58 protein-coding genes and 1 tRNA gene (2 of these 59 cut by a window edge) are annotated in these 55464 nt (G+C 61.9%); 25 read left to right on the top strand and 34 right to left on the bottom strand.

All coding sequences use genetic code 11. The features are described from left to right. A protein-coding gene (locus V1277_RS09545) for a DUF1254 domain-containing protein (protein WP_334415966.1) crosses the window boundary here: on the bottom strand, positions 1-193 show its 5' end (the start). Its footprint begins 1241 nt before the window's first position; only the first 193 of its 1434 coding nucleotides appear in the window; its start codon is at positions 191-193; its stop codon lies off the left edge, out of view. A gap of 339 nt (positions 194-532) precedes the next feature. Further along, on the bottom strand, positions 533-2137 hold the full coding sequence (locus V1277_RS09540) for a DUF1254 domain-containing protein (protein ID WP_334420322.1): 1605 nt from the start codon (positions 2135-2137) through the stop codon (positions 533-535). 502 nt (positions 2138-2639) lie between these two features. Between V1277_RS09540 and V1277_RS09535 the strand changes: the two genes are divergently transcribed. Together V1277_RS09535 and V1277_RS09530 are read left to right on the top strand one after the other, a co-directional pair. Further along, positions 2640-3749, top strand: a complete 1110-nt coding sequence (locus V1277_RS09535; protein ID WP_334415965.1) for an HlyD family secretion protein — start codon at positions 2640-2642, stop codon at positions 3747-3749. Between the two features lie 198 nt (positions 3750-3947). Further along, complete coding sequence (locus V1277_RS09530) at positions 3948-4286, top strand: hypothetical protein (RefSeq protein WP_334415964.1); 339 nt, start codon at positions 3948-3950, stop codon at positions 4284-4286. A 12-nt stretch (positions 4287-4298) separates the two neighbouring features. Here the strand turns inward: V1277_RS09530 and V1277_RS09525 are convergent, their stop codons facing one another. The 3 genes from V1277_RS09525 to carA all read right to left on the bottom strand — a co-directional run bounded on the left by V1277_RS09525 (position 4299) and on the right by carA (position 6906). Next, a complete protein-coding gene (locus V1277_RS09525; RefSeq protein ID WP_334415963.1) occupies positions 4299-4823 on the bottom strand; it encodes a hypothetical protein in 525 nt (174 codons plus the stop codon). Positions 4824-4971: 148 nt separating this feature from the next. Continuing rightward, a complete protein-coding gene (locus tag V1277_RS09520) occupies positions 4972-5472 on the bottom strand; it encodes a PaaI family thioesterase (protein ID WP_334415962.1) in 501 nt (166 codons plus the stop codon). Between the two features lie 243 nt (positions 5473-5715). Next, positions 5716-6906, bottom strand: a complete 1191-nt coding sequence (carA, locus tag V1277_RS09515) for a glutamine-hydrolyzing carbamoyl-phosphate synthase small subunit (protein ID WP_334415961.1) — start codon at positions 6904-6906, stop codon at positions 5716-5718. A 272-nt stretch (positions 6907-7178) separates the two neighbouring features. On the opposite strand from carA, the gene V1277_RS09510 reads away from it, so the two are divergent. From V1277_RS09510 to V1277_RS09500, 3 genes are all read left to right on the top strand, one after another. Further along, positions 7179-7634 carry a GatB/YqeY domain-containing protein gene (locus V1277_RS09510; protein ID WP_065743197.1) on the top strand — a complete coding sequence of 152 codons (456 nt, stop codon included), beginning with the start codon at positions 7179-7181 and terminating at the stop codon, positions 7632-7634. 91 nt (positions 7635-7725) lie between these two features. Further along, positions 7726-9252 carry an FAD-dependent oxidoreductase gene (locus V1277_RS09505; protein WP_334415960.1) on the top strand — a complete coding sequence of 509 codons (1527 nt, stop codon included), beginning with the start codon at positions 7726-7728 and terminating at the stop codon, positions 9250-9252. Positions 9253-9432: 180 nt separating this feature from the next. After that, positions 9433-11043: an acyl-CoA synthetase gene (locus V1277_RS09500; protein ID WP_334420320.1), complete on the top strand. Its 1611-nt coding sequence runs from the start codon at positions 9433-9435 to the stop codon at positions 11041-11043. A gap of 186 nt (positions 11044-11229) precedes the next feature. Here V1277_RS09500 and V1277_RS09495 read toward each other — a convergent pair whose 3' ends face one another. From V1277_RS09495 to V1277_RS09475, 5 genes are all read right to left on the bottom strand, one after another. Continuing rightward, positions 11230-13458, bottom strand: a complete 2229-nt coding sequence (locus tag V1277_RS09495) for an ATP-binding protein (RefSeq protein ID WP_334415959.1) — start codon at positions 13456-13458, stop codon at positions 11230-11232. Between the two features lie 104 nt (positions 13459-13562). Beyond that, positions 13563-13844 carry a hypothetical protein gene (locus V1277_RS09490; RefSeq protein ID WP_334415958.1) on the bottom strand — a complete coding sequence of 94 codons (282 nt, stop codon included), beginning with the start codon at positions 13842-13844 and terminating at the stop codon, positions 13563-13565. Between the two features lie 3 nt (positions 13845-13847). After that, the gene (locus tag V1277_RS09485) at positions 13848-14360 is read right to left on the bottom strand and encodes an SRPBCC family protein (protein ID WP_334415957.1); all 513 of its coding nucleotides are present in this window, start codon (positions 14358-14360) and stop codon (positions 13848-13850) included. Continuing rightward, entirely contained in the window at positions 14357-14824 is a 468-nt protein-coding gene (locus tag V1277_RS09480; RefSeq protein WP_334415956.1) for an SRPBCC family protein, read from the bottom strand. The genes V1277_RS09485 and V1277_RS09480 overlap by 4 nt, the downstream gene beginning before the upstream one ends. Beyond that, positions 14817-15131 (bottom strand): ArsR/SmtB family transcription factor, encoded by a 315-nt coding sequence (locus V1277_RS09475; protein WP_334420319.1) that lies wholly within the window; start codon positions 15129-15131, stop codon positions 14817-14819. The genes V1277_RS09480 and V1277_RS09475 overlap by 8 nt, the downstream gene beginning before the upstream one ends. 230 nt (positions 15132-15361) lie before the next feature. Between V1277_RS09475 and V1277_RS09470 the strand changes: the two genes are divergently transcribed. The 3 genes from V1277_RS09470 to V1277_RS09460 all read left to right on the top strand — a co-directional run bounded on the left by V1277_RS09470 (position 15362) and on the right by V1277_RS09460 (position 18005). Continuing rightward, positions 15362-16696 (top strand): LVIVD repeat-containing protein, encoded by a 1335-nt coding sequence (locus V1277_RS09470; RefSeq protein ID WP_442894462.1) that lies wholly within the window; start codon positions 15362-15364, stop codon positions 16694-16696. 10 nt (positions 16697-16706) lie between these two features. Beyond that, the gene (locus V1277_RS09465) at positions 16707-17273 is read left to right on the top strand and encodes a hypothetical protein (protein WP_334415954.1); all 567 of its coding nucleotides are present in this window, start codon (positions 16707-16709) and stop codon (positions 17271-17273) included. A 114-nt stretch (positions 17274-17387) separates the two neighbouring features. After that, the gene (locus V1277_RS09460; RefSeq protein ID WP_334415953.1) at positions 17388-18005 is read left to right on the top strand and encodes a LysE family translocator; all 618 of its coding nucleotides are present in this window, start codon (positions 17388-17390) and stop codon (positions 18003-18005) included. Between the two features lie 26 nt (positions 18006-18031). Here V1277_RS09460 and V1277_RS09455 read toward each other — a convergent pair whose 3' ends face one another. Beyond that, positions 18032-18865, bottom strand: coding sequence for an N-formylglutamate amidohydrolase (locus V1277_RS09455; RefSeq protein ID WP_442894461.1), 834 nt, complete (start codon positions 18863-18865; stop codon positions 18032-18034). A gap of 115 nt (positions 18866-18980) precedes the next feature. Here V1277_RS09455 and V1277_RS09450 point away from each other — a divergent pair, with 115 nt between their 5' ends. Continuing rightward, positions 18981-19379 carry a gamma-glutamylcyclotransferase family protein gene (locus V1277_RS09450; RefSeq protein WP_334415951.1) on the top strand — a complete coding sequence of 133 codons (399 nt, stop codon included), beginning with the start codon at positions 18981-18983 and terminating at the stop codon, positions 19377-19379. Between the two features lie 168 nt (positions 19380-19547). Here the strand turns inward: V1277_RS09450 and V1277_RS09445 are convergent, their stop codons facing one another. Next, positions 19548-20114 carry a chlorite dismutase family protein gene (locus V1277_RS09445; RefSeq protein WP_334420318.1) on the bottom strand — a complete coding sequence of 189 codons (567 nt, stop codon included), beginning with the start codon at positions 20112-20114 and terminating at the stop codon, positions 19548-19550. A gap of 252 nt (positions 20115-20366) precedes the next feature. On the opposite strand from V1277_RS09445, the gene dnaG reads away from it, so the two are divergent. The 3 genes from dnaG to rpoD all read left to right on the top strand — a co-directional run bounded on the left by dnaG (position 20367) and on the right by rpoD (position 24821). Beyond that, a complete protein-coding gene (gene dnaG / locus V1277_RS09440; RefSeq protein ID WP_334415950.1) occupies positions 20367-22370 on the top strand; it encodes a DNA primase in 2004 nt (667 codons plus the stop codon). Between the two features lie 200 nt (positions 22371-22570). Further along, positions 22571-22741 (top strand): hypothetical protein, encoded by a 171-nt coding sequence (locus V1277_RS09435; RefSeq protein WP_334415949.1) that lies wholly within the window; start codon positions 22571-22573, stop codon positions 22739-22741. After that, complete coding sequence (gene rpoD, locus V1277_RS09430) at positions 22710-24821, top strand: RNA polymerase sigma factor RpoD (RefSeq protein ID WP_334415948.1); 2112 nt, start codon at positions 22710-22712, stop codon at positions 24819-24821. The genes V1277_RS09435 and rpoD overlap by 32 nt, the downstream gene beginning before the upstream one ends. Before the next feature lie 414 nt (positions 24822-25235). Here rpoD and V1277_RS09425 read toward each other — a convergent pair whose 3' ends face one another. Then, the gene (locus tag V1277_RS09425; protein WP_028350223.1) at positions 25236-25472 is read right to left on the bottom strand and encodes a hypothetical protein; all 237 of its coding nucleotides are present in this window, start codon (positions 25470-25472) and stop codon (positions 25236-25238) included. A 145-nt stretch (positions 25473-25617) separates the two neighbouring features. Here V1277_RS09425 and V1277_RS09420 point away from each other — a divergent pair, with 145 nt between their 5' ends. After that, the gene (locus V1277_RS09420) at positions 25618-26964 is read left to right on the top strand and encodes an MFS transporter (RefSeq protein ID WP_334415947.1); all 1347 of its coding nucleotides are present in this window, start codon (positions 25618-25620) and stop codon (positions 26962-26964) included. A gap of 45 nt (positions 26965-27009) precedes the next feature. Here V1277_RS09420 and V1277_RS09415 read toward each other — a convergent pair whose 3' ends face one another. Further along, complete coding sequence (locus V1277_RS09415; RefSeq protein WP_334415946.1) at positions 27010-28596, bottom strand: hypothetical protein; 1587 nt, start codon at positions 28594-28596, stop codon at positions 27010-27012. A gap of 252 nt (positions 28597-28848) precedes the next feature. Here V1277_RS09415 and V1277_RS09410 point away from each other — a divergent pair, with 252 nt between their 5' ends. Continuing rightward, complete coding sequence (locus V1277_RS09410) at positions 28849-29640, top strand: lytic murein transglycosylase (protein ID WP_334415945.1); 792 nt, start codon at positions 28849-28851, stop codon at positions 29638-29640. A 209-nt stretch (positions 29641-29849) separates the two neighbouring features. After that, a complete protein-coding gene (locus V1277_RS09405) occupies positions 29850-30656 on the top strand; it encodes a lytic murein transglycosylase (protein ID WP_334415944.1) in 807 nt (268 codons plus the stop codon). 164 nt (positions 30657-30820) lie between these two features. On the opposite strand, the gene V1277_RS09400 is transcribed toward V1277_RS09405, so the two are convergent. Next, entirely contained in the window at positions 30821-31666 is an 846-nt protein-coding gene (locus tag V1277_RS09400; RefSeq protein WP_334415943.1) for an SDR family NAD(P)-dependent oxidoreductase, read from the bottom strand. 153 nt (positions 31667-31819) lie between these two features. On the opposite strand from V1277_RS09400, the gene V1277_RS09395 reads away from it, so the two are divergent. The 4 genes from V1277_RS09395 (at position 31820) to V1277_RS09380 (ending at position 35426) form a co-directional block, all read left to right on the top strand. Beyond that, on the top strand, positions 31820-32221 hold the full coding sequence (locus V1277_RS09395; RefSeq protein ID WP_028350228.1) for a response regulator: 402 nt from the start codon (positions 31820-31822) through the stop codon (positions 32219-32221). A gap of 48 nt (positions 32222-32269) precedes the next feature. Next, complete coding sequence (locus V1277_RS09390) at positions 32270-32887, top strand: LysE family translocator (RefSeq protein WP_334415942.1); 618 nt, start codon at positions 32270-32272, stop codon at positions 32885-32887. A 656-nt stretch (positions 32888-33543) separates the two neighbouring features. Further along, positions 33544-34767 (top strand): GGDEF domain-containing protein, encoded by a 1224-nt coding sequence (locus V1277_RS09385; protein WP_334415941.1) that lies wholly within the window; start codon positions 33544-33546, stop codon positions 34765-34767. A gap of 35 nt (positions 34768-34802) precedes the next feature. Further along, positions 34803-35426, top strand: coding sequence for a peptidoglycan recognition protein family protein (locus V1277_RS09380; protein ID WP_334415940.1), 624 nt, complete (start codon positions 34803-34805; stop codon positions 35424-35426). Positions 35427-35626: 200 nt separating this feature from the next. Here V1277_RS09380 and rpoH read toward each other — a convergent pair whose 3' ends face one another. Next, on the bottom strand, positions 35627-36523 hold the full coding sequence (rpoH, locus tag V1277_RS09375) for an RNA polymerase sigma factor RpoH (RefSeq protein ID WP_334415939.1): 897 nt from the start codon (positions 36521-36523) through the stop codon (positions 35627-35629). 215 nt (positions 36524-36738) lie between these two features. Continuing rightward, complete coding sequence (locus V1277_RS09370; RefSeq protein WP_334415938.1) at positions 36739-37767, bottom strand: RluA family pseudouridine synthase; 1029 nt, start codon at positions 37765-37767, stop codon at positions 36739-36741. Between V1277_RS09370 and V1277_RS09365 the strand changes: the two genes are divergently transcribed. Both V1277_RS09365 and V1277_RS09360 read left to right on the top strand, forming a co-directional pair. After that, a complete protein-coding gene (locus V1277_RS09365; protein ID WP_334415937.1) occupies positions 37766-38104 on the top strand; it encodes a hypothetical protein in 339 nt (112 codons plus the stop codon). The two genes, V1277_RS09370 and V1277_RS09365, sit on opposite strands and share 2 nt — an antisense overlap. Before the next feature lie 87 nt (positions 38105-38191). Continuing rightward, positions 38192-38266: transfer RNA gene (locus tag V1277_RS09360), tRNA-Glu, on the top strand. Positions 38267-38376: 110 nt separating this feature from the next. Here the strand turns inward: V1277_RS09360 and V1277_RS09355 are convergent. The 6 genes from V1277_RS09355 to V1277_RS09330 all read right to left on the bottom strand — a co-directional run bounded on the left by V1277_RS09355 (position 38377) and on the right by V1277_RS09330 (position 43102). Next, positions 38377-38964, bottom strand: a complete 588-nt coding sequence (locus tag V1277_RS09355) for an Abi-alpha family protein (RefSeq protein WP_334415936.1) — start codon at positions 38962-38964, stop codon at positions 38377-38379. Between the two features lie 95 nt (positions 38965-39059). Then, complete coding sequence (locus tag V1277_RS09350; protein WP_334415935.1) at positions 39060-39761, bottom strand: hypothetical protein; 702 nt, start codon at positions 39759-39761, stop codon at positions 39060-39062. A gap of 200 nt (positions 39762-39961) precedes the next feature. Next, positions 39962-40546, bottom strand: a complete 585-nt coding sequence (locus V1277_RS09345; protein ID WP_334415934.1) for a hypothetical protein — start codon at positions 40544-40546, stop codon at positions 39962-39964. Positions 40547-40565: 19 nt separating this feature from the next. Beyond that, a complete protein-coding gene (locus V1277_RS09340; RefSeq protein ID WP_334415933.1) occupies positions 40566-41297 on the bottom strand; it encodes a hypothetical protein in 732 nt (243 codons plus the stop codon). Between the two features lie 13 nt (positions 41298-41310). Continuing rightward, positions 41311-41823: a DUF488 domain-containing protein gene (locus V1277_RS09335; RefSeq protein WP_334415932.1), complete on the bottom strand. Its 513-nt coding sequence runs from the start codon at positions 41821-41823 to the stop codon at positions 41311-41313. Positions 41824-42238: 415 nt separating this feature from the next. Beyond that, positions 42239-43102 (bottom strand): hypothetical protein, encoded by an 864-nt coding sequence (locus tag V1277_RS09330; RefSeq protein WP_334415931.1) that lies wholly within the window; start codon positions 43100-43102, stop codon positions 42239-42241. A gap of 659 nt (positions 43103-43761) precedes the next feature. Here V1277_RS09330 and V1277_RS09325 point away from each other — a divergent pair. Next, positions 43762-44121 (top strand): addiction module antidote protein, encoded by a 360-nt coding sequence (locus V1277_RS09325; RefSeq protein ID WP_334415930.1) that lies wholly within the window; start codon positions 43762-43764, stop codon positions 44119-44121. Between the two features lie 275 nt (positions 44122-44396). On the opposite strand, the gene V1277_RS09320 is transcribed toward V1277_RS09325, so the two are convergent. The 4 genes from V1277_RS09320 to V1277_RS09305 form a co-directional block, all read right to left on the bottom strand. Continuing rightward, a complete protein-coding gene (locus V1277_RS09320) occupies positions 44397-44576 on the bottom strand; it encodes a hypothetical protein (protein ID WP_334380235.1) in 180 nt (59 codons plus the stop codon). A gap of 155 nt (positions 44577-44731) precedes the next feature. Next, positions 44732-44998, bottom strand: a complete 267-nt coding sequence (locus V1277_RS09315) for an HGGxSTG domain-containing protein (protein ID WP_334415929.1) — start codon at positions 44996-44998, stop codon at positions 44732-44734. Then, positions 44995-45654: a hypothetical protein gene (locus V1277_RS09310; protein WP_334415928.1), complete on the bottom strand. Its 660-nt coding sequence runs from the start codon at positions 45652-45654 to the stop codon at positions 44995-44997. The genes V1277_RS09315 and V1277_RS09310 overlap by 4 nt, the downstream gene beginning before the upstream one ends. A gap of 11 nt (positions 45655-45665) precedes the next feature. Then, a complete protein-coding gene (locus tag V1277_RS09305; protein WP_334415927.1) occupies positions 45666-45986 on the bottom strand; it encodes a hypothetical protein in 321 nt (106 codons plus the stop codon). 145 nt (positions 45987-46131) lie between these two features. Here V1277_RS09305 and V1277_RS09300 point away from each other — a divergent pair, with 145 nt between their 5' ends. Then, the gene (locus tag V1277_RS09300) at positions 46132-46428 is read left to right on the top strand and encodes a cytosolic protein (protein WP_334415926.1); all 297 of its coding nucleotides are present in this window, start codon (positions 46132-46134) and stop codon (positions 46426-46428) included. Between the two features lie 205 nt (positions 46429-46633). Here the strand turns inward: V1277_RS09300 and V1277_RS09295 are convergent, their stop codons facing one another. Both V1277_RS09295 and V1277_RS09290 read right to left on the bottom strand, forming a co-directional pair. After that, entirely contained in the window at positions 46634-47644 is a 1011-nt protein-coding gene (locus V1277_RS09295) for a hypothetical protein (protein ID WP_334415925.1), read from the bottom strand. An 8-nt stretch (positions 47645-47652) separates the two neighbouring features. Next, positions 47653-50517: a penicillin-binding protein 1A gene (locus V1277_RS09290; protein ID WP_334415924.1), complete on the bottom strand. Its 2865-nt coding sequence runs from the start codon at positions 50515-50517 to the stop codon at positions 47653-47655. A 136-nt stretch (positions 50518-50653) separates the two neighbouring features. Between V1277_RS09290 and V1277_RS09285 the strand changes: the two genes are divergently transcribed. Then, entirely contained in the window at positions 50654-50788 is a 135-nt protein-coding gene (locus V1277_RS09285) for a hypothetical protein (RefSeq protein ID WP_334415923.1), read from the top strand. A 108-nt stretch (positions 50789-50896) separates the two neighbouring features. Further along, positions 50897-51484 (top strand): hypothetical protein, encoded by a 588-nt coding sequence (locus V1277_RS09280; protein ID WP_334415922.1) that lies wholly within the window; start codon positions 50897-50899, stop codon positions 51482-51484. A gap of 67 nt (positions 51485-51551) precedes the next feature. Here the strand turns inward: V1277_RS09280 and V1277_RS09275 are convergent, their stop codons facing one another. From V1277_RS09275 to V1277_RS09255, 5 genes are all read right to left on the bottom strand, one after another. Then, positions 51552-52361: a methyltransferase domain-containing protein gene (locus V1277_RS09275; protein WP_334415921.1), complete on the bottom strand. Its 810-nt coding sequence runs from the start codon at positions 52359-52361 to the stop codon at positions 51552-51554. 215 nt (positions 52362-52576) lie between these two features. Then, positions 52577-52801 (bottom strand): tautomerase family protein, encoded by a 225-nt coding sequence (locus tag V1277_RS09270; protein WP_065732441.1) that lies wholly within the window; start codon positions 52799-52801, stop codon positions 52577-52579. Between the two features lie 56 nt (positions 52802-52857). Then, on the bottom strand, positions 52858-53412 hold the full coding sequence (locus V1277_RS09265; RefSeq protein WP_334415920.1) for an OsmC family protein: 555 nt from the start codon (positions 53410-53412) through the stop codon (positions 52858-52860). 132 nt (positions 53413-53544) lie between these two features. Beyond that, positions 53545-54456 (bottom strand): alpha/beta fold hydrolase, encoded by a 912-nt coding sequence (locus V1277_RS09260; RefSeq protein ID WP_334415919.1) that lies wholly within the window; start codon positions 54454-54456, stop codon positions 53545-53547. 228 nt (positions 54457-54684) lie between these two features. Next, positions 54685-55464 carry the 3' portion of a YeiH family protein gene (locus tag V1277_RS09255; protein WP_442894570.1) on the bottom strand. 243 nt of this gene lie beyond the right edge of the window, so 780 of the gene's 1023 nt are visible here — the last part of the coding sequence; its start codon lies off the right edge, out of view; it ends in the stop codon at positions 54685-54687.

Genomic DNA, 55464 nt, shown 5'->3' with positions numbered 1-55464 from the left:
TAACCCTGCGTGTCATCTCCATCGTCACCAGCGGATAGCCGAAGATGTACGCGTCGGTAGCGAGCGCGAAGTCCTCAAGTCCCTCACCGATACCGAGGAGTTCACCGAGCTCGGCCCGGCTCATGGTGCTCATGGAGGCCCCGGCGAGCAGGCTCATGCCGCCAATCGTGACGTTGCGACGGGTGAATTTCATGGGACAGTCTCCGTTACATTTGCGTGTGGAAACAGTGCTTCGATAGATCGATGGATTGTCTTCCAGGCCTTCAACAATTCTTGCAGAGGTCTGGCATGATTTTCATTCCTGCTGAATGAAACCGGCAACGGGGCATTCTTTGATCTAAATCAATGGGTGTTCGCGATGTTGGCGCGCAGCTCGCCATCAAAGCGCCGATATTCGTCTCTCGAATCATCCTTTCGAAAGCGGTGCGAGGCAGAGAGACAATGTCAGTGTCACAATTCCTCCAAACATGTCGCATCCTCCCACTCAGCGATTTAATTCAGTTTTTACTTGCGGTCGTGGATTGGAGACGACTCACCGGACCAACTCGATCTCACTCAGCCGCCACTCCTTCGTGAAGAACGGCTCCAGCGGGCTGTAGAGGCGCAGGATCGTGAACCAGCCCTTGCTGGGCATGGTCTGAATCCAGTTGCCGCGCGGCACTCCTTGCGGCTGCGTCGGGCCGAAATAGACGGTCGTTGAGCCGTCGGCACTGGCTTCGGCGGCTGGCGATGGATAGGTCTGGCTGCCGGCGCGCGGATAGCGCTGCGGCGTGTCGAGCATCGATCGCGTCTGGTTGTCGTAAAGCGTGAACGACCAGAACGCCCGCGCGGGGATGCCCTTGGGTAGCGTTACCTTATAGGTTTTGCCGCCGTCAAAGGGGTTGTTGGCGGAATCGACAAAGCCCATGAGATATTGCGAGCCGACGTCGGGAATGCGCATGATCATGCCCGGTGAATCGAGCGTGTAGCCGTAATAGAACGCCGTCCTCGAATCCAGAGTCCGTGCGCCGGTCGGCGCGAGCGGCTTGAACATGCCCTCCCTGGTGAACTCCGGCGGCGGTGTCTCGAAGTTGGCCCCACCTTCCCACAGCATGCTTCCCCACATCGAGTTGGGATAGTACGCCCATTCCGGATGGGACACGGCGTAGCGCCAGTTCAGCAGGCGACCGGCCGCGTTGCCCACGGCGGCAGCATCGGTGAGTATTTTCTTCATCCGCGCATCAGGTTTGAACGGCTTGCCCTTCACGATACCGATGGCGGCCATTTGCCCGGCGAGTTCTACGTCGTAACTGGCGGCCGGCTCCTGCTGGACGTTCTCATTGATCATTTCGAAGAAGCCGTAATCGCCGGGCGGAATCGTGTTGAACGCCTTGCCGCTGGCCTCGATGAACTTGGTCTCAGGAGTAGACGGGTTCTTGGCGAGCCGTACCTTGCCTTCCAGAGCTGTCGCGATGCTCGTGCCTACGCCGCCCGGGGTGTAAGGATAGATCTTGAGGTGCTTCTTGATCAGCTCAGCAGTTGGCTTGGGATCATTGTTGACCAGGAACGATCGCGCTGCGTACAGCACGCGATTGGTCTTCGAGCGCGCGACGTAGAAGCCGCCTTCGGGTAGCGGGCCGTCGTAACCGGGCGGCACGAGCAGATACTTGCCGCCTTCGCCGCGATCGGGCCCAGGGAAACCGATATCGATGATCCATGAGAACCACATGTCGTTGATGGTGCCCAGTCCCTTCGGCGGTTGCTCCACCACCATCGGGCCCTTCGACAGATTCACTACCGCCATGTAGTAGATGGTGTCGGCGTTGGCGGTGAGAAACAGCGACTTTGCGTCCATCAAATCGGAGAAGATGATCGGGGTGTTGTCCTCGGCGCCGATACTCTGGAAGCCCTTTCCCAGGGCATACGCCGATGCGCCGCGGAAGCTGTTGTTGTACACGTTCAGGGCGCGTGTGAAGTCCAGCGTGTCGCGGACCTTCTCTGCGGTTTCGATGGTGGGCGCGCCGTCCTTGAACTCGAGCGTGCCGATCCGCGTGTCGACCTTGTCCGGCGTCACGAGCGAAGGAGGGGTTGCGGCGGCAGTCTGGGCGGCGGCCAGCTGAGGCAGCGCCAGTGTTGCGCAGACGACGGCTGCTGTCATCAGTTCGACAAGCTGTTTCACGGCGGCATTCCTTTCAAGCACTGATACGTTCAATCACGGGTCGAAGGCGAACCAGTCGATTGAGCACGGGAAAGCGCGTGCTTCCCCGTGTCTTCATTCGTTTCAATAGCAGGGCGGGTACGGATAATAGCCGCAGGCCGGACGGGCGTAGTAAGGCGCTGCATAAGCTGCTGCGCCGAGCGCGCCGGCATACATCGAAAATCTGATTCATTTTTGTGCGCATGACATCGACCCCCCATTAATTACGCGAAGAAGTTCGATCGGCGTCGTAGCGCTCTCGCTCCAAGCGAGAGGTCGGCAATGGAGAAATACAATTCCGGCTGCAGTTTACGCTGTGTGGCGTCTGCAGAATCAAAAACGGGCGCTGGAATTAAAGGTCTTAAGCTTGCCGTCTCTTGCAGTCTAAGGTTGACTTTAGAAGAGTGATGCTTCGGCTACCTCCACGGGAAATATTAGCACAACCGGCAAAGGGGCGCCAGCCATGGTTATCATTTTGTGCCTCTACATCCTTGCGATGTGGCTCGTGTTCTCGAAATTCAAGCTCGTGCGGTGGGGCTGGGTGTCGGGGACGATTTCGCTTGTGGTAGGCGGATTTATTCTCGCGACATTTTTGGCGCTTTTTAATTATCTCACGCCCTCGGGGCGCGTGACGGTGACTGGCCGCGTCGTGGAAGTGACGCCGAATGTGACAGGCCAGATTGTGGCGATCCCGGTCAAGCCGAACGTGCCGGTGAAGGCCAACGACGTGCTGTTTCAGATCGACCCGGCGCCCTTTCAGTACAAGGTCACGCAGTTGCAGGCCTCGCTCGCTGGCGCCAAGCAGCAGACCGAGATTCTGAAATCGAATTACGAGCAGGCGACCGCGAATGTTGCGGGGCTCACTGCACAGGTCGCCTACAACAAGAAGCGTCTTGCCGACATCCAGGCACTGGCAGCGGATGAAGTCAGCACGCAATTTCAGCAACAGGATAAGCAAGTCCAGTATGAAACGGTGTCGGCGCAGCTTGACGCCGCCAAGGCGGCGCAGCAGAGCGCCAGGCTCGCGCTCGACTCCGAGATCGGCGGCGTCAACACCACGGTTGCGCAACTTCAGGCGCAGCTCGACAACGCCAACTGGGAATTGTCGCAGACGGCCATCCGTGCGCCCGCCGACGGCTATGTCACCGTGGTCGCCCTGACCGTCGGCGACCGCGCATTTCAGTTGCGATCGGCAATGTCCTTCATTGTCGAGAAGGAGATCACGCTGGTCGGCATGTTCTCGCAGAACGGCTTCCAGACCATCAAGGAAGGCACCGCGGTCGACATCGTGTTCGATAACGTGCCGGGCCGGATCTATCACGCCAAAATCATCGGCATTCCAAAGGGCATCGGACAGGGACAGATCGCCGCGTCGGGCACGCTCGCTCGCACCAATGCGCTCGGAGGCGCGACGGCGTTTCCGGCGGAGATCTCGATTCCCGAGGGGATAAATCGTGATACGCTGCGCTTGGGCATGTCCGGCAACGCTACAGCCTTTGCCAACAACGCCGGGGTGATCGGGCTGCTGGCGTCAATTCTGGTGTGGGTGAGCTCCTACATGGCATATCTCTAGCGAACGCCGGCGCCAAAGTGCTGGCGATCCGCAAAAAGCCGCGCGCACAAATGGTCGCCTGCAAGATTCCGATAATCAATTTAAGCGAGCGTGTGGGAGGCGCCAATATGATCGGTGGTGGCCAACGACCCCAAGCAGAACGATGCGGGTACAGCTTGGTCGTGTGCCGCGGCTCCTCAGGTTTGGAAAAATTAAGCGATGCAGAAAATTATCGAATTCCGTGACGTGGCATCGTCTGGCCATCGGGCCAGCCCCTCCGGCCAGCCGGCCGGACACACGCCGGGCTCACAATCGGCAGTGCCGTCGATCGAGCCGATCTATGCGGTGGTCGATTCATTGTCTCGCACGCTGGAATGCATCAAGGCGATGTGCGCGACCGTTCCGAACGGGCCGATCCGCGACAAGCTGGAGATCGAACGAACAAACCTTGTCATCGGACTTTTCGTCGCGCGGATTGCGGCGATGCGGGTTTCGTCAATCGAGTCTGCGCCGGAGGCTGTGGCCGAGCCGAGTTTCCCGCTCGCCAGGCGCGGATGACGGCGGCGCACCTCATCGCTTCCAGAGCCGCACCAGCGGCCCGTCTTCGCCCAGCACCGGATCGGTCTTCGGCAGCTTCACTTCCGGGATCGTCTTTAGCGCCTTGGCGTGGTTCTCCGGCGTCGGGCGCGTGATCTGCATCGGCGGTCCCGGCGGATAGGCGCCGACCACGCAGAAATCGGGGCTGGCGAATACGCATTGATGCCCGGTGCCGGCGGGAAGGATCGCGACATCGCCGGGCGTGATTTCGAGCTCCTTGCCGCTGATACCACCGAAGCGGACGCGGGCCCGGCCGCGGGCGACGCCGAGCGCTTCATGCACCGTGGCATGGTAGTGCACATAGTCGTAGACGCCGTTGCGCCACGTCGCGCCCCAGCCATTGCCGCCGAACAGCGCCTCGATGGTCTTTTCCGGGTGATCGTTGGCGACATAGACCGCGCCCTTGTAAACCAGCAGCGGCAGGGGATTGTTGGGCACGAGGCCGTCATCCTCGAACACGAAGGTGAGCGGCTCGATATCGGCGCTGACGACGGACATGGCTTGCTCCTCCGACAATCGCAGATTCGTAGGGTGGGCAAAGGAGTGCTAGCGACGTGCCCACCTCCGCTTGCCGCGTGCAAACTGGTGGGCACGCTTCGCTTTGCCCACCCTACGATTTCTACAATTCAAAACCGCCCTCCGCGCTTCACGTTCCCTTCGGAATCTCGAAAACCAGACACGTCGTCGTCGCATGCGCGAGCAGGCGGCCGTTGGCGTCGGTGATCCGCGCCTCGGCGGTGGCGGCGCGGCGGCCGACATTGAGCGTCTTGCCCTCGGTGCGGACAGGGCCGGTATCCTTTGTCATGCCCCTGATGAAAGAGATCTTGAATTCCAGCGTGGTGTAACCGGTGCCGGCGGGAAGGGCGGAATGCACCGCAAGGCCCATCGCGGAATCCAAGAGGATCGCGGCATAGCCGCCATGCACCGAGCCGATCGGATTGTAATGCCGAAAGCCGGGCACGCTGTAGAACACCACATGTCCCTTCTCGGCGGTGGAATCGAACGGCTCGACGTTCTGCATGATGGGCGGCGCCGGCAACTTGCCTTCGAAGATGGCGCGCACGAAGTCGAGGCCGGACATCGAGGCCATGACGTGCGTCGGTGCCACGCCATATTCGACGGTGGAGGCGGCGGGCTTAACGTGCATCTAATTGTGCCTGCAAGTTTGAGTACAATGATGGTCATCATAAGAAATCGGATTGATGCAGGCAACTCACGTGTCACGGACGCGGCGCAGCGTGCTCCCGGCGATGCGAAGCATCGTCCGGTACGCTGCTCCGCAGAGCCGGGACCCATTAGCTGGGCTGGGATGGAAGGTGGGCCCCGGATCGGCAGCGCACCGCGCCGCAAGAGCGGCGCGTTGCGCAGCATCCGGGGCACGAGAGCGCCCTTACACCTGCTTCTTCTCTCGCATCAGATCCGCAAACCGCTTGAACAGGTAGTGCGAGTCACGCGGCCCCGGCGAGGCTTCCGGGTGATACTGCACGGAGAACACCGGCTTGCCCTTGAGCTCGATGCCGCAATTGGAGCCGTCGAACAGCGAGATGTGGGTCTGCATCGCGCCCTCGGGCAGGGTCGCCTGGTCGACGGCAAAACCGTGGTTCATCGAGGTGATCTCCACCTTGCCGGTGGTCTCGTCCTTGACCGGATGATTGGCGCCGTGATGGCCCTGATGCATCTTTTTGGTCTTGGCGCCGACGGCCAGGCCCAGCATCTGATGACCCAGGCAAATACCGAAAGTCGGCGTGCCGGACTGGATCACCTGCTGAATCACCGGCACCGCATATTTGCCGGTCGCGGCCGGGTCGCCCGGGCCATTGGAAAGAAACACGCCGTCCGGCTTCATCGCCAGAATGTCTTCGGCGGAAGTCGTCGCCGGCACCACCGTGACCCTGCAGCCTTCACCGGCCAAGAGCCGCAAAATGTTGCGCTTGATGCCGTAGTCGATCGCCACCACGTTGAACTCAGGCTCGCTCTGCCGGCCAAAGCCGTTCTGCCAGGCCCACGGCGTCTCGTCCCAGGTAAAGCGCTGGCCCGACGTCACCATCGGCACCAGATCCATGCCTTCCAGGCCGGGCCATTCGCGCGCCTCTTCCTTCAGGCCGTGCAGGTCGAACACGCCGTTTTTGGCATGCGCAATCACCGCGTTCGGCATGCCCTTGGAGCGGATCAGCGCAGTCAACGCCCTTGTATCGATGCCCGACAGCCCGATGATACCGCGGGCGCGCAGCCATTGGTCGAGATGGCGGGTGGCGCGATAGTTCGAGGGATCGGTGATGGCCGTGCGCAGGATAACGCCGCGCGCGCCCGGCGTCGCCGCCATGTTCACCGTCTCGATATCCTCGTCGTTCGTGCCGACATTGCCGATATGCGGGAAGGTGAAGGTGATGAGCTGCCCGGCATAGGAGGGATCGGTGAGGATCTCCTCATAACCGGTCATCGCGGTGTTGAAGCAGACTTCGCCGACGGCGTGGCCTTCCGCGCCGAGGCCAAATCCCTCCAGCACGGTACCATCGGCAAGCACGAGGAGCGCGGTCGGTTTATGGTCCGGCCAGGCTGAAGCATTTTCAGATGTTGTCATGAGCGCACTTCATAGTCGCAAGCACCCCCGCGCGTCAAAGCCGGAAGGCCAAGAAAAGCCGAAGAAAACCGGCTATTCACATGCGTTTGCCGCATATTTGACCGCTGGTTCTATGGACTTGAGCCAGGTTTTCCGGTTTTTCACCAAATCCGGTCGAATCTGGAACCGGCAGGGCAATTCGACTGCCGATCCCGGTCGTTCCCGTCCTATATAGGTGGAATCGTTACATAACCCGGCATCTTTCCGGCGGCACCTTTTTCAGTGAGGCACCCATGCTGCGCGACGACATCAACAACGCGGTCAAGGACGCCATGAGGGCGAAGGACGAGCGCAAGCTCTCCACGCTGCGCATGGTCAATTCGACCATCAAGAACGCCGACATCGACGCGCGCGGGCAGGGCAAGCCGCCGCTGTCGGATGCCGACGTGCTCGGCGTGCTGCAGAAGATGATCAAGCAGCGCCAGGAATCGGTCGAGCTCTACGACAAGGGCGGCCGCGCCGAGCTTGCCGCGCAGGAGCGCGAGGAGATCGCGGTGATCTCCGCCTATCTGCCGAAGCAGATGTCGGACGACGAGGTGAAGGCCGCGATCTCGGCCGCCATCGCCGAGACCGGCGCCGCCGGCATGAAGGACATGGGCAAGGTGATCGGCGTGCTGCGTGCGAAATTCGCCGGGCAGATGGATTTCGGCAAGGCCAGCGGCTTGGTGAAGGCGGCGCTATCAGGATAAATTTTTTACGCTCGGGAACCTTCGCGCTGATGAAACATCCTTTGAGTCAAACTCGGAGCGATGACGTAGCGCAACGCGAGCGGAGGAAGGCATGGCTGACCAGCAAGCTCTGCCCGCCGGTCCCGATCTGTCGAAGGGCATAGCCCCGTCCGAATTCGCGGGCCAGATGTTGCTCGGCCATGTCGGCGACGATGAAGTGCTGCTGGTGCGTTCGGGCTCGGAGCTCTTCGCGATCGGCGCCCATTGCACCCATTATCACGGGCCGCTCGCCGAAGGTCTCGTGACAGGAAATGGCATCCGCTGCCCCTGGCATCGTGCCTGTTTCGATTTGCGCACCGGCGAAGCTATCCGGGCGCCGGCGCTCAGTCCGGTCGCGGTCTGGAAGGTCGAGCAGCAAGACGGTCGCATCTTTGTTCGGGAGAAGCGTGAACAGCCCAAGCCGCAGGTGAAGGGCACCGTCGATGCGCCCAGCCAAATCGTGATCGTCGGTGGTGGCGCGGCGGGCTTTGCCGCAGCCGAGATGCTGCGGCGGCAGGATTATCGCGGCAGCATCGTGATGCTGAGCCATGAGGCGGCGGCACCGGTAGATCGGCCGAACCTGTCAAAAGACTATCTCGCCGGCAGCGCGCCGGAGGACTGGGTGCCGTTGCGGCCGGATGATTTCTATGCCGAGGCGAAGATCGACCTGCGGCTCAACACCGAGGTCACGTCAATCGATCCCAACGCGCGCCATGTCGTCACATCAGGCGGCGAGACCATCCCCTATGATCGCTTGCTGCTGGCGACCGGCGCGGAGCCGGTGCGCCTGCCGATACCGGGCGCAGATCAGCCACACGTCCACGTGCTGCGCTCGCTGGCCGATTCCCGCGCCATCATTGCATTGGCCAGCGGCGCGCGGCGCGCCGTCGTGATCGGCGCCAGCTTCATCGGGCTCGAGGTTGCGGCGTCGCTGCGCGCCAGAAATATCGAGGTTCATGTCGTAGGCCTCGAGCAGCGGCCGATGGAGCGCGTGCTGGGGCCAGAGCTGGGCGACTTCGTTCGTGCCCTGCATGAAGAGCACGGCGTCATCTTCCATCTCGGCGACACCGTAACCGGGATCGACGGCAAACGCGCGACGCTGAAAAGCGGCGGCGCGATCGACGCCGATATCGTGGTGGTCGGCGTCGGCGTGCGTCCGCGCCTTGAATTGGCCGAGCAGGCCGGGCTGGCGATCGATCGCGGCGTCACGGTCAATGCCTATCTGGAAACCAGCGTCCCCGGCATCTATGCCGCTGGCGATATTGCGCGCTGGCCCGATCCGCATTCCCTCGAGACCATTCGTGTCGAACATTGGGTAGTGGCCGAGCGTCAGGGCCATACCGCCGCGCGCAACATGCTCGGGCAGCGCGAGCCGTTCCATGCGGTGCCGTTTTTCTGGAGCCAGCACTACGATGTGCCGATCAATTATGTCGGTTACGCCGAGAGGTGGGACGAAATCACCGTCGACGGCGACATCCCCGGCAAGGATTGCCTGCTGCAGTACAAGCGCAACGGCCGCGTGCTCGCCGTCGCCTCGATCTATCGGGACGTCGCAAGCCTCGAGGCAGAGCTTGCGATGGAGAAGGCGCGGGCGCCTTAAGTTCGGGTTAGAAAAAGTCCTTCCCCGTCATGCCCGGCCTTGTGCCGGGCATCCACGTCCTTAAACTTGCAACAAAGAAGCAAGAACGTGGATGGCCGGGAGCGCAGACAAGTGTACGTCGTCTGCGCAGAAACAGACTACTATGCCCGGCCATGACGAAGAACGGAAATGACCAGGGCCATGCTCACTGAAGCCTCCACCTACGACGAGCTCTACCGCAACTTCCGCTGGGCCATTCCCGCTCGCTTCAACATGGCGACCGCGTGCTGCGATCGCCATGCCGATGGCTCAGGCCGGTTGGCGCTGATCTATGTCGACGACGGCGGCGCCACGACGCGCACATCCTTCGACGAGGTCGCGGAGCAGTCGCGCCGTTTTGCCAACGTCCTGAAAGCCGATGGCCTGTCGCGCGGCGACCGTGTGGCGGTGTTCCTGTCGCAGTCTCTTGAACTGCCGATCGCGCATTTCGCCGCGTTTCGCTCGGGCATGATCTCGATCCCGCTGTTCGCGCTGTTCGGCGAGGACGCGCTGGAGTTCCGCCTGTCGAATTCCGAGGCGAAAGCCCTCGTCACCGACGAGGCCGGTTGGGAGAAATTAGCGAAAATACGCGATCGTCTTCCTGACCTAAAGAACGTTTACGTTATCGGCGACCGCGCGCCTGCCGGCACAAAGCCGTTCTGGTCCTCGCTCAAGGCCGCGTCGCCGGAGTTCGCCACCGTCGACACCGCAGCCGATGATCCCGCCTTGATCATCTACACCTCCGGCACCACAGGCAATCCGAAGGGCGCGCTGCACGCCCATCGTGTGGTGCTCGGCCATCTGCCGAATGTCGAGATGTGCCACAACTTCCTGCCGCGGCCGAGCGACCTGATGTGGACACCGGCCGACTGGGCCTGGATCGGCGGGCTGATCAACGGCCTGCTGGCGTTCTGGTATCACGGCATTCCGCTGGTCGGCCATCGCGCGCGCAAATTCGAGCCCCAGGCTGCGATGGCGATGATGGCCGACTTAAGCATCCGCAACACGTTTCTTCCGCCGACTGCGCTGAAGCTGATGCGGCAGGCCGGCGTGAAAAATTCCGGCGTAAAACTGCGCAGCATTTTTACCGGCGGTGAATCACTCGGCGGCGAATTGCTCGGCTGGGTGCGCGAAACCTTCGGCATCGACGCGCATGAAGTGTTCGGCCAGACCGAATGCAACCTCGTGATCGGCAGCAATTCGAACCTGTTTCCGATCCGCCCCGGCTCGATGGGCAAGGCGACACCCGGATTCGACGTCCGCATCGTCAATGATCACGGCGAGGAGTTGCCCAGGGGTGAACGCGGCATCATCGGCGTGCGCCAGCCCTGCCCATGCACGATGATCGAGTACTGGAAGAATCCGGAAGCGACCGCGAAAAAATACGCCGGCGAATTTTTGCTGACCGGCGATCTCGGCGTGCAGGACGAGGACGGCTATTTCTGGTACGTCAGCCGCGAGGACGACGTGATTACCACCGCCGGCTATCGCGTCGGCCCGTCGGAGATCGAACATACGCTGATGAAGCATCCGGCGGTGGCGATGTCGGCGGTGGTCGGCATTCCCGATCCGATCCGCACCGAATCCATCAAGGCCTGGATCGTGCTGCGCCCGGGCTTTGCCGCGAGCGATGAACTGGCGCGCGAGATCCAGGAATTCGTGAAAGTGCAGCTCGCCGCCCACGAATACCCGCGCTTCGTGCAGTTCGCCGACACGCTGCCGATGACCGCAACGGGCAAGGTGCTGCGGCGCGAGTTGCGGGCGCTGGGGTAGTTTCGTCGTCCCTGCGAACGCAGGGACCCATAACCACCGGCGGAAATTGTTTTGTACGCCGGTCGTTATCTGTCTTTTCCAGCAACAAAGGCCGCGGAGTATGGGTCCCTGCGCCGAGTGCGCGATTGCGCACGGAGGCAGGGACGACGGTGAGAATAACGGCGCCGACGGGCCGGCCGGTCCCGCTCAACGCGCCTTCAGGACCGAACGCAGCATCGATGCCAGATCGTGTCGACGGTAGGGCTTGTTCAGGATCCGCACGTCCCGGCCGGCCCCATCGATCGCCTCGACGGGATGTTCGCTATGGCCGGAAGTCAGGAGGATCTTCAACTGAGGCCGCAGGCGGGCGGCTTCCTTTGCAAGCTTAGTTCCGAACATGCCGCCGGGCATCACGACATCCGTGAACAGAAGATGGATGCTCTCCGGGCCGCGCAATATGTCGAGCGCCGCGGGCGCGTTGCGTGTGACGATGACGCGATAGCCGAGCGCTTTCAATTCGCCTTCAACATAGCGGCGCACCATGTCGTCGTCCTCGACGACGAGAACGGTCTCGCTGCCGGTGGGCGCGGCCGGCTGACCGGCGGATGGCGCGGCGGTCGTCTGAATTGTCCCAACGCGGGGGAAGAACAGCTTGACCGTGGTGCCGTGCCCCGGTTTGGAGCGTATCTGCATCGACCCGCCGGATTGCTGCGCGAATCCGTAGACCATGCTCAGGCCGAGACCCGTGCCTTTGCCCACCTCCTTGGTGGTAAAGAACGGCTCGAAGGCGCGGCTGGCGACCTCGGCCGTCATGCCGGTGCCGTTATCCGCCACGGCGATCATGACATAATCGCCGGGACGCGCCTCGCCGTTGACGTCCACGTCGGATTCACCGAGTGACGTATTTTGCACCTCGACCGTCAGCTTGCCGCCGAGCGGCATGGCGTCGCGCGCATTCAGCACCAGGTTGAGCAGTGCCGACGCCAGTTGGCCGGGGTCGACACTGGTCTGCCACAGGTCTTGATCAAGCCGGAATTCACATTCGATATGCTCTCCGAGCGTCCGGCGCAGCAACTGCTCCATGCCGACGATCTTCTGGCCGATGTCGATGTGCTTCGGCATCAAGGGCTGCTTGCGCGCGAACGCGAGCAGGCTGCGCGTCAGGTCCGAGCCGCGTTCGGCGGCGGTCGCGATGCTCTCGGCGATCTTTTGCAGTTCCTTGTGTGTCGCAAGCTTCTCGGCAAGGTGCTCCGCATTGCCGAGGATGACGGTCAACAGGTTGTTGAAATCATGCGCCACGCCGCCGGTGAGCTGACCCATCGCCTCCATTTTCTGGGATTGGGTGAGTTTCTGGTTGAGCTCGTCGATGGCGGCGCGCTGATGCTGGAGCGATTCAGCGGTGCCGTTGAGCAATGTCATCAGCCCGCCGAGTTCGCCGCGCGGATGGGGTGGAGCAATCCGCGCGCTCAGATCGCCAACTCCGAGCTTCGTCGCCATCGCAGCCAGGCGCCCGACCTGACGGCCGATGCTCATCGTCGCCAGAACCCATACGCCTGCGAGCAACAGCAGCGAGGCCACCGCAAGTATCGCCAGGTCCTCGTAGAGGCGGCTATTGGCTGCGGCCACCAAACCGTCCTTGGCCCGCCCGACCATAAGGTAAAGTCCGGCATCGCGCACCAAGGGGGAACGCGCGGCGGTCCAGACATGGGTTCGGCCGTCCCGCCCGGTTACTTCGCGAAACGACTCATGATTCGGCGCGGTCGCAAACCGGAACATCTCCGAAGTTGCGATCGATGTGCCGGGCGCTTCGGTCCAGTCCTTGCCCTCGGGTGCGACGAGGATCGTGCCTTTCCTGTCGACGAGTAGAATCTGACTGTCGTTCGACAGCCGCTTGTCGTGGTCTTCGGCAAATTTCTTCAGATTGAACGAGGCGAGCAGGATAAATTTCAGCTCTGCCGTTTCCGAGCGAACGGGATAGGCGATCTGCAACACGGAGGTCCCGGTCAACCGGCCGAACACAGGCTGGAGTGTGACGGTGCCGTGTGCAACCAGCGCCTGCTTGAAATATTCGCGATCCCTGAGATCGAGCGTCCGGTCGGTTCGCAACGAGTCGCAGAACAGGCTGCCGTCCGGATTGATGGTCAAGATACCGGTATACCGCGGATACTCTTCGCGCACGGCCGACAGGAAGGCGGAGCAAGCCGCCTTGTCGCGCGTATCGAGATCGCGGGCGCGGGCGAGACCATAGTGAAGCTGGGCCGTGCCCTGAATTTTCTCGTCGAGGTCGCTTGAGATGTCGTTGGCGGTTGCCGACAGGCTGGCATGTGCGGCGTTGATTTCGCTTGCGCGATTCTGGACGAAGCGCAGTCCCACAAGGATGGCCGGCACCAGCATCGCGGCGATAACCAGTATCAATAGACGTGTGCGCAGGCTCATCGGTGCGTCGTTCCGCGCTCAGATCCGCAAGTCGAGCTTGTTCACCAGCATGGTCGAGTTCTTGTAGGTGTAGGGATCTTCGATCGCATCATACATGCGGTCGGTCAGCCCTTGCGATGGCTGCGAATGATTGCCTGGCGATATTCTTCCGCCGTGAAGCCTTTGGTTCGCGCATCGCTGGCGCGCTTTTTCATTGCCGGCGTGAGCTCGATACCCTCGACTTTGCTGATCTTGGCAAAGCGATCGCTTCCGAGCACGAACCGCCCAGACTTCGAACCTTTTGTCGCAACGTTCTTCTGTTTCGCCATAGCTGCAGGGTACCACGAGTCGTCGCCAATAGCAGCGTGCGCCAGAATCCGCACGCTAATATTGGGGAGGAGGGCCACCGCCTAGGGTGTCCCGATCCCCAGTTCCTTCAGCGCGGCCAGCATCCGCTCCGGCGGCTGCATCTGGATCGTCAGCGCGTTGCCGGTCTCCAGCAGGCTCTTCAGGCTCGACAGGATCGCGGGCCAGCCTGTACGTCCGCCGGACAGGATGTCGTCGCTGATCTCCCGGTCATGCGATTGCAGCATCGTCAGTTTGACTACATCGCCGGCCTGCTCGATCTCGTAGGTGACCAGCGTCGGCCCGAGCTTTTCGAGCAGCGCCGGCCAGTTGACGTTGAAGGTGACGGTGAGCTTCCTCAGCGGTTCGCACTCGATCACCTCGCCCGAGATATGCAGGGCGCCGTCCGGCGTGCGCATGATGAAGGCACCGCCGACCCTGAGATCGACCTCGACCGCCTGGCCGGAGAAATACTGCCTGGAAAACTCCGCTTGCGTCAGCGCCTCCCACACTTTCTCCGGCGTCGAGGCGATGTAGATCGTGTAGGCAATGGCGGGCTTGAAGTCTTTGATGTTCATGACACACCTTCGATGCCGAGAGCGGAAACCGGAATTTCGAGCGCAGTGCCGGATTCCAGCAGGCTCTTGAGGCTGGACATAATGGCCGGCCATCCCTTGGAGATGCCTTCCAACAGCTTGCTGCCCTCTGCAAAACCTTCATGCGTGAGCGTGAGCTTCACGAATCTGCCGTGCTGCTCGATAGTGAAGACCACCTTCGTAGCCTTCTCGTTGCGGTATGCCTCGTTGGTCACGTGCTTGAAAGTGTAGGAGAGCCGCCGCGGCCGATCGGCCTCGAGAATCTCCCCGGTATCGGTCGTGGTGCCGTTCATGACCAGCGCCAGCGGCGAACCAACCTTCCAGTCGGACTTCAGCTCGGTGCCGAACCAGTAGCGTTTAGAGAACGCGCTGGACGTCAGTGCCTCCCACAATTTCTCCGGCGTGGTCTCGATATAGATGACGTAGACGAATTCCGGCTTACTCATCACGCTTCTCCAACCGTCGTTTCAACTCAGAGAGCGCGGTGAGTTTCCCGCGCTCGAATTTCTTGATCCAGCGTTCGCCGATCTGATGGATCGGAACCGGATTGAGGTAGTGCAGCTTCTCGCGGCCATGCTTGTGCGTCGTGACGAGGTTGGCCGCCTCGAGAATCCCAAGGTGCTTGGTCACGGCCTGCCGCGTCATCGCAAGCCCGTCACAGAGTTCGTTGAGCGTCTGTCCGCTTTTGGCGTGAAGCCTGTCCAACAAAGAGCGCCGTGACGCGTCGGCGAGCGCCTTGAAGACCTCATCCATGCCAAAATAATAGGCAACCAAATGGTTGCATGTCAAGGGTGTGTTTGGGTGCAACTTCAAGATTGTGTTATCGTCATCGTCAGCCAACGCAGATTGGTTTTGAACAGTCGGGGTGGAACATGAGTGGTCGCCTCAAACTCGCAGCCTCTTTCGGGATCTGTTTCCTTGCATCGTCAGGCATCGCTTTCGCGCAGCAACAAGTGATTGGGGCGCCGCCTGAAGCGCTCAACATGAAGCTGGTTGGAACCAGCGACCTGCAGGCGCGCAGCGCCTACCAGCCCACCATCCACCATCAGGGCGATCGCTGGATCGCCTATATCGGCCATCACGGCGGCAGCGACGAGATTCCCGCGCCGGTCAATCCGCAGACCGGTAAGACTGAGCCGAACGGCACGTCGATCGTCGACGTCACCGATCCCTCACAGCCGAAATATCTGCGCCACCTTCCGGGTCAGGAGGGCAAACAAGAAGGTGGCGGCGCGCAGATGGTGCGAATTTGCGACGGCAAAGCTCTGCCGAAGGGCGATCGCAACGCGGTTTATATGCTGCGCACCTTTGGCGGCGAGGCGCATGAGATCTGGAACGTTGCCGATCCCACTAGTCCCGTATTGATGACGCGGATTGCGGGATTGAAGGACACGCACAAGAGCTGGTGGGAATGCGACACCGGCATTGCCTTCCTGGTCTCGGGCGCGCCGGACTGGCGAACGCGCCGCATGACGCAAGTCTATGATCTCTCCGATCCCGCGCATCCGCAAAAGATCCGCGATTTCGGCCTTCCCGGCCAGGAGCCGGGCTCGACCGGTGCGGTGCCGACCGAATTGCACGGGCCGATCTCGACGGGACCTTCCGGCAACCGGGTCTATTTCGGCTACGGCACCAACAAGGGCGGGATTTTGCAGATCGTCGATCGCGAAAAACTGCTTAACGGGCCCAAAGAGCCAACCCCGGACAATCTGCGCGCGCCGGAAATTGCGCGGCTGACCATGTCGCCATTCAACGGTGCCCACACGACGTTTCCGATGCCGGGCATGCCGATTGCGGAATTCGCGCGCGACAAGGACGGCAAAACCCGCGACATCGTGATGATCGTCGATGAGGCGATTTTGAACGAATGCAACGAGCCGCGGCAGATGGTGTGGTTCGCTGACGTCACTGTCGAGAAGGCGCCGATGATGATTTCGAACTACACCGTGCCGGAGGCGAGCGGAACGTTCTGCGAGCGGGGCGGGCGGTTCGGCGCGCATTCTTCCAACGAGAGCATGGCACAGGTCTTCTACAAGAAGATGGTCTTTATCTCCTTCTTCAATGCCGGCGTCCGCGCGCTCGACATTCGCGATCCCTATCATCCCAGGGAAGTCGGCTATTTCATCCCGTCGATCACGGCGGCGACCGATAAGCGCTGCGTCAAGATCGACGGCAAGGATCGCTGCAAGGTCGCGATCCAGACCAACAATGTCGAAACCGACGAACGCGGCTACATCTACATCGTCGATCGCGCCAATACCGGCCTGCACATTCTGGAACTGACCGGCCCGGCGCGCGCCGTCGCCGGCCTGCCGTGAGGAGGCGGTGATGCGTCGATGGCCGTTCATCGTTGTTGCGGCCGTGGCGCTCGGTGCGTTGTCGGGCGCCGCGGCCTACCAGCACATCGTGCCGCGCCAAGGCGAGCAGAAAGGCGAACAGAAAGGCTTGTGGCAGGAGATCGCCTGGTCATTCCCGCGCGACGGCTGGCCCGCGGGACGCGCCTTTCGTTGCCGCGGCGCGTCGTGTGGCGATGGCATCGAGGTATACGTTCGGCCGAAAATCGGTTTCTGCAACTGCGACCGCGGCGTCGCGGACGACGACGAAGTCGATCGTGTCGCCGATCTCGACCTGCTCAGCGAGCGCTTTACGCCGATCCAGGCGGGCGATGTCATCAGTGTCGCCGATATGCCGGGACGTAGCCGCGCCTATGATCTCAAAATGACCGGCGGCACGCGGCATGCGGCCGTCGGCATCGCAGTGTCGCGCCGTTGCGACCTGCTGGTCGCAGTCGCGCATGGCAAGGGCGACGCGATGAGGGTGCGACGGGTGGCGCTGCAGTTGCTTGGCGAAGATGAAATGACGCGGTGGATGATGGCCGCGATGGAGGGACGGTAGCGCCGCTCGTTCTTGTCCCCGCGAAGAACGGGGAGAGGGAGCAGAAGCGCGGCTTCCATCTCTCGCCCCCGTCATGCATAATGACGTAACCGCTCTCCCACCGAGTTCATCCCGATGTCCCTTCAGGTCTATCTCGCCTTCGTCGCCGCCTGCATTGCGCTCGCGCTGTTGCCGGGTCCCGTCGTCACGCTGCTGATCGCGAACGGCCTGCGGCACGGCACCCGCGCGGCGCTGATCAATTGCGCCGGTGCGCAGACCGGCCTCGCCATCGTGATCGGCATCGTTGCGGTCGGGCTGACATCGCTGATGGCGACGATGGGCTACTGGTTCGACTGGGTGCGCTTTGCCGGCGCCGCCTATCTGATATGGCTTGGCATCAAGCTGATCTGGCAGCCTGCGGAAGGCGTCAGTGCCGACGAGCCGCCACCGCCGCCGCGCGGCGGATTTTTCCTGCAGGGCCTGCTGGTGCTGCTCTCCAATCCGAAGGTGCTGGTGTTCTTCGGCGCGTTCATTCCGCAGTTCATGGATATGGAGAAGGACCACTTCCCGCAGGTGGCGCTGCTCGGCGTCACCTTCATGGTGATCGCGGCATCGACCGACGCGGTCTACGCGCTGCTGGCCGGCCGCGCGCGAATGTTCTTCTCCAAGCAGCGGACGCGGCTGGTGTCGCGCGTCTCCGGTGGCTTCATGATCGGCGGCGGCATCTGGTTGGCACTGACGCGGGCGCGGTGAGCGCATCGCCGGGCTAATCAGTGCAATCAAACCAATGTCTGCGCCCGCAGCGTCACTTCGATCTCGCCAAGTATCCGCGCCAGCCGCTCCGCCCAGGCTTTCTCGCCGGCGGGATCCGAAATCAAATCCTGACGGATTTCGATCCCTGTATTCATCAGCCCGCGCGCCTCGCCATGCACGGGGATCGTGTAGTCGGTCTCGTCGCTGACCGCATAAGGCTCGTTGTCGCCGACCACCAGATCGCCCTCGGCGCGCAATGCTTGCAGCAAGCGCGTCGGCAGATGCTTGTCGCGGTGGTAGAGCGTGCCGATATGCCAGGGCCGTGCAATCCCGGCATAGACCGGCGTGAAACTGTGCAGCGACACCAGCACCGTCGGCATGGCAGCGTTTCCGCGCTGGTCGATGATCTCGTCGATGCGCCGGTGGTAGGGATCGAAGATCTGCGCCCGCCGTATCGCGGCGGCCTCGCGCGAAATGCCTTCATTGCCGGGAATCGTGGTCGCCTCGCTGATGCGCGGGATCGAGCTTGCGACGTGCGGCGGGCGGTTGCAGTCGATGACGAGCCGTGAGTAGCGTTGCACGATCAGATGGGCATCGAGATGTTTTGAGAGCGCTTCCGCGACGCCGGCAATTCCGATGTCCCAGGCGATATGGCGTGTCAGTTCGCTCTCGGGCAGGCCGAGGTCGCCGAGCACGCGTGGAATGAGCCTTCCATAGTGATCGCACGTAAGCAGAAACGGCGAGCGGCTAGCGGTATTGTATTCGTGGACTGGAGGAACATCCTCGGCGCTGAGGAGCAAAGCGGGGCCGGCGGCGTCGTTCAACGTATCTTCCTTGAGCGTTGCTGGTCGAGGAGACATAACCGAATCGATAATGGCTTAACGATGCCGCTCCGGATGCTTCCCCACAAGACGGTTTTGGCGATAGGCCGCCCGGCGGATTGCATCGCCTCGCGCGCAATGACATAGAAATTCCATGATTTCAGATCGACTGTTCGTCTACGGCACGCTGATGCGCGGCTTCGACCATCCGATGGCGCAGCTATTGTCGCGCAGTGCGGATTTTTTGGGCACGGCCACCTGCCGTGGCCGGCTCTATCTCATCAAGCATTATCCGGGGCTGGTGCTGTCGGATGACGCCAGCGACGTCGTGTTCGGCGAACTGTATCGTTTGCGCGATCGCGACGCGTTGCTGGCCGAGTTCGACATGTATGAGGCCTGCGGTGCGGGGTTTCCGGAACCGACCGAATACATCCGCCGCATGCTGCCGCTGTCGCTGCAAGACGGCACCGCCGGCGAGGCATGGACCTATGTCTACAACTGGCCGGTCACCGGCCTGCAGCGCATCGCCTCGGGGAAGTTTCTGGAGCGGTGACATCTGTGTCCCGGACGCGGTGTTGCGCGTAGCGCTGCACCGCTGTGCCGGGACCCAGAATCTGTCGAGCCGCACTCATGGGCCCCGGCTTAGCAGCGCATCACCATAGCGCGTCGAAGACGCGCGTGAACGCGCTTTCGGTGCTGCGCAGCGTCCGGGGCACGAGCATCACCCGGCATCAAGCCTTTCCCGTTCCAATCTGATATCCACCTCGCGCTCGACATAGCGCCATTCCTCGGTCGCGCGCAGCGTGCGGACCAGCTCCTCGAACTCCTCCGCATGCTCGGGCGCGTATTCGAACCAGGTCAGGAAGTCGAAGGGCTCGCCGAGATCGCGGCTGTGATAGAGCTGGCGGGCGATCGCCGGCAGGTGTTTCAGGCTCGCCGCGATGTGGTGGGATTTATCCTCAAAGATCTGCCGCCGTTCCTCCTGCGTCAGCTCCCACCACGCCGCCGATTTCTTGATCGGGATCAGCGCCGCATTGGTCGCCTCAGGTCGGCCGATCTCGGCCCGCACGGCATCAAGCTGCGTCTTCTCGGCGCGCTCGGTATAGCGCAGATGGCTGGCGAAGCCGGCCAGCCGCCACGAGGTCGGCGAGGGCAGGATCGGCAGCGTGATCGACAGCGAATGCACGACCGACAGCGAAGGCGTCGGCGAAAGCGACGCGCCCTTGACCGGCGCAAACCGCGTCACCCGCCACGCCCCGCTCCTGCCACCCCGAAACACCGTGAACATACGGGACATGGAAGCGCGGAACTGGCGGCGATTCAAGCTTGCGCTGTCATTCCGGGGCGCGAAGCGAACTATGGGGCGCCCTTGCGCCCTTGAGAATCTCGAGATTCCGGGTTCGATGCTTCGCATCGCCCCGGAATGACCGAAGGGGCTGTGAATAGCGGCGAGAAATCCGGCCGACTTCGCCTTTTAGTGGCCCGGCCCTATATCCATGATCGGTTGGCACGGCCCTACGATTCGGCAAAAACTCCATCCATGCGCTTCACGCCCCAATTTCTCGACGAACTGCGCGCCCGGCTTCCGGTTTCGGAAGTCGTGGGCCGGCGCGTCAAGTTGAAGAGGGCGGGGCGGGAGTTTAAGGGGCTGTCGCCATTCCAGCAGGAGAAGACGCCCTCTTTCACGGTCAACGACCAGAAGCAATTTTACCACGACTTCTCCACCGGAAAGCACGGCAACATTTTCGACTTCGTCATGGAGACGGAAGGCGTCTCGTTTCCGGAGGCCGTCGAGCGCCTCGCCGCCATGGCCGGCCTGCCGCTGCCGGCGGCAACGCCAGATGCCGCGCGCCACGAGCAGCGGCGCAAGACGCTGCACGACGTGATGGAACTCGCGGCAAAATTCTTTGCTGACACGCTGGCCTCGCGCCACGGCGCCAAGGCGCGCGGCTATCTCGGCGACCGTGGCATTTCGTCGGCGACGCAATTGCAGTTTCGCCTCGGCTATGCCCCGGGCGAGCGCTTTGCGCTGAAGGAGCATCTAGGTGCGCAGGGCATTTCCACCGAGGACATGGTGGAAGCGGGGCTATTGATCGGCGGCGACGATATTCCTGTTCCTTACGACCGCTTCCGCGACCGCGTGATGTTTCCGATCGCCGACGCCAGAGGCCGCATCATCGCCTTCGGCGGCCGCGCGCTGGAAAAGGACGTTCCGGCAAAGTATTTGAACTCGCCGGAAACCCCGCTGTTTCACAAGGGCGACAATCTCTACAACCTTGGCCCCGCGCGACAGGCGGCGCATGACGGCTCGCCGCTGATCGTGGTCGAAGGCTATGTCGACGTCATCGCCATGGTCACCGCAGGCTTTGCTGGTGCGGTGGCGCCGCTTGGCACGGCCTTGACCGAAAACCAGCTCGCACTGCTCTGGAAGATGGCGGACGAGCCGATCCTCTGCTTCGACGGCGATCGCGCCGGGCGAAAAGCAGCGTACCGCGCTGCCGACCTCGCGCTGCCCAATCTCGCGCCCGGCAAAAGCCTGCGCTTTGCGCTGCTGCCGGAGGGGCAGGACCCCGATGACCTCGCCCGCACCGGGGGCCGGGTTGCGATCGAGGAGGTGATCGGCGCCGCGCGCGGGCTCGCCGACATGATCTGGTCGCGCGAGATCGAGGGCGGCACGTTTGCGACCCCTGAACGCCGCGCCGCGCTGGAAGCGCGCATCAACGAACTCTCTAACGGCATCCGCGACGAGGTCGTGCGCCGCTATTACCGCCAGGATCTCGCCGAGCGCCTGCAGCGCACTTTTGCGCCCGATGCCGGCCGCGGCGGTTACGGCCGGGGTAATTTCCGGCCCGGCCGCCCCGAATCACCCCGCGCCTTTGCCCCGCGCGGAGCGGGCCCGGCCGGCCGGTTCGCCCCCCGCGGCGGCCGCCCGCCAGGGTTAGCTTCAGGAATTGCCCCCGGCCCCTACCAGGCGGCGAGCCCCCAGCTTGCGACCAGCCCGATCATGCGCGGCCAGCGCAGCGCGATGTCCCGCCGCGAGGCCTTGATCCTGCAATCCCTGATTAACCACCCTTGGCTGCTGCACGATCATCTGGAGGAAGTGGCCGCCCTGGAACTGGCGCATCCCGAGGCCAACAAGCTCCGCGCCGGCATTATCGCAGCCTTCGCCAACGACCATCACCATTCGCCCGACGTCGAGGAGCAGGCCGAGAAAATGCGCGCCGATCTCGAGGTGCGCGGATTAAGCGAGGTTCTTCAACGGGTTGAACGGGCGATTACGACCGCGGCGGTCTGGGGCGCCAAGCCCGGCGCGGCCCGCGAAGACGTTTTGGCCACTTGGCAGCAACTCGTTGTCTTGCATCAGAAAACGCACGCCCTACTTAGGGAGAAGAAAGATGCCGAACTGGCATTGGCCGAGGAGACCAGCGAGGCCAATCTGGCATGGCTGAAGGATGTCGGCGCCCGGCTGGACTCCATCGACGGCACCGAGGCCCTGATTGAGGGTTTTGGCGAGCTTTCGGGCCGGTTCCGCAAAAGCGTTTGACGATTAAAAAAATGATGCGGACGGCCTTGGCCGAGCCCGCGAAAAGACTCGCCAAATCCATGATTTGGCGGCAAAAACAGGGTTAAGCAAAGCTTAAGGGCCTTCGGGCTACGAAAGACAGATACCGGTGATGCGGAAGGCAGGGGTGGCGATAGTCTGCGCCGCCCTTTGCGCGTCGTAACCATGGTGCGGAAAAGCGGGTGCCGCTTTCGACCGATCATGCGAAGGCGAATGAACAGAGCAAGGTGACGATCGAACGACGTCATCTCGAACGAATTGAGTTGAAGAGCGCGGGCGGCGACGCACGCCCGCATGAAGCGCGTTTCGGGAGCTTGATGAATGGCCACCAAGGCAAAGACGCTGCAGGTTAAGGACAAGGAAAAAGACGACAAGGCAGCGGACGCCCCTGAGAAGGATAGCCCCGACGCGCCGTCGCCGTTGCTCGACCTGTCCGATGCCGCGGTCAAGAAGATGATCAAGCAGGCCAAGAAGCGCGGCTTCGTGACCTTCGATCAGCTCAACGAAGTCTTGCCCTCCGACACCACCTCGCCCGAACAGATCGAAGACATCATGTCGATGCTCTCGGACATGGGCATCAACGTCTCCGAGGCCGAGGAGGCCGACGAGGAGGCCGAGAAGGAAGAGGCCGACGACGACACCGACAACGAGCTTGTCGAGGTCACGGCGAAGGCTGTCACCGAGGTCAAGAAATCCGAGCCCGGCGAGCGCACCGACGATCCCGTCCGCATGTATCTGCGCGAGATGGGCACGGTGGAATTGCTGTCGCGCGAAGGCGAAATCGCGATCGCCAAGCGCATCGAGGCCGGCCGCGAGGCGATGATTGCGGGTCTCTGCGAAAGCCCCTTGACCTTCCAGGCCATCATCATCTGGCGCGATGAACTCAACGAAGGAAAGATCTTCCTTCGCGACATCATCGATCTCGAAGCCACCTATGCTGGCCCCGACGCCAAGAACAACATGAACCCGGCGATGATCGCCGCCCCCGCAGGCGACGGCCAGGCCGCCAACGGCGAAGCCGCGCCCGCGCATGTCGCGCCGCCGGCTGCTCCCCCGTCGCCGACCCCGTTCCGGGCGGCGCCCGCGGGCGATGCGGAGACCGAGGAGAAGGATCCGGCGGAAGCTGCCGCCGAAGGCGACATGGATGACGACGAGTTCGAAAACCAGATGTCGCTGGCCGCGATCGAGGCCGAGCTGAAGCCGAAGGTGGTCGAGACCTTCGACAAGATCGCTTCCGAATACAAGAAGCTGAGGCGTCTTCAGGAGCAGGACATCGCCAACCAGCTTCAGAGCGAGTCGCTCTCGCCCTCGCAGGAGCGCAAGTACAAGAAGCTGAAGGACGAGATCATCGTCGAGGTGAAGTCGCTGCGCCTGAACCAGGCCCGCATCGATTCCCTCGTCGAGCAGCTCTACGACATCAACAAGAAGCTGGTCTCGTTCGAAGGCCGCCTCTTGCGCCTCGGCGACAGCCACGGCGTCGCGCGCGAAGACTTCTTGCGCAACTACCAGGGCTCGGAGCTCGATCCGCGCTGGCTCAACCGTGTCTCGAAATTATCGGCCAAGGGTTGGAAGAATTTCGTCCATCACGAGAAGGACCGTATCAAGGAGCTGCGCCACGAGATCCAGTCGCTGGCGGCGTTGACGGGTCTTGAGATTGGCGAATTCCGCAAGATCGTGCACGGCGTGCAGAAGGGCGAGCGCGAGGCGCGCCAGGCCAAGAAGGAAATGGTCGAGGCCAACCTGCGTCTCGTGATCTCGATCGCCAAGAAATACACCAACCGCGGCCTGCAGTTCCTCGACCTGATCCAGGAAGGCAATATCGGGTTGATGAAGGCGGTCGATAAATTCGAGTATCGCCGCGGCTACAAGTTCTCGACCTACGCCACGTGGTGGATCCGTCAGGCGATCACGCGCTCGATCGCCGACCAGGCCCGCACCATCCGCATCCCCGTGCACATGATCGAGACCATCAACAAGATCGTGCGCACGAGCCGCCAGATGCTCAACGAGATCGGCCGCGAGCCGACCCCGGAAGAGCTCGCCGAAAAGCTCGGCATGCCCCTGGAGAAGGTTCGCAAGGTCCTGAAGATCGCAAAAGAGCCGCTCTCGCTCGAAACGCCTGTCGGCGACGAGGAAGACTCACACCTCGGCGATTTCATCGAGGACAAGAACGCGATCCTCCCCATCGATGCGGCGATCCAGTCCAACCTGCGCGAAACGACGACGCGCGTTTTGGCCTCGCTCACCCCGCGCGAAGAACGCGTGCTCCGCATGCGCTTCGGCATCGGCATGAACACCGACCACACGCTGGAAGAAGTCGGCCAGCAGTTCAGCGTGACCCGCGAGCGCATCCGCCAGATCGAAGCCAAGGCGCTGCGCAAGCTGAAGCATCCGTCAAGGAGCCGGAAGCTGCGGAGCTTCCTCGATAACTAGTACTGCCTGTCATTGCCGGGCTTGCTTGCCCGGCGAAGCCTCGGCGAAGACGGGACCCGGGCATCCATCGAAACAACAGCGGCGGGCAAAAGCCCGCCGTTTTTATTTAGCTAGCTCGAAGCAAATTTTTCACGCCAGCGCCCGGGGCCACCCCTCTCCCCAACCCTCCCCCGCAAGGGGGGAGGGAGTCCTGCCAGCGTGCTCGCCTCACATTGCATTTCGGCCTTGCTTCACATTGCGTCATGGCCATCCCTGGCGTCAGGGACGCACCGGCGGAAGGGTTCCCTCCCCCCTGCGGGAGAGGGTCAGGGAGAGGGGTACCGCTTGCTCCGCTGGTAATAATTGAGCACGTGGACAACACCGCTCTCTGCCGATCGCGACGTCGGTTGATGCAACCGGACCTTGCCTGCGAGGCTACTTCTTCTTCGCCCCAACGCGGCTGATGCTCTTGATCTTGAGTTGCGGGCGGCCGGATTTCTCGGCGATCTCGCGGTCCTGCTCCATGATGTAGCCGCGCGCCGGCTCGTCGCCGTCGAGCCCGCCGAGCAATTCGGCAGGCACGCGCCGATTGGAGCGCTGCGAGTCGTCCTCATAGACGACATTGAAAAAGGCGAACTCGCCCTTGGGATTGGTCCCGGGTTTCTTTGGCATGCGCGGCTTGTCCTCGATAGAGGCGCCGCTGTCAATCATCCTCGCTGCGCGCCGGTCTGCCTTGCGAGACGGCGTGGACGCGATTTATCTATGACCGCTTTGCCGGCATACTGTTCGCCTGGAACGAACGGAAGGGGTGGTGGTGATGCTGGCAACCTCCCACGCGAAGAGCAACCTCAAGCCGGTGCTGATGGCCTGCTGCCTTGCCATGCTGGCGGTGGGCGACAACAGCACGGCGATCATGGCGGCGCTTCCCGACATGAAGGGCAGCCTGCAGCTTGGTCCGGCGGAGCTCGAATGGGTGGTCAATGCCTATCTTCTGACCGCCGCCATCTTCATCATTGTCGGCGGCGGCGCGGCGGATCAGCTCGGCGCGCGAAGGTCCTCGATTGCCGGCATCGCCGTGTTCGCACTTGCGTCGCTGCTTATCTCGCTGGCGCCGGTCGGCTTCGTGGTGGTCGGCGCGCGGGCGCTGCAAGGGCTGGGAGCCGCGTTTGCGGTGGCCGGCACGCTTGCGGCGGTGACCGAAGCCGCACCTGACGAGCGGCGCCCCGAGGCGATCGGCGCCTGGACCGGTTTTCTGATGCTCGGCTTCAGCATCGGGCCGCTCGTCGGTGGAGCCGTGACGCATTACGCGGGCTGGCGCTTCATCTTCTGGCTGAACGTCATTGCGATGGTGCCCGCCGGCCTGATGCTGCTGCGGCATCCCGGCGCCGGCGGCCGGCGCGCGATTTCGATGGACTGGGTCGGACTTGGCCTTCTCGCACTCTTCATGGTGACGCTGATATCGGGATTGCAGGCGTTGGCGCATGTCCGCACCAACCCGCTGTCTGCCATCGTCCCGCTTGTGCTGGCGGCGATCGCGTTTCCTCTATTGCTGCGGATGGAGACGCGGCGCCCTCAGCCGCTGGTCGACTTCGGCCTGTTTGCGAACCGGAATTTCGCGATTGCCGCCGGCCTCTTGTTTCTCGTGATGTTCGACATCATGACGCTGCTGCTTTACTACAACCTCTTTGCGCAGGCCGCTGATGGGCTTGGCATGTCCGCCGTAGCGGCGGGCCTTTCCCTTGTGCCGCTCTCAATTGCGCTGTTTGCCTTCGCGCGCGCGGCTCCCTTGATTGCAACGAGGATCGGTATGCGGCGCATGCTGACAGGCGGATCGCTCCTGCTCGCCGTCGGCTGCGCCATCATCTGGTTGTCGTTTCAGACGAACGCAAAGTTCGCGCTGCTGATGCCCGGCCTGTTTGTCGCCGGCGCAGGGATAGCACTTGTCTACGCATCGGCGCCGCGGCTCGGACTTGCGACGCTGCCACCACAGCAGGCGGGGAAGGGCTCCGGCATGCTCAATTCGTGCAGCTTTCTCGGCGGAACGGTCGGGGTGACCTTCGGTGGCATCGTGTTCGCGCTGAGCGGATTATCCGGTGTGCTCGTGCTGCTAGGCATTTCAGCGCTGGCGAGCGCCATGCTTTGCCTTCGGCTACGCGTGGATTGAAGCCCGCTCGTCTGAGCGAAATCTGCAAACCGGAATCCGGGAAACTCAACCGCAGGCCGGATTTTTGGCACTTTCGACCGTGAGAAAAGCAATCGTGGCCGGCGCGATCTCGACCACACCCGGCGGCGATGTCACCGCCGAGACCTGCGGAAGATCGTCGTTCGGGCCGAGCTCCAAGACCGTTCCATTCAGCTTCAGCCCGGCGCTTTGCAAATGATCTGCCGACAGCGTGTAACGCTCGCTGGCCGCGGGCAATCGCAGCATTGCGGCGCTCGTCCTGTCCGTATTGACGGCGAGCAGCGTGACGGCGCCACGCACGCCTCGTCGGCAATGCGCGTAGAGGTGCACGCCATCGTGCACGCCGGCGTCGAGAACGGTCGTGCCCATCAGCCTGCGCCAAAGCAGTGCCGCCCAGTAGTTCGGCCGCGGCCGCAACGTCGTCTCGTCAAGCAGGCCGTAATCGCTGGCAGCCAGCGTGTTGTGCGCCACCATCTGGACGCCGGCCCTGGCAAGCCGGCCAAGTTGGTCGAGATAGCGGAACGTATCGAGGAACGTCGAGGCCCAGGGATTGCCGCCGCACGCGGCCTCGGCGGTCTCGGTCAGCCACATCGGCTTGTCAGGCGCAAACTCGTCCCTCAGCGATCGGTAGAACGCAAGCGTTTGCTCCGTGCTTGCCAGCCAGCTTTCCGAAAGCGCGGCCTCTGGTGTGGTTTGGCCCGGAATCCCGGAGCATCGCTGCGAGAGGGCGCCGTAGTGATGATAGGAAAAGGCGTCGATGCCGGCACCGGATGCGGCAAGCAGATCCCGCGTACGAAGAAAATCGGAGCTGGATTGCGGGGGTGATTGCGACGCTGTTGTCTCGCCGATCGAACCGGGGCCGAGAACGATCACATCCGGTTCGCTGGCCCTGATGTACGCAACAAAGGCTTTGAAATCCCGCCCGTAGGCCGCCGCATCGTATCCTTTCGGCGCGCGTCCCATGGCGGCCAGCGTCGGCTCATTCATGAACTCGGTGGCGGCAATTCTGCCGCCGATGGATCTGGTGTAGGCGAACAAGCGACGCGCCTGATCGCTCCGCCATCGGCCTGCAGCGTCCCGGGCACCGGGGCTTATGGCCATCGACGTCACGATCTCTGCGCCGGCGGCGCGGGCAAAGTCGATGACGCTTTTCCAGCGCTCGCGGCTCAGCACCGCGCGGAAGCCGTCAGGCGGCGTCGGCGGCGTCGCATCGTTTTCAGCAAAGTAGGTGCTATTGGCCCAGGTGCCGCTGACGCGCAGGTAGGCTGGGGCTAGCGCAGCAGCCAATATGCGCAGCCGGCGGTTCGACAGGTCGATCGGCGCCCGATACGCGTAGCGGTCGGGGTTCGCGCCCGCCGGAATATTTTCGGCGTTGTCGGCGCCCCGAACAGATGGCGCCGGGGCACTCGACCTGTAGGGTTTCCAGAACCGTCCGCCGGTGACCTCGACCATCTCCACATTGTACGATTGAAAGCGCTTGTCGATGGTGCCGAGACGCGGCAATCGTGAAGGGTCTACGGAAAGCGTTGGCGCTTGGGCGGCCGCGTTCGGGATTGCCGTGAGCGCGGCGATCGCAATTCCCATTCCGACTTTGAAGCCACTGGACCTGGTCATTGCCATTGTCCTTGTGAGGGCCAAGGCGGGCGCCGGGCCACGTGTTGCAGCTACGGCGCCACCAATTCGACGCGGTGGTTTAAGGAACGGCCAGCATATCGATCGATTCAAAATAGTCGCAATCATGGCCGTTTCGAGAGGCCAGGGGTTAGCAGATTCTGCCCATGCATCTGCCGCAACTCTCGATGCGCGGCTGAGGACGTGCTAGAAACCGATGCGTACTTGCAGTGCTCTCTTAGGAATGGTCCTTCCATGCTCCGTATCGCATTTGCTTTCAGCGCCACCGTCGCATTGTTCGCATCCCTAAGCTCCTACGCCCACGCCGCCCAATGCGGCAGCTCGGCCGCCGGCTACGCTGCCTGGAAGCAGGAGTTTGCCGGCGAGGCCCGCGCCAAGGGCATCAGCGCCTCGACCATCCAGGCCCTGATGGCGACGAACTACGCGCAGGCGACCATCAATGCCGACCGCGGCCAGCGCAGTTTCAATCTCTCGCTCGACCAGTTTCTCGCCAAGCGCGGCGCAACGACCATCGTCTCGCGCGGGCGCTCGCTGAAGCAATCGCAAGCCGCTCTGTTCTCTTCCATTCAGCAGCGCTACGGCGTGCCGCCGGGGCCGCTCATCGCGATCTGGGGCATGGAGACCGGGTTCGGCAGCCAGCGCGGCAATCAGAACATGCTCGCCTCGATCGCGACGCTCGCCTATGACTGCCGGCGCTCGGCCTATTTCACCGAGCACCTCTACGCGGCGCTGCAATTGATCGATCGCGGCGCGCTCCCTGCCAGCCAGCGCGGCTCGATGCATGGCGAAGTCGGCCAGACGCAGTTCATGCCAAAAGCCATTTTGGCTTACGGTACCGGCAATCTCGAAAACTCGGCCAACGCGCTGATGTCGACCGCGAACTTTTTGCGGGCGCATGGCTGGCGCGCGGGCGCCGGCTATCAGCCGGGCGAGCCGAATTTCGCCGCCATCCAGGCCTGGAATGCCGCGGGCGTCTATCAGAAGGCGATCGCGCTGATGGGCCGGCAGATTGATGGTGGGGAGTAGGGGCTTCCACCACCGAAGCCAATCGCCGTCGTCCCTGCGAACGCAGGGACCCATAACCACAGGCGGCAATTGTTGAAGCCAAGCCGTCGACCAGTCCGCTTTTAACAACATCGGCCGCGGCGTATGGGTCCCCGCGTGCGCGGGACGACGAGGTTTCGCGCGCCGTTTTCCCATGGCATGATCGGCACGAGACGTAACAAGGGATTCGCATGCGCATATTTCGTTGGGCCATTTTTCTCGGCGCCGTCATCTTCTCCACCCCCACTTATGCCGCCCGCTGTGGCGGCGATTTCAACACCTTCGTTTCGGCGATGGCGGCGGAGGCGCAGGCCGCCGGCGTCTCGCAAGCGGTGATCGGCCAGGCCTTTGCCGGCATCACGCAGGATCCGGCGGTGCTCGTTTTCGACCGCCGCCAGCGCGGCACTTTCAACAAGACGTTCGAGCAATATGTCTCGACCCGCGTCGGCCCCGGACGCATCAACATCGGGCGGCAGATGCTGCTGAGGCACGCGTCACTGCTGGCACGCATCGAACAGAAATTCGGTGTGCCGCCGCAGATCATCGTCGCGATCTGGGGGCTGGAGAGCGATTACGGCAAGGGCGACATCGGCAAGATGCCGGTGGTCCGCACGCTGATGACCATGGCCCATGATTGCCGCCGCACCGAATTGTTTCAGGGCGAATTGCTGGCCGCGCTGAAGATCGTGCAGCGCGGCGATCTCCCCCTGCGCGATTTGATCGGCGCCTTCGCCGGCGAGATCGGCCAGACGCAGTTCTTGCCGTCGTCCTACATCAAATACGGCGTCGATTTCGACGGCAACGGCCATGTCGACCTGCGCCACAGCGTGCCCGATGTGCTCGCCTCCACCGCGAACCTGCTGCACGTGTCAGGCTTCAAGGCCGGCGCGCCATACGGCGAAGGCACTGCGAATTTCGAAGCCATGCGGGAGTGGAACAGGGCGACGATCTACCGCAAGACGATCGGGTATTTCGCGGACCGGCTGGTGGGGCGTTGATATAGCCACGCGGATGGTGTGCTCCCTCCCCCCTTGCGGGGGAGGGCTGGGGAGAGGGGTGGCGGCAACGGCGGTGCTTGTGGCTACCCCTCTCCCCAACCCTCTCCCGCAAGGGGAGAGGGAGCCGACCACCCGAGCGTCGACAGTGTCACTCAAAAATGAAATCACTTCGCCGCCTGCGCGCCCATCTTCCCGATCCGCTTCGCCAACACCGCCCAGTAGGTCGCCGGGCGAAACCGCTGCAAGAGGTCCATGAACTTCGCGTCGTTGCCGATCAGAATGCGCGGCTGGTTTTTCTCGATGCCGAGAATGATGCGTTGCGCTGCGGCCGGCGGCGTGGTCCTGGCGATCGCATCGAAACGCTCGATCGATTCGGCGCGGCGCGCATTGTCGGCGATGCCGCTGCCGGTGCGGGAGTTGCGCACGATGTTGGTCAGGACACCGCCGGGATGCACCACCGAGAGCTTCACCGGACTGTTCGCCATCGCGAGCTCATGCCGCAGGCTTTCCGAAAATCCGCGCACCGCGAACTTGGCGGCGCAATAGGCGGTCTGGCCCGGCGGGGCGACGATGCCGAAGATCGAGGAGAGGTTGACGATATGCGCCTCCGGCCTCGTCGAAAGATGCGGCAGGAAGGCGCGTGTGCCGTGCACCACGCCCCAGAAATTGATGTTGATCAGCCATTCCATCTGCGCCTGGTCGACCTCGTTGAAGGCGCCGAGCAGCGCGACGCCGGCATTGTTGATGACGATGTTCAGCTCCGGATGCGCGGCGATTGCCGCATTGGCAAATTCCTGGATCTGGGCGGGCTCGCCGACATCGACGCGGTGGATCGTTACCTTGCGCTTGTTCGCTTTTCCGATTTCGGCGGCCACCTGCTGCAGACCGGCCTCGTCACGATCGGCGAGCGCGAGATCGCAGCCGCGCGCGGCCAGTTCCAGCGCCAGCGCGCGGCCGATGCCGCTGGCGGCGCCGGTCACCGCGGCCGCACTTCCAGATATCGCAGTCATGTCGGATCGAACTCCTTGCAGGTCGAGGATAGGTGGGTTCCTGCAAACTTTCGCAAATTGGAACCGAACCATAAAGCGGTTTCCGCGCTTAGTGTCGAATACCCGACAGAGGGGCGGCATCGCCAGCCGACGCGATTCTGAGAGGAGGCTCACATGGGACAATCCAAACCCCATCGCGCAACGGCCCTCATTGTCGAGGACGACCCGATGCAGCGGAACATGATCTGCCTGCTGCTGGAGGAGAGTGAGGTCGATGTCATCGAATGCGAGAGCGCCGAGGCTGCTGAACTGGTGCTGGAGCGCGCTGCCGGCAGTCTGGTCTTGATGATGACCGACGTGCAGCTTGCCGGCAACATGGATGGTGTCGAACTCGCGCACATCGCCCGGAAGTACAATCCCGAGATGGGCGTGATCGTTACCTCGGGCAAGCCGCTGCATCAGGAATTGCCCGATGGCGTGCAGTTCTGGGCCAAGCCATGGGCACCGCTCGACGTGATCCGCGAGGCGGAGCGCATGGTCTATGCACGAGAGCACGGCGGCGAACCGCGCCCGTAAGCCGCCGCCCTGCTTTCGCGCCTGATGCCATCGTGTTAATGACAGGACATGACCCTGTCGTTCCTGTTGACCTCGCTGATCGTGGTCGCTTCCCCCGGCACCGGCGTGCTGTACACGCTGGCGGTGGCGCTGACGCTGGGCGCACGGCCGGGCATCGCGGCGGCCTTCGGCTGCACCCTCGGCATCGTGCCGCATATGCTGGCCGCCATGCTCGGGCTCGCCGCCGTGCTGCACACCAGTGCTCTGGCTTTTGCCGCGCTGAAATGGTGCGGCGTGGCGTATCTGCTTTACATGGCCTGGCAGGCGTTGCGCGAGACGGGCGCGCTTGCGATCGACACGCGCCCGGCCGCGAAGGCGCGCTCCAGCCGGCGCGTCATCGTCACCGCCATCCTGGTCAACATCCTCAATCCAAAGCTCTCGATCTTCTTCCTGGCCTTCCTGCCGCAATTCGTCGCGCTCGACGAGCCGCATCCGCTGGCGCGGATGCTGGAATTGAGCGCAGCCTTCATGGCGATGACGTTTGCGGTGTTCGCGCTCTACGGCCTGTTCGCGGCCGCGATGCGCGACCGCGTCATCACCCGGCCGAAGGTAATGGCCTGGCTGCGCCGCAGCTTTGCGGCGGGATTTGCCGCGCTCGGGGCGAAGCTGGCGCTTGCGGAGCGGTAGATTTTTTCGCGCGACCGTCATTGCAGGCGCAGCAACGCGATCCGTATTGAGTTCGCCGCCGCAAATAAAAAGGCGGACCCGCGGCCCGCCATTCTCCAAAACTAGGCCCGGAGTTGGGAGCCCGGGCGGAGCTGAGCACTCCACCCGGGCCGAAATTCACTTCTTCTTCGACTTCTTGGCCTTCTTGGCCTTCGCCTTCTTCGCCTTCTTCGCTTTCTTAGCCATAGTATCCTCTCAAGGTTTTCATGGATTGAAACGCGACACCGAGGCATGCTTGGCGGAGGGCCAGCCTCGCAACATCCTCGCACACGATCCCAGCAGATTCGCAGGCCCCTGCCGCGTGCCGTCATGGCGGTGTCATCACGTTATCCACAGTTGTTATGCATTTTGATACGATTTTTTGCCGAAACGCGCGTCGCCTCTGCCGCCCGCATGCGCGCGCATCATGCTTAACGATGTCCGAACGCGCGCGATCTTCATCAATTCAAAACCACGGTTTGGATTGGCCGGCGGTGGTCAGGGTCCGTTAAGCGGCGCAGATGCATTTTGTCCCGTAAGACGACGGAGTTCGTCGTGGGGACGCCTCGAGGCGCGCAGGTCTTGAGCAGTCGTTAGACAACAGGGGAGACGGGACGCGCGCGCGTCCTGAGTTCGCGATGCTGAGCGTTCCGACGCTGTGGACGGTGTTCGTCATCAATTTTCTCGCGCTGGGCCTGATCTGGGCCTACGTCATGCGATGCTATCCGTCGTTCGAGGCCGCGCGGTTCTGGACCGGCTCGGCATTCGTCGCGGCGGCCGGTGCTGCGATGGCGATGCTGCGCGTAGTCTTCCCGGATTCTCTCGTGCCGCTGCTGTTCGCCGGCACCGCGCTGGTACTGGCGATCTGCCTTGCCACGATGGGAATTCAGAAATTCTTCACCCGGCCCGTTTCGTGGCTTCACACCGCGTTGACCACCGGCCTTGCGTTTGTCGGTCTGACCTTTTTCATTTTCGTCTACGACAGCGTACCGGCGCGGATGACCGTCTTCACGATCGCGCAGACGCTGCCGATGGCGCTGGGCCTGAAACTGCTGCTGAGCCGGCATGACGGCCGCGCTAATCCGGGCGCCCGGCTGGCCGGCATCGTCACCATCGTCATCATGGCGATTTTCGCGGCCCGGCTGTTCGGCGCGGTGACCGGCATGGGCGGCGGCTTCTCCTACATGCATGTCAGCCCGGCGCAGTCGGTCGTCATCCTGGTGCTGGTATTCCTGTCGATGTCGCTGAATTTCGGCTTCCTGCTGATGGCGATGGACCGGTTGCGCAACGAAGTCGCGGATCTGGCGCTGCTCGACGACCTTACCGGCGTCGGCAATCGCCGTCATCTGGTGCAGCGGCTCACGGAAGAATGCGCGCGCTCCGAGCGCAGCGGTCAGCCCTTTGCGCTGTTGGTGATCGATCTCGACGGCTTCAAGGGCATCAACGACACCTATGGTCACGCCGCGGGCGACGCCTGCCTGCAGCATTTCACCCTGATGGCGCAAACCCGGCTGCGGCCCGGCGACATGCTGGCACGCACCGGCGGCGACGAATTCTGCATCGTGTTGCCGTCCTCGACGCTGCGCGAGGGCGCGATGATCGCGCGCCGCGTGCTGGAGGTCTGCCGCGCGGACGCCGAACAATGCACCGGCAACGACATTCCGATCGCCGTGTCGATCGGCGTCGCACAATGGACCCGCGAGATGGGCGGCTTCCCCGATCGCCTGATCGCCGCCGCCGACCATGCGCTGTACGACGTCAAGAAGGCCGGCCGGAACGGCTTTGCCGTCTACGATCCGGCGCCGCCGCTGGTGCCTGAAGCCGAAACGGAAGCGGAGGTGGCTCTGCGCAAGCGGGCCTGAGGCGTGCTACTAAGGTTCGGCACTGGACCTCGGTCATGAATTTTCGCCTCGTCGCGGCGGCACTGTTCGCCCTCTCGCTTCCTGCTTGCGCCTTCGCGCAATCGCCCGACCTCGCCGCGATCGCGCGTTCGTCGGGCACGCCAGATATTCCCGGCTTGAAGATGGTCTGGCTGGCGCCATGGGGCGATCTCGCAAAGGCCCATCCCTGGCGCAACATCATCGTGCATCAGACCGAAGGGCCGACGGGCTCCGCGCGCGGCGGCGCGCTGGCGCAATCGAAGAACCCGACGCGGCGCGGCGTGATGGTCTGGGTCGAAACCGACGGCACGGTGTACTGGGCGGTCGGCGAACATCTCGTTCCGACGCATGGCGACGGCGCCAACCGCAACGACAACAAGTACATCGACAACGGCCCGACCTATCGTCAGGTGGTCGGCAGCAATTCGGTCGGCGTCGAATTCGCCGGCAATTATCCTGACGTGACGCGGGGCCCGACGGATGCGCAAGTAGCGGCGTGGCGTATTCTGGTAAAGGTGCTGCGCGCGCGTTACGGCATTCCGCTCGATCGCGTCTATGCGCACAACTGGATCGACTTCAAAGACGCGCGCTATTGCGAAGGCTGTGCGTTGGCCAAGATGGCGCGGGAGTGGGGGGAGTAGACTACTGCTGTCATCGTCCGCGAAGGCGGGCGATCCAGTATTCCAGAGACCGCAGTTATTGCGCGCAGTCTCACGACCGCCGCGGAGTACTGGGTCCCCCGCTTTCGCGGAGGACGACGGCCGAGTTAGCGTAAACAGAGTGCCAAAAACAAAAAGCCGGCGTTGCCGCCGGCCTTCGTTACTTGATACCTCTGCCGCGATTAGTGCGCGGCTTCGAGTTCGGCTTCCTGCCGGGCAATCGTGCCCTTGACGGCCGACTGCACCTTTTCGAAAGCGCGGACCTCGATCTGCCGCACGCGTTCGCGCGAGACGCCGAATTCGGCGGCGAGGTCTTCCAGTGTCATCGGCTCTTCCGCCAGGCGCCGCGCCTCGAAGATGCGGCGTTCGCGCGGGTTGAGCACGCCGATGGCGCCGTTCAACGCCCGACGGCGGTGATCGAACTCCTCGTGCTCGGCCATCACGGCTTCCTGGTTGGGCGAGTTGTCGACCAGCCAGTCCTGCCATTCGCCGGCTTCGCCGTCGTCGCGGATCGGCGCGTTGAGCGACGCGTCGCCGCCGAGACGGCGGTTCATGTCGATCACGTCCTGATCCGTCACGCCGAGACGCTTGGCAATCAGCTTTACCTGATCGGGGCGGAGATCACCTTCGTCCAGCGCGGAGATCTTGCTCTTCGCCTTGCGCAGGTTGAAGAAGAGCTTCTTCTGGTTCGCGGTGGTTCCCATTTTCACGAGCGACCATGAACGCAGAATGTACTCTTGAATCGAAGCCTTGATCCACCACATGGCGTAGGTGGCGAGACGAAAACCCTTCTCGGGCTCGAACCGCTTGACCGCCTGCATCAGGCCGACATTGCCCTCTGAAACGACTTCAGAGATCGGCAAGCCGTAGCCGCGATAGCCCATGGCGATCTTGGCCACGAGCCGGAGATGGCTGGTGACAAGGTGATGCGCCGCGTCGCGATCGTCATGCTCGCGCCAGCGTTTGGCGAGCATGTATTCCTGCTGGGGTTCCAGCATCGGAAATTTGCGGATCTCGGCGAGGTATCTAGAGAGACCGGATTCTCCATTGAGAACCGGTAACGTAGCTGTACGGGCCATTTGAGCGCCCTCCAGTGGTTCAGGCCCCCGATAGCGGCGGGCCCGGCAGGTGATCGCTGTGTTAAAGCCAATCACGCTGCGATGTTCCGCGTTGGATATTCAACGCATATGCAACATAGCAAAAAACGAACAAATAGGGAAGGAATGCTGACGTCACGTCCCCGTGTGGCAGGAATAACCTATTGGCATAGCTTATGTTTCCTGAAAAGCCTGCGTCATAGGGCCGCTTCCAGGGCGCTTTGTAGAAGGATGAGATCCTCCGGCAGGGGCGCCTCCCAAAGCAAAAGTTCTCCCGTTCGGGGGTGTTCCAGGGCAAGCAGATAAGCGTGCAGGGCCTGTCGGCCGAGGGCGGCCAGCGCCGCCTGGCCCTCGGGGCCGAGGTGGCGGGCCTTGGTCTTGAAGTGCGGGCCATAGACGGCATCGCCCATCAGGGGGTGGCCGATATGGGCGAGGTGCACCCGGATCTGATGGGTCCGCCCGGTCTCGAGCTGGCAAGCGAGCAGCGAGGCGACCGGTTTGCCGTCGCGCCCCTGATAGGCCGCCTGCAATTCCCAATGGGTGACGGCCTCGCGTCCGCCCGGGCGCACCGCCATTTTTTCGCGGGCGTACGGATGCCGGTCGATCGGGGCGGTGACCGTGCCGCGCTGGCGGTTGGGTACGCCCCAGATGAAGGCCATGTAGCCGCGCTGCATCGGACCGGTGCGGCCGTGATCGGAAAATTGCGCGGTCAGCGATTGATGGGCGTGGTCGTTCTTGGCGACCACCATCAGGCCGGTGGTGTCCTTATCTAACCGGTGCACGATGCCCGGCCGCCGTACGCCGCCAATGCCGGAAAGGCTGGCGCCGCAATGCGCGATCAAGGCATTTACCAGCGTGCCGCTCTCGTGGCCGGCGGCGGGGTGAACGACAAGTCCCTTCGGCTTGTCGATGACGATGATGTCGTCGTCCTCATAGACGATGTCGAGCGCGATATCTTCGCCCAAAGGCTCCGCCGGCGCGGCTTCGGGGACGTCGATTGTGATCGTATCCCCCCGCGCGACATGATAAGCGGGGTCGCGGATGGGGGTGCCCCTGGCGGTAACGGAACCGGCCAGGATCAGCGCTTTCAGCCGCGAGCGCGACAGTTCCGGGCGGAGCACCGCGAGCACGCGGTCGAGGCGGGGTGACCCCTCGTCGCCGCCGACGGTAACCTCCAGCCTTTGACCGCCGTTCGATGATCTCTGTTCCAAGCTAGAGCCTTGCATGACCGATACTGTTGCGCCCGAACCGACCCCCGAACAGGCCGCGCTGATCGCGCGGGTGCGGCGGATGATGCTGATCGCGGGCCTGACCTCGGCGCTTGCGGTGGCCGTGGTCCTGATCGCCGTCGGGTACCGTCTTTACCGCGGCGAGGGAAGTCCCACGCCTGGCACGACCGACATCACGGAAGCCCTGCCCAGGGGCGCCCGCATCGTCTCGACCGCGGTCGCCGGCGAGCGGCTGGTGCTGACGCTGGATATAAGCGGGGTGATCGAAATCCGCACTTTCGACGCCAAGACGCTGAAACCCGCCGGAAAGCTCAAATTCGTCAATGAACCCTGAGGCAGGGCGGATCGGGTGTGCACCGGGTCGAAGGCTGCAGACTTGCCTTGCCGACCGCACATTTCGAGGCTATTCCCTGAAGCACACGCTCCCTTCGTCTAGCGGTTAGGACGCGGCCCTCTCAAGGCTGAAACAGGGGTTCGATTCCCCTAGGGAGCGCCAAATCTTCATTCTGGTCCCGATCTGATTGAGGTTTTTTCAGAATTGACCCACTCTCAATGGTGGGACACCGAGTGTTCGGTTTGATTTCTACCCTGCTTCATCGGACGGCCCTAAGGAACTGTTTTTCCCAATGGGTAAAGCGTCCATCGGCCAGCGTCGCCAACCAGACCAAGACTCAGCAAGTTAGACGCAGAAATTTGTATTTCGTCGCTGTTGAGGCCTAGCTTAACCAGGGTTTGACGGACATCGGGGTCAAGAAAGCCTGCGCCAGCCGTCAGTGCATTGAGAACTTTGACATCGAGGGGATCGAGTTGTTTAGCGATCTCGATGAACCTAAGTCGGAATGCTGTCCTACGAGAGGGGTCGGCCGCAGCCTCAAGGAGGCCGGCCCAGATCTCCTGTAGTTCATCCCGGTCCTCGTCTGCAGCAGCGGTCAACATCGGAAGCAACAACGGAAGCGCGGGAGGCTCAGTTTTTATTTGTCGCTGCTCCAATCTCTTTTTTGCTCTTTCAATGATTTTTGCGAGGTTTTCAGCGCGCCTCACCTTTAGGTAATCACCACCAAGGAGACCAACGACATCGGCTGGCACAGTGCCTAATGTTTCGCGCAAGAAGCCGCCGAATTCTTGGAGAGTTTTCAAGGCCTCTTGGATAGCCTTTGCTTGCTCATCCGAAATTGGAATTAGTTCTCCACTCATCGGCATCACCTCAAAGCATTACCATCGGCTAGTCGGCAAACACAGCGACATCGGGGCGATGGTCCATCACGCGCCCATGCGGGCTATTCGCTGGGTTATAAGGGAAGTTTCAGGCGAGCAAGTGTTTCGAAATTGTTCGCCGTGGTTACGACTCCCTTTGCAAGCGTGTTCATCTGCTCGATAGCGGCCCTGGTCTCGGGTTGTATTCCTTCTCGCAGGTCCAGATCGGTGAGCGGCGTGCCGATCTCGGGATTGTTGTAATCAGGGAAAATCCGGTTGGTGATGACATTACAGAGTCCGCGAGATGCTCCAATAACGTTTGACAGTGAGTCTTGAAGTTCTGAGTCCAAGAATTCGTAATGGGCGCCACGCCACTCATAAGCGATGAGTTCGAGGGGATTTAGAATGGAGACACGATAGGGGAGTCTAAAACTGTGGTCTGTGAGAAATGCGATAAGCTCTGGTGTCATTAATGCTCGATAGTCAGCCAGCAGCTTCACGTCATGCGGGTTGCCACGGGGCGGTTCTTGTATCGCGGGCCGCTCGGGAATCACGCGTTGGAGAATTAGTAACGAAATGCCGAGCACTATGAGAACCAGGCTAAGCCAAGCTGGAGTATCGGGAATTGTAATGCTGACGCCGAAGAGCTTGGCAAAGGGTGGTACTACGTATTGAGTGATGCTTGTGATCGAGAGGACGCCGCCAGCGATCAGAATTAGCGCTCCCTTCCCCCAAGCGGTGCCGATCCAAACGCGGAAAAGCTTTTCGCAGAAGTCGAAAAAAGACCTAAAGTCCATGTTATCCCCCAATGCAGTCGTGCGATTTGGCGGCAACTTTGGGTAGAAATCAACCTTTTAGCGAGGTGTCTAGGCAGCCACTTCATTCAGCGCGCTTTTGACTCACGGCTAAAGAAGGCGAGGTATTAAGTTCGGGCGGCTCCTAACCCGGGAGAAAACGGTACCCTCCACCGCGGTAAGCGGACTACTGGCTGACGCTATCATTGGAATTGCAGAATGTCGCGGACCCGCGTCTCCTGATCCTCCTTTACCAAGACTGGTAAGAGGGCCGTCCCTTTTGCTCGAGCGACTGCCAGGCGGTGGTTGCCGCCACCAATGGTCAGTCGTCCGTCGCTCGTGGGAACGATCAACGGAGGTGTCATTCGGCCGCCCTCGTGCCAATGAACTATTGCACGCGCCGCTTTATCCGGAGATCCGACGGTCCAAACCTCTTCTGCAGTCCGATGCCAGTGCGGAGTGAGCGCAGCATCGATGGCAGCCAATGAAACGTCCGGAATCAGGACGAACTCGTCCGCATTCACCTGGTCCGGATTGGCTCCGTCATACACGCGGTAAAAGCTTCTCTGGTCTAAGTCCCAGCGCACATCGAACGCTGGCCAGGTTTCCAAGGGTTGTCCCTCAATAGCGTCAGCCGCTTTCCTAACCCTGGCGCGCTCTTTGAAATGTGCTCTTGCCTCTTCGTGCGTGCAGCCGCTTAGCGACATATGAAGCAGTTCTTCCGACGAAATCGGCCCATCTGCTATTGCAGCGAAGAGCAAATTTGGATCGCTGAATTTGCTGGTCACGAGGGCTCTCTATCACACGCTAGAACATGGACGCTTGGCTGATATCGTCTTGTCGGACCACACCATTGATGAGCCAGGTATCTTGGTGAAGTGAATGTGTTCCCATCGCCAGAAGCATGCCCCTTGCTGGATAGTCGCGACCAAACACCTGCTCCATGTCGGCCAAGGCTCGCCGCTCGCCATACTCTCTCGACCAATTGTGATAGGTCGCTTCGATTTCCCAATCCTGGCACGTCCCTTCACGAACGCCGTCGTCTGTTCGATAGCGGTATTTGAAATTGTACGGACACGGATTGTAGTTGTTCGTTACCTGTTTTGCGAACAGATCGTCCTGGGCGCGGATCGAATCGAACAATTCCTTTTCTGCCTTTATTTCTTCGACGTCCTTTTTCTCGACCTTGAATGCAAGGATTTCCGGCTTCAATAGTGCGAAGCTCCTGCCGAGCTCACGCTCGCGCACGAGGCTCGTCACAATTGCCTTGGCGAGAAAGGCGGGTCGCTCCGACTTTCTGAGCTTACCGACAATCTCAATGGACTGCTGATCTACTCGCCGGCTCTCAGTGCGTTTGTCGTCGTTGGGAAGGCGCCAGTTGAATTTAATTCGATCCCAACGTCCGAACTTCTTCGACTGCTCCAGCGTTCGGAAGGATACGGGGTAAAGCCTGAGCCAATTCCCATACAGGTCAATGCCGGCGCAACAAACCGTCTCACCGTGGCGGCGGCCGACTTGCGGCGCCGCCTTTACGATCACTATGGCTTCGGTGCTACCCGATGTAGGCGGGTGTCCTGTCATTAGAACAAATACCACCTCTTGAAGTGGTCCGGGCAACTAGCGGTGTAGCGGTCAAATGTACCAGACTGAATTTCGCGCGCTGAGCCATCGACTCGGCAACGATGCAGCGGTGGCAATTAGTATGATCCCGTTCGAAGCAAAGCAAACACGAAATGGATTCTGAAGCGGCCGCCACCGCCTCGGATAAGGCTTGCTGCGCCGCAGTGGTCATCATGTGCGCGCTGAATATTCGCCGAAAGTCTGAGAACCGGCCTTCCCGGGCGGCGATACGACCCGGTTTTGGATCGCCGAGTGCCTTCAAGTGCAGGTATCGGATCCCGACTTCGTCAAGCCCTCTTGCAAGAGCGGACTTCGAAAATCCTGGCTTGCGGGAGATCGGGACGTCCCGAACATCGATTAGGAGCGTCACACCACTTTTCTGAAGGGTTGCAAATAAGTCCGCCGGATTGCTACCCTCATATCCAGTCGTGAAAAGCTTCGTCATGTGCATGCGCTCCTGCGGTGCTTCCACCATGTTCGGCAAAGGTTGACAACCCGTAAGGATAGCGTCACCGGCCCTTATTTTGACATGGACTGCGAAACCAACTCACTTCATCTCCTCCAGCAACTTCTTAATTTGGGTGACAGTGCACGAAAATGCACCGCCCCGCCGAGACCATCGCGCGTCGTTGGCTGCAGACGGCCTATGAGAAGGTGATGGCGAAGAGGGCCAAAGGTTGACGTCAGCGAGGCGCAGCCCGCGATTGCTGACGAACGTCGCGGGACAAGCAGCCTCACGCATGGCAAAAATGGCAACTGTCCCTTAGAGCATGATCCGGAAAAGTGGAAGCCGGCTTTCCCTCGCGACGTCAGTGGAACGCGTTGCGCGGAGATCATGCTCAAACAAAAGATGAGCAAAGCTATTGAGCCGCCGTCACTCGCAATGATTTCCTCAGAGCCCGTTTGGGGCTCGATTCCGGATCCGCGATCGGGCGGCGGTAGGTCGCGACGCGGCGCAGCCAGCCGACCTCGAAGACACGGTTGGATGGAAGGTTGCGAACCCTCTGCTGCAGGACGAACTGCGCCGCATCGGCGAATTCGGCGCGCACGGCCTTCGGATCGCCGGTCACGCCGTTCATCTTGAGCAGCACCTGCTTGAGACCCCAACCCTGCCGCCGCCCGGTCTCCCTGTCCATGGCGGCTTCGTTCGGGTTGGTGCCCTCGCCCTTGAAGTTGATGTAGTCGATCAGCGGATAAAAATCCTCGGAGGCGCGAATGACGCGCGTGAACTGGATGACGATATGTTCGCGCTCCGTGCCGTCGGGCGTCGTCTTGAGGATCTTCTCCATCGCACCTTGCGCCCGCGTCACCATGAATTGCGTCTGCTCCGCCACGGTGTCGAGCAGAAGCTGCCTCAACTCTTTCATCTGCGGTGAGTTGGCGTTCCTCCTGAATTCAGCCCGGCTTGTCCACGGGTTGGCCGGAATTTGCGTCTGGTCCAGCCAGGCGGGCAAACGCACGTTCTTCTTGCGCATGAATTCGAGCAGGGCCGGAAAGCTCTCCTCGAAAGGCAGCCATTTGCCGACAGGAAACCAGATGAAATGACCGATGCCTAGGGAAGCGAATTCCTCGTTCGCATTCCATGACGTGATCGCATCACTTTTCCCGCCTGTTTCATTCAGCCAGATCTTCTGGCCGATCTTCTTGGCCAGATCGCCCGGCAAGACGAGCTCCGGTACAGATAAATCCTTGGCCTCGTGGCTCGATTTCCATGCTTCCGGCATTTGAACGGCAGCTTCCGGCGCTGGCTTCTGCACCTCAGGCTGTCGCAGGACTGTTTCGGGTTCCGACTTCTGCGTGCGGGATGCTTGCGCGACGCCAGGCCCTCCCTGCTCTCTTTCGTTATCAGCGACGCGTGTCGCGGCCGGCGCGGCTATTTCCGCCAATGCCGTTTGCGTCGCCATGCCAGCGACGATGACACACGAGAGCAGCAATGAGCCGCAAGCAAGCACCTTCGCGCTGTACTGTCCGGGTTTCGCTTGCCGTGCCGTTCTCCTGCCGCTACCCGCACGCCAGCGGCCAATGAAATCACCGCCCATGTCTATGTTTCCGAAGGCTAGCCTGACGGGAAGGGTCGTGCGAGCGAACAACACGATGCGTATGGCGAAATCGTGGGGTCATAGTGGCGGCCCGGTGCCGGCGCCACGTGGGCGACAATCCTGCGCATCGCGCCGACGAGGGGGGCGAGAAAGCGGTCCCTACGCGGCTTCTTCGTGACAAACTGTATCCAGTTAGATACATTTGGCCATGAGCACGCTCATTCGGTCATCCGTCTTTCCGATTGGCTGAATAGCTTGAAAGATCAGAAGGCAAAGGCGCGGATACTGCACCGGCTGTCACAAGCCTCTCTGGGCAAGGCGAGGGAATTGAAGGAGAGCGGGCGATGAAGAAGGCTAAAGCCAAGGCAAACGCGAAGGCAAAGGTCACTTACGCGCCATTCGAGGTCGCTGACTATCTCGATAGTGAGAAAGCGATTGCGGAATATCTTTCGCTCGCGGTCCGCGACGAAAACCCCGGCGTATTGCTCGAGGCGCTTGGTGACGTCGCCAAGGCGCGCGGCATGGCGGAGGTCGCGAAGGCGTCCGGTCTCGGCCGGGAAAGCCTCTACAAGACACTTGCGCCAGGTGCCAAGCCGCGTTTCGAAACGATCGCCACCATCATGCGGGCGCTGAATGTCGGGTTTTCAGTCGAAAGCAGGTTGCCAGTGCGAGCGAAGAAGGCTCGCAAGTTGACAGCAGCGTAGGTGGCGAGCGAGGCTGCCACGGCTTACCGCAATGTTGGGCGCTGTCTGGGTGCGATCCTGCCCGGCCCACGGATACATTGCTTCGAACAGTATTTTGTGCGTGGTGAGCACGTCGGAGTAGGTGAGGGCCTTCTTCGTTTTTAGCGCTTCGAAAGCGTCGTCGATTCCGGTTGTAAGGGAGGCATGCTCCAGCCGCCTCACAATGGCAGGGTCTTTCTCTTGAGCAACATTCCTTAGATACCCGCGCGATTCAAAGTCGCCGAACGGATCGAATGTCACGGCTTGGCTTCGTGCAGGTAGCGGGCCTGAAGCTGGATCATCTCTATGCGTGTAATGTGTTTGGCTCGCTGCAAACCAATCAGCAACTGCTCGATCTCATCAAGCTCAACCGTGTCCCCCGCCAGGCGGGAAATGTGGTGTGCCAGGCGATCATTTGGACCCTCCGTGTAGGACACTTGGAACGTCCGGGCCAGGGTCCGTATGTGCTCTGCGGTCGAAGAGCAAGTTAGCTTATTCATATCATCAATATAGCACTTTTTGACTGAAATTCCATTAACGAACAGGGCCAGAAATCAGTGGGTTGCAGGCGCTCTGTCGTGGCGAAAGCCTCTCACTTCATCTCCTCCATCAGCTTTCGCGCTTCACCCAACAACGCCTGAATCTGCCTTCGTTCGGCGATCGCATCCCTGCTGAACAGGCCATGCGTGCGCGCGTTCTGGTTTGCCCTTGGCGCGCCGGATCCCGGTGCACCGCCATGCATACGGCATCGCTTCCTGCCGCTCACCGCCGGCGAGCGGCACGCGCCACTGGCGCGGGTTTTGGCGCCGCACCGCGGGCTCGCCAGCATCGGGCCGGTATTTCTGATGTGATCGCTCATGGCTGCGCTTCCTGCTTGGAGGCGGAATCGCGCCTTCGCCTGGAGCCTGCGGCCTTCGGCGCCCTCCGCGCCGCGGATGCCGGGCTCTTGTCGGAAACGATCACGCGCGCATGCTGCGTGACGTTGCCGACAATGGCCTTGCCGCCATCCCCGACCGACACGTTCTGCACGGTGATGGCGGGCTCGCCATGGCTCCGGTAGCGATTCAGCGCCTCGATCTGGGCGGGAAACGTGCGGGCGAGCCTGCCCAATGCGCGCGCGGCGCTGTCGTGCTGAGCGAGATCGTCCGCATTCGCAAGGTGATGGGCGCATCGCATCGCCATCACATGAACCGAAACCATCTGCGCCACCAACATGGCCTCGACCGAATCCCGCGGGCGAATGCTCTTCACCATCGAAATCATGAAGGAGAGGTTGACCTCGTCAGGACTCTCGCCGCTCACGCTGGCCTTGACCAATTGCCGGAGGATGCCGTGCATCGCTTCGCGATCGGAGACCCCCAGTGCATTCACCATGAGCTGTTCGCCGAGCTCTTGATCTGGATGGTCGATGGAGAATCCGTGCGACAGCAGCTTTATTCGCGGGGCTGCGGCAGCGTTGGCCTGGCCGGTTTCGGCAATCGCCGTTGACGTCGTGATCTCAGGAGCGGTGTTCATGTCGAGATTCCTTAGGCGGCGCGCGCGGCCAGCGCGCGCGGTTCGGCCACGCGCAGGCGATCGCTCGCCGCGGTGATCCCTGCGATTTCAATTGTGGGTGAGGATTTTTCGGCTGCAATCGCGACGGACGCGCCCGCTATTGCAGGGCGCGACGGGCGCGTACAGGATTTCGGAATAATCGAAAAATGCCCCTGATTTGCCCGACGTGTCAAGTTGCCTTGTCGAATGCCGGCGGCCCGCCTGCTACTTTGCATGGGGTTGTTGTCGATATTTTGGGAGCGCGCACCTTCGAAGGGGCGTTCTCCAACGCCACCCGCAGTGATGGGTTTCACAAAAGCTCGACCCGTCTTACGCGCTCCTATTCTCAGTCGTCATTCTCGGTCTTATGTATCTATCGACAAGCATCAGCCCGACGTAACCGCAACATTGTTCGCAGGGCCGCGATGCTGGTGAAACCAACGACCAGGGAGTTGATCGATGAGGTCCTTTCTGCTGCTTACGGCCGGTGGTCCATTGCTGGTCCTCACATCCCACGAAACGCTGCACGATGCGAAGTTCCTGAGCAGGCTCAAGGCCAAGGGTATCGGCAAGTTTGTCGCTTTCGATGTGCCGCTTGATCTCGCAAAGGAGCGCTATGGCGGACATTTCCACGCGGTCGAGAGCGATTTGCACGAAACAGACGATCTGAGGATGCTCGATTACAATGGCCAGCGGATCTATCAACTGTTTCGTTTCGACGAACTCGGTGCCGCGATATTGCAAGAACAAACCTGAGGCGCGCTTGATCGCGCAAGATGCGCGTGAGGCGCCAGTCTAGTTCTACTGCGTCACAGCGCTCAACCCTCATCCTGAGGAGCCCGCGGAGCGGGCGTCTCGAAGGATGTAGGCCACAGACGGGGCCTCATGGTTCGAGACGCGCTTTCGCGCTCCTCACCATGAGGGGCTAGTACTAACTAACTAGTTCGCGCACGCGATCTGCTCATTCCCGCTCCATGATCTCGGCGATCGCCTTGATGCGGCTTCTGGCGTATTTCGGCAGGCCGGCGCTCAGCGAATCGCCGCTGTTGAAGGAGCTGTTGCCCATGAGCAGTTGCGCGGGCACGAGGTTTCGCAGCATGGGTGTATTGCTGTATTCCTTTTGCTTGTTCAGCACGTCGTTCCTGACCGCAATCAGGATGTAGACCGTCGCGATGGCGGCTTCCCGCTCGGTCGGATGCTGTTGCAGAACCGCAAGCAGCTTGCCGAACTGGATGACCTGGTTGACCCAAAAGATGTTCTGCTCGAGCCCGCTGGTGACTGCGGAGTCGAGCCCGGTCAGGCTCGGCAGCTCGGCAAGGTCCGGCTGCGTGACCAGCATGATCTCACTCTGAAACTCGATGAAATCCGGGATGGGCTTTTTGCTCTCCTCGCGCAGTTTGTTGGCAAGCTGAATGCCCGCCGGAATTTTCCCTTCGAACATGTAGCGGGACTGCACGCAAACCGCCTTCGCGTCCTCGCACCAGCGGCGATTCGGCGGACGGTTGTGCGCGGCGCCCGCGTCCTTGTTGGGAACAGCATCGCTCGCCGTGATCGGCCGGTGCTTGACTGCCGGATCGATCTGCTCGAGGAACGCGACATTCGCATACCGCGACAGATCCAATGCCGCTGCCGGCTTTGGAAGTCGAAACCGCGCCTCCGCCTGGTAGACCGAGAGCTTCAGCTTCGTTTGTTGTTTGAGCGTGGGCTCAACGAAGCTTGGGAAGAGCGAGAGGAAGCGCCGCTGAACCGGACGTGAGCGGGCCCAATCGTCGAAAGGAATGAGCCCGGTCGAGGAATCGGCGAGCTTGTCGTTGCGTTGGTCGGCGAAGATGACCGTGCGCGGTTTGATCTGTGCGATCGGAACGCTGGCGGCTGCGGGCACGTCCTCCACCTGGAATTCCTGCGCTGCCGCCGCGCTCGTGCAAATGGCCACGCAGGCGGCGATGAGGACAGCGGCACGGTGGAGGCTCATGGCAATGCTCAATTCAGCCGCCGCCAGAAATAATCGGGATCGACTCGGAGCGGCGGTCGCGGGAGGCGGTCCTCGTCATCGGGATATTCGCGCCAGGAGGGATGTCCGCGCGGACCAAGGCGCCAGGTTGGGAATGGAAAGGGCAGCCGGTTATCGCCATAAACGCGATTGCCGTAGGACCACTGCTGGAATGGCCCGTCGTCTTCGTCACGACCGCCGCGATAGGTGTAGCTTTCTGCACGCGAGACTATCCGAAATTGCGAATCGTCGATTCTGCCCGCCGGATCCCTCTTGAAGTACTCGGTGAAAGCGCGCCCGGAGCCGGCCGGTGCAGGATCGCCGGTATGAGGATCGATCGACAGAGTAACGAGCTGACGCATGGCTTCGCGCGAAGGGCCGTTCAACGCCGTCTTGGGAGCGTGCAGCTCCCAGGCTGCCTGCACGATCGGCTCGAACATCGGCAGCGCCACTTTCCCCCCGGTCTGGCCGGGCCCAAGGGTGCGTCGCCCGCCGTCGCTGTTGTCGTAGCCGACCCAGATGGCGACGGTGACGTCGTTTGTGAAACCGACGAACCAGGCATCGGCCGAATTATCGGTGGTACCGGTCTTGCCGCCGACATAGGGCGAGAGATGCTTCGCCGCGCGCGCGGTCCCGCGCGCGAGCACGCCCTGCAGCATCGATTTCAACTGGTAAAACGATGCGCGGTCGGCGGAGCCGATCCAGTCCACCGCGTGCGGATCGTGCCGGTAGATTGCGCGGCCGTCCTGTTCGATCGTTTCGATCGCATGGGGCCGGGGCCGTGCGCCTTCGTTGGCGATCGCTGCATAGAACGCCGCAAGGTCGATGAGCCGCACAGTTTGGGCACCGAGCACGAACGGGTAGTAGCGCATGCAGTCTTTGTAGAGCTGCGCTTCCATCGCGAGCTCGCAGACTCGGTCGAGGCCTCGCTCGGCGCTGTCGTCGAGGCCGGTCGCGAGCAGTTGCGCGGTGGCAAGATTCCGGGAGTTTTCCAGCGCACGCCGCAGTGTAATGGCGCCCGAAGCGCCGCCGTCGTAGTTCTTCGGCGACCAGAAACCGCGCTGGCGCGCGTAGCCCGTCGCGCCGATCGGTGCCAGCGTAATGGGTTCGTCCATTACCAGCGTGTTGGGCTGCAATCCCTTCCGGAGGGCGGCGAGGTAGGTCAGCGGCTTCAAGGTCGAGCCGGGTTGCCGCAGGCTCTGGACCACGCGGTTGAGCTGGCTTGCCGGATACGAAAAGCCGCCCGCCATCGCGAGAATGCGTCCGGTTTCGTTCCCGAGTACGAGCGCCGCTCCCTGTACGGTCGGTCGAATGCGCAGATCGGCACGCGCCGCTTGCTTACCCTTGGCTTCGCGCACCTGCACATAGACCACGTCGTACGGCTTGAGACCGCGCCCGATCGCGGCGCTCCAGGTGTTCAGCGGCAGGATGCTTCCGTCGGTCAGACCGACGTTGATCGCATGGCCGCGCTTGCCACGCGTATTCTCCAGGACGACCGCCGATTGCCAGTGAACGTCATAGAGAGGTAACCGCGTCGTCTTCAACGCCATGAGCCAAGCCGGTTCCGTGACCTTCGGGTCAGCCGCTCTCAGACGGACAGCATCGGAAATGTTCGCCTCGGGTCCCTCAAATTTGTAACGACTGGTGCTTAGCTCGTATCGCGCGAGGCCCTCCTGCAACGTCGCCTCGACTACGCGCTGCAGGGCCGAGTTGACGGTCGAGCGCACCGTGTAGGAGGAATTGGTGAGATTATCGAGGCCCGCGACCGTCTTAGCCTCGCGGGCGATGTGATCGACGAAGTGAAAGCCGAAGTCCCGGCGCGTCGGCCGGTACTCGACGAGCTGCGGCAATATTGCTTGCGCCGCGGCGGCGTCGATCATGGCGTCGTCCTGCATGCGGCCCAGCACGTAGGCAAGGCGCTCGCGCGCGCGCTCAGGGTGGTGGTCGGGATTGAAGTAGTTCGGTCCCTTGGCGAGCCCGGCGAGCAGCGCGCCCTCCACTGCGGAGAGCGCCTTGGCTGGTTTGCCGAAATAGCTGCGCGCCGCCATCTCGATGCCCCAGGCTCCGCGCCCGAGATAAATCGAGTTGAGATAGAGCTCGAGGATATCCGCCTTGGTCAGGGCGCGCTCCATCCGTGAGGCAACAATCATCTCGCGCAATTTTCTTTCGTAGGTGATATCGTTGCCCACCAGCAGGTTCTTGGCGACCTGCTGCGTAATGGTCGAGCCGCCCTGCGGTCGGCCCGGCTTCGTGAAGTTGCCGATGAAGGCGCGGACCAGTCCGCGCTCGTCAAGGCCGGTGTGTTGGAAGAAGCGCTTGTCCTCGGCGGCGATGAATGCATTGCGCACCGCTTCCGGGATATCCGCAAGCTTGACCCAGATGCGGCGATTGTTCGGCGCGTAAATCTCGGCAACGCGCTCGCTCTTGTTATCGAGGATTACGCTGGTGCCGGGAAGCTTGAGCTGTTTAAGCTGCTCGGCGTCGGGCAGATCCCTGGCCGCGCTGTTGTAGAAAGCGATGACCTGACCGAGATCGACCGGAGATCCTTCCACTTTTTCGACTTTACAGAACTCCCGGTAGGCCACGTGGAGGTCGGCCAGGTTCAGTCCTTTGAGCGCCTTGATCTCGCCGCTCAACGCCTCCTTGTCATCCATGGCAGTGGCAATCAGATCGTCCAGGTTGATGTCCTCGATGTCGAAAGCCTTGCGCATGTGGGCGCAGCCGGCACCCAAAAGCTGCGCCACCTCGAAGCGGTCGTGCACCGCATCGAACTCCGTCTTGACCCCATCCGGCCGGGTAGTGACCTGGCTGAAGGCAAGCGCCGTGGCGAAGATCTTGATGAGAATCGAGTCCATGACCTGCCGACGGTCGAGAAAACCGCCTCCGTAAGGTCCCTTCTTGTAGGACAGTATTAAACAAGGCTGTTTTGCGGAAAAAGTTCCCGCCAGCTCGCTTTGGCCGCGGTGAGATGCCGGTCATTCAGGAAAGATAGTGGGACCTCTGGTACCGCCGGTGCACGGCGATGCGCATGTCGGGATTAGTCCTTCGAGCTACCTCGACAACATCCGGTCGGCTCAAGCCTTTGCTGCCGATTGCATCGCCAACGGAAAGATCATCTACGGCTGAGCGTAGCCATGCGATGGCGCGCCCCGCAGCTTCTGCGGCACCGCTCCCGGCCGCGGAACCAACGCTGCGGCCAATGCGTTTTAGAAACTCAGCATTGGCAGCGTACTCATGAATGCCTTTTTTAATGCCTTTTCTCCGGTCGTGCTTGCCGCGGCGCTCCTCAGCGCCACCATCGCCACCATCGCCACGATGCCTGCGGATGCTGCTCCTCGAAAAAAGAAGACCACGGTCCCCCCTGCAGCTAGCGTCGCACAGCCACCCACGGACAGATTTTTGGCCTGCGACGTTCGGGTGCGAGACTATCTTCGCGAAGGCGGAGCCGTGATACGGGTCACCAAGATCGAAGTGGATGATGCCCGACTGCAGTTGAACATTCATCATGAGTATGGAGAGGCGGGCAGGTCGTCTCGAAAATACCTGCGCGGGGACAGTGAAGAGGAAATGCGCAAAAATCTGCGCGGAATATTGGATGAGTTCGCGGCGGCTGCGAAGGCCGCCGCGGCCGGTCGCGCGTGGTATGTGATCGCCGCTCGCAAGGTCATGCCGGACCTCCGCGACGGTTCGGGGGAGAACACGAGCCCGTGGACGGCAATTGTCCTCGCGGATTTCGAGGGAAAATGCAGACCCATCACGTTCTATCAGTCTATCGATCGGAGCAAGCTCGATCCTGAGGTGAGCAAGAAATTGGATGAGTGAAGTTTTGCACCCGGCTTGAGTTGGTCTGACGTGATCTGCTTCTTCGGGATCGAAGCAAGCCGTGATCCTACGCCGCCGAAGGTCGTCTGCAGGTTGCGAGATGCGCCGATATGCCGAAAGCAAGCCCATCGGCCGTGAGATAGCGCGCGAAGATTGTTTCCGCCTCTGCCAGGATGCGATTGATCTGCGGCTCCGGCAGCACAACTCCCATGACGGGCAGCCACCCCCTGAGTTCGGACTCGACGAATTCGCGTATGTTGGGGAACCGTGCTGTGCCGCTACAGGTCGTAAGATCTACAAAGCTGGCTCCGGCGCCCTTGAACAACACGGCGAGCCCCTGCCTGTCACCCAGCACAAACGGTGCGCGAAGCGCGTCACCGGCGGGCTTTCCGGCAACGCGATCCAGCAGGTCGACGAGGGCAGCGAATGCGGAGGCGTGCTCGATGACATCCCAGACTGCGACCGCACACCTGCCGCCAGGCACCATCACGCGCAGCATCTCCCGGACTGCTTTATCGCGATCCGAAAAGAACATCAGGCCGAATTGACACACAACGACATCGAAAGTGCGATCCGGAAACGGCAGTGCCTCGGCCGCTCCATCGCGCCAGTCGATGCCGGGCGCGAGCTCTCGCGCCACGGCCAGCATTCCTGCGTTTGGATCGAGTCCGACGACACGATTTGAGCTTTCGGTTCGCCTTGCTGCCTCGCGCGCCAGAACCCCGGTGCCGCAGGCAATGTCCAGAACGCGATCGCCGCGCTCAATCCTGGCAGCATCTGCCACCATCGGCGCCCATTGCTGAAAGAGTGCCGGAACGAACAGTGTCTCGTAGGCCCTCGCAGCGTCGATCAAGGTTTGCGAAACAGGTGAGGTCATCGTGTCACCTCGCGCAAAAGCAAACTATGGTCGGGGAAGCTGATGCCTTGATCCGGGAGGCCTTTCACAACCCGGTATCGGATTCGCTTGCCGACCAAGCTTCGACATCCTCGCGGAAGTCGAGTGGATCGGCAAGCACGATGGCGTGATCGAGCCCCGGAGGGTTCCGCCCCCGGATCACCGGCTTTCCCTGTAAGGGCACTGTGGCCCGTCGGCTATGCCGCGCGTCCGGCAGCGATTGCTTTCACCTTTTCGGACGTCAGCCTTTCTCCGCCGATCGCCCAGTCGCCGCTCGCAACCTCGTTGATCTTCACCCAGGTGACGCCGCGCATGTTCTCGCCCTCCACGGCGACCATCGCTTCGGTCACCTTCTCGATTAGCTGTTGCTTCTGGGCCGGTGTGAAAACGTCGCGAATGACGTGAATATCGACGAGTGGCATGGTCTGTTGCTCCTGTTCCGGTTCAAGGTTGGATCGCCGCGATCTCTCGGCGCGGCTCATTCAGCGGATGCAACGGCTGCCGGTCCGCGGAATCTCGTGTCCACCGCGATGTCGCTACGCAACGTCTGAAGAACGACGCAGCACCGCTCGGCGACTGATGTAAGTTGACTGATCTGCGCAGGATCGGTGTGCTCTTCGGCCTCGATGAGCACGTCGACATCGATCCGCTGGAAACCGACTGGGACCTGACGGTCCACCACCAGGCAGCCGCGCACGTCGGCGAAGGCCCTCACCTCGACCGCCAGGGTCTTAAGCGCGATTCCCATGCGCGCTGCGATCATCCGAAGCGTAGAGTCCAGGCAGGCGGCCAGCGCTGCACACAGCATGTCACCCGGATTCACTAGATCATGGTCGCCGCCAATGGCTCGGTGGATACCGAACCCCAGCGAAACCTCACCATCGCCTGCGGCGACCGCACCATGGAAAGGATCTCGCTCTATGTTTGCAGCCCGCGCGTGATCTGCGATCTGCGCCTGCTCCGGCCTCTCGCGGTAGTGTCGGCGCAGGGGTTCCTGACGCGGCGTTACCATATCGATCGTGCTTGCGCTCATCGGGCCGCTCCCATGTATGTTGGCGATGATGCGAAGCATGCCTGCAAGGCAGGTGAGGGCGCATGAGGCGCCAGTCCCATCGATGCGGATTATTTTTCGGTGAAAGGCGCCGACTCGGGACGTTTGTCCCGGTCAGTTGCGGCCGAGGCCGGCCTCGCGCGCGGTGACGATCGCTTGAGCACGGCTGGCAAGGCCGAGCTTGGCAAAAATCGTCGTCAAGTGATTTCGCACGGTCTTCTCGGAAATGCGCAGCAGCGTCGCAATCTCACCGTTGCTAAGCCCGCGGGCGACTCTGTCCAGTATCTCCCTTTCACGCGCCGTGAGACCGGACAACTCGCTGGTCGACACTGCCCGGACAGACTCGTCAGCCTTGAGGAAGTCGTCGAACTCTTTGCGGAACACAGACCAGGCTTTCTCATGCGGAAGCAGAATGTGGTTCTTGCTCTCAAGCGGTACGAACCGGGCATTCGGGATCATCGCCGCCACCTGTCGACCCGCCTCGAACGGCACCATCGCATCGCCGCGAACGTGAAAGACGAGTGTCGGCACGCGCACTTTGCCCGCCTCAGTACGTATGTCGAAGGCGTGGAAGGCATTCCAGAGCCGGCAAGCGGTTTCAGGTGACGCACTGCGCCGCTGCAGCTCGCCGATCCATTTGAGCTGCTCCTTGCCGCCGTCCGGCATCAGGAGATTGGCAAAGACCTCGCGGAACGCGCCGGCATCCCGGCCCCAACCGATCTCGATCATCTGCGCGAGTGTCTGGGCCTGCCTGGCAGTTTGCTCGGCTGCACCGTCGACATAGGCACCGTGCGGATAGGCGCTGTAGAGGACGAGCCTGCTGACCCGGTCCGGGTGGCGTGCCGCGTAGGCAATCGCAACCGAGCCGCCCTGGCACAATCCAAAGAGCGGGAACCGGCGCAGGCCGGCAGCATCGACCACCGCTTCGAGGTCTGCCACCCAGGCATCCAGCGAGAAATCCGTCACGTTCCTGTCGGAAAGGCCCGACCCTCTGGGATCGTGGCGGATAAGCGTGCGCTGTTGCACGAATGCCTCCAGCCAGTGCCGCCAGACCGGACTCTCAGTCGATCTCGAGGTGCGTGAACCAGTTATTCACGCGAACAATGGGTGGTCCATGGCCGGCTGTGGCAAAGGCGATGCGCACTCCGTCGCGGGACGTGCAGAACCGTATCGTCTGCCTCATCGTTGCTCCGTAGCCCGCCGTCCCCCTCGGCCATAATCATGGTACCATCTACGGAGCTGCGCGCCACATGGTCACGGGAATAAATGGACGAGCCCGATGCTCAGGCCCAGCAAGAGGAGCAGCGACAGCGTGACGGCGGCGGTGACCCTTCCGCCCACGGTCGAGAGCACGCGCACGTCGACGCCAAGGCCAAGCGCAGCCATCGACAGGACGGTCAGGATAGCCGCCGTCTTCGTCACCGGTGCGACCACAAGATCCGGCACGAGCTGGAGCGAGCGCAGGGCTGCGAGCACCAGAAAGCCGATGATAAACCAGGGCACCAGCTTGAATGGGCTGATGGCGGCGACCTTCGTTTGATCGGCGTGGAGCTTGCGGCGGCGCGCCGCGACCAGCGAGAGGGCGACCACGATCGGCCCCAGCATCAGCACGCGGACAAGCTTGACCAGCGTGCCAATTTGCGTGCTGACGATGCCCGCGGGCACGGTCGCCGCCAATACCTGCGGAACGGCATAGACGGTGAGGCCCGCCAGAATGCCGTATTGTGTCGCCGACAGGCCCAGCAAGGGGATCAGGAGCGGCAGGCCCAGCACCATCAACACGCCGAGGATGGCGGTGAAGGAGATCGACGAGGCGACATCGTCGCTATTGGCTCCGATCACCGGCGCGACGGCAGCGATTGCCGAGTTGCCGCATATCGAATTGCCGCAGGCGATCAGGATCGACATTTTCGTAGGAAGCCCGAGCATGCGGCTGAGGCCGAAGCTTACCGCGAGCATCACCGCGACAGTGGCGACGATTGCGCCGATCAGGAGATAGCCGGAGGCCGCGATCGCGCCAAAGCTGACGGAGGC

This window comes from Bradyrhizobium sp. AZCC 1588 (genome assembly GCF_036924735.1).
In the GTDB taxonomy this organism is placed as follows: Bacteria; Pseudomonadota; Alphaproteobacteria; order Rhizobiales; family Xanthobacteraceae; genus Bradyrhizobium.
This window is presented reverse-complemented; position numbering and strand designations above follow the sequence as displayed.

Excerpts from the sequence above, each read along its gene's own strand:
- V1277_RS09540 (WP_334420322.1), bottom strand. The coding sequence starts at position 2,137 with ATGACAGCAGCCGTCGTCTGCGCAACACTGGCGCTGCCTCAGCTGGCC.
- V1277_RS09535 (WP_334415965.1), top strand. The coding sequence starts at position 2,640 with ATGGTTATCATTTTGTGCCTCTACATCCTTGCGATGTGGCTCGTGTTC.
- V1277_RS09530 (WP_334415964.1), top strand. The coding sequence starts at position 3,948 with ATGCAGAAAATTATCGAATTCCGTGACGTGGCATCGTCTGGCCATCGG.
- V1277_RS09525 (WP_334415963.1), bottom strand. The coding sequence starts at position 4,823 with ATGTCCGTCGTCAGCGCCGATATCGAGCCGCTCACCTTCGTGTTCGAG.
- V1277_RS09520 (WP_334415962.1), bottom strand. The coding sequence starts at position 5,472 with ATGCACGTTAAGCCCGCCGCCTCCACCGTCGAATATGGCGTGGCACCG.
- carA (WP_334415961.1), bottom strand. The coding sequence starts at position 6,906 with ATGACAACATCTGAAAATGCTTCAGCCTGGCCGGACCATAAACCGACC.
- V1277_RS09510 (WP_065743197.1), top strand. The coding sequence starts at position 7,179 with ATGCTGCGCGACGACATCAACAACGCGGTCAAGGACGCCATGAGGGCG.
- V1277_RS09505 (WP_334415960.1), top strand. The coding sequence starts at position 7,726 with ATGGCTGACCAGCAAGCTCTGCCCGCCGGTCCCGATCTGTCGAAGGGC.
- V1277_RS09500 (WP_334420320.1), top strand. The coding sequence starts at position 9,433 with ATGCTCACTGAAGCCTCCACCTACGACGAGCTCTACCGCAACTTCCGC.
- V1277_RS09495 (WP_334415959.1), bottom strand. The coding sequence starts at position 13,458 with ATGAGCCTGCGCACACGTCTATTGATACTGGTTATCGCCGCGATGCTG.
- V1277_RS09485 (WP_334415957.1), bottom strand. The coding sequence starts at position 14,360 with ATGAACATCAAAGACTTCAAGCCCGCCATTGCCTACACGATCTACATC.
- V1277_RS09480 (WP_334415956.1), bottom strand. The coding sequence starts at position 14,824 with ATGAGTAAGCCGGAATTCGTCTACGTCATCTATATCGAGACCACGCCG.
- V1277_RS09475 (WP_334420319.1), bottom strand. The coding sequence starts at position 15,131 with ATGGATGAGGTCTTCAAGGCGCTCGCCGACGCGTCACGGCGCTCTTTG.
- V1277_RS09470 (WP_442894462.1), top strand. The coding sequence starts at position 15,362 with ATGAAGCTGGTTGGAACCAGCGACCTGCAGGCGCGCAGCGCCTACCAG.
- V1277_RS09465 (WP_334415954.1), top strand. The coding sequence starts at position 16,707 with ATGCGTCGATGGCCGTTCATCGTTGTTGCGGCCGTGGCGCTCGGTGCG.
- V1277_RS09460 (WP_334415953.1), top strand. The coding sequence starts at position 17,388 with ATGTCCCTTCAGGTCTATCTCGCCTTCGTCGCCGCCTGCATTGCGCTC.
- V1277_RS09455 (WP_442894461.1), bottom strand. The coding sequence starts at position 18,865 with ATGTCTCCTCGACCAGCAACGCTCAAGGAAGATACGTTGAACGACGCC.
- V1277_RS09450 (WP_334415951.1), top strand. The coding sequence starts at position 18,981 with ATGATTTCAGATCGACTGTTCGTCTACGGCACGCTGATGCGCGGCTTC.
- V1277_RS09445 (WP_334420318.1), bottom strand. The coding sequence starts at position 20,114 with ATGTTCACGGTGTTTCGGGGTGGCAGGAGCGGGGCGTGGCGGGTGACG.
- dnaG (WP_334415950.1), top strand. The coding sequence starts at position 20,367 with ATGCGCTTCACGCCCCAATTTCTCGACGAACTGCGCGCCCGGCTTCCG.
- rpoD (WP_334415948.1), top strand. The coding sequence starts at position 22,710 with ATGGCCACCAAGGCAAAGACGCTGCAGGTTAAGGACAAGGAAAAAGAC.
- V1277_RS09425 (WP_028350223.1), bottom strand. The coding sequence starts at position 25,472 with ATGCCAAAGAAACCCGGGACCAATCCCAAGGGCGAGTTCGCCTTTTTC.
- V1277_RS09420 (WP_334415947.1), top strand. The coding sequence starts at position 25,618 with ATGCTGGCAACCTCCCACGCGAAGAGCAACCTCAAGCCGGTGCTGATG.
- V1277_RS09415 (WP_334415946.1), bottom strand. The coding sequence starts at position 28,596 with ATGACCAGGTCCAGTGGCTTCAAAGTCGGAATGGGAATTGCGATCGCC.
- V1277_RS09410 (WP_334415945.1), top strand. The coding sequence starts at position 28,849 with ATGCTCCGTATCGCATTTGCTTTCAGCGCCACCGTCGCATTGTTCGCA.
- V1277_RS09405 (WP_334415944.1), top strand. The coding sequence starts at position 29,850 with ATGCGCATATTTCGTTGGGCCATTTTTCTCGGCGCCGTCATCTTCTCC.
- V1277_RS09400 (WP_334415943.1), bottom strand. The coding sequence starts at position 31,666 with ATGACTGCGATATCTGGAAGTGCGGCCGCGGTGACCGGCGCCGCCAGC.
- V1277_RS09395 (WP_028350228.1), top strand. The coding sequence starts at position 31,820 with ATGGGACAATCCAAACCCCATCGCGCAACGGCCCTCATTGTCGAGGAC.
- V1277_RS09390 (WP_334415942.1), top strand. The coding sequence starts at position 32,270 with ATGACCCTGTCGTTCCTGTTGACCTCGCTGATCGTGGTCGCTTCCCCC.
- V1277_RS09385 (WP_334415941.1), top strand. The coding sequence starts at position 33,544 with ATGCTGAGCGTTCCGACGCTGTGGACGGTGTTCGTCATCAATTTTCTC.
- V1277_RS09380 (WP_334415940.1), top strand. The coding sequence starts at position 34,803 with ATGAATTTTCGCCTCGTCGCGGCGGCACTGTTCGCCCTCTCGCTTCCT.
- rpoH (WP_334415939.1), bottom strand. The coding sequence starts at position 36,523 with ATGGCCCGTACAGCTACGTTACCGGTTCTCAATGGAGAATCCGGTCTC.
- V1277_RS09365 (WP_334415937.1), top strand. The coding sequence starts at position 37,766 with ATGACCGATACTGTTGCGCCCGAACCGACCCCCGAACAGGCCGCGCTG.
- V1277_RS09370 (WP_334415938.1), bottom strand. The coding sequence starts at position 37,767 with ATGCAAGGCTCTAGCTTGGAACAGAGATCATCGAACGGCGGTCAAAGG.
- V1277_RS09355 (WP_334415936.1), bottom strand. The coding sequence starts at position 38,964 with ATGAGTGGAGAACTAATTCCAATTTCGGATGAGCAAGCAAAGGCTATC.
- V1277_RS09350 (WP_334415935.1), bottom strand. The coding sequence starts at position 39,761 with ATGGACTTTAGGTCTTTTTTCGACTTCTGCGAAAAGCTTTTCCGCGTT.
- V1277_RS09335 (WP_334415932.1), bottom strand. The coding sequence starts at position 41,823 with ATGACGAAGCTTTTCACGACTGGATATGAGGGTAGCAATCCGGCGGAC.
- V1277_RS09330 (WP_334415931.1), bottom strand. The coding sequence starts at position 43,102 with ATGCCGGAAGCATGGAAATCGAGCCACGAGGCCAAGGATTTATCTGTA.
- V1277_RS09325 (WP_334415930.1), top strand. The coding sequence starts at position 43,762 with ATGAAGAAGGCTAAAGCCAAGGCAAACGCGAAGGCAAAGGTCACTTAC.
- V1277_RS09315 (WP_334415929.1), bottom strand. The coding sequence starts at position 44,998 with ATGAGCGATCACATCAGAAATACCGGCCCGATGCTGGCGAGCCCGCGG.
- V1277_RS09310 (WP_334415928.1), bottom strand. The coding sequence starts at position 45,654 with ATGAACACCGCTCCTGAGATCACGACGTCAACGGCGATTGCCGAAACC.
- V1277_RS09300 (WP_334415926.1), top strand. The coding sequence starts at position 46,132 with ATGAGGTCCTTTCTGCTGCTTACGGCCGGTGGTCCATTGCTGGTCCTC.
- V1277_RS09295 (WP_334415925.1), bottom strand. The coding sequence starts at position 47,644 with ATGAGCCTCCACCGTGCCGCTGTCCTCATCGCCGCCTGCGTGGCCATT.
- V1277_RS09290 (WP_334415924.1), bottom strand. The coding sequence starts at position 50,517 with ATGGACTCGATTCTCATCAAGATCTTCGCCACGGCGCTTGCCTTCAGC.
- V1277_RS09280 (WP_334415922.1), top strand. The coding sequence starts at position 50,897 with ATGAATGCCTTTTTTAATGCCTTTTCTCCGGTCGTGCTTGCCGCGGCG.
- V1277_RS09275 (WP_334415921.1), bottom strand. The coding sequence starts at position 52,361 with ATGACCTCACCTGTTTCGCAAACCTTGATCGACGCTGCGAGGGCCTAC.
- V1277_RS09270 (WP_065732441.1), bottom strand. The coding sequence starts at position 52,801 with ATGCCACTCGTCGATATTCACGTCATTCGCGACGTTTTCACACCGGCC.
- V1277_RS09265 (WP_334415920.1), bottom strand. The coding sequence starts at position 53,412 with ATGAGCGCAAGCACGATCGATATGGTAACGCCGCGTCAGGAACCCCTG.